This is a genomic window from Pseudomonas sp. NY15435 (genome assembly GCF_048068295.1).
In the GTDB taxonomy this organism is placed as follows: domain Bacteria; phylum Pseudomonadota; class Gammaproteobacteria; order Pseudomonadales; family Pseudomonadaceae; genus Pseudomonas.
Genome location: NZ_JBLUQA010000004.1, coordinates 226695 through 280784 on the forward strand (window position 1 = coordinate 226695; position 54090 = coordinate 280784).

At 66.4% G+C, this 54090-nt stretch carries 58 protein-coding genes, 1 tRNA gene and 1 pseudogene (2 of these 60 running past the window's edge); 36 read left to right on the plus strand and 24 right to left on the minus strand.

The features are described 5' to 3' along the window. The 5 genes in view from ACNFH5_RS11285 to ACNFH5_RS11305 are tightly spaced (at most 13 nt apart) and all read left to right on the plus strand, a layout consistent with a single transcriptional unit that may run on beyond the window. Positions 1 to 42: the final stretch of a DUF4136 domain-containing protein gene (locus tag ACNFH5_RS11285; protein WP_416745991.1), read on the plus strand. 519 nt of this gene lie to the left of the window's left edge; the window shows 42 of its 561 coding nt (coding positions 520-561); its start codon lies beyond the left edge, outside the window; the stop codon is at positions 40 to 42. A 13-nt stretch (positions 43 to 55) separates the two neighbouring features. After that, positions 56 to 550, plus strand: a complete 495-nt coding sequence (locus ACNFH5_RS11290) for a GNAT family N-acetyltransferase (protein ID WP_416745993.1) — start codon at positions 56 to 58, stop codon at positions 548 to 550. After that, a complete protein-coding gene (locus ACNFH5_RS11295; RefSeq protein ID WP_081515751.1) occupies positions 537 to 911 on the plus strand; it encodes a DsrE family protein in 375 nt (124 codons plus the stop codon). Before ACNFH5_RS11290 ends, ACNFH5_RS11295 begins: the two co-directional genes overlap by 14 nt. Next, positions 887 to 1369 (plus strand): glycine cleavage system protein H, encoded by a 483-nt coding sequence (locus ACNFH5_RS11300; RefSeq protein WP_416746447.1) that lies wholly within the window; start codon positions 887 to 889, stop codon positions 1367 to 1369. Before ACNFH5_RS11295 ends, ACNFH5_RS11300 begins: the two co-directional genes overlap by 25 nt. Continuing rightward, entirely contained in the window at positions 1366 to 2049 is a 684-nt protein-coding gene (locus ACNFH5_RS11305; protein ID WP_416745995.1) for a M15 family metallopeptidase, read from the plus strand. Before ACNFH5_RS11300 ends, ACNFH5_RS11305 begins: the two co-directional genes overlap by 4 nt. A 32-nt stretch (positions 2050 to 2081) precedes the next feature. Here ACNFH5_RS11305 and ACNFH5_RS11310 read toward each other — a convergent pair whose 3' ends face one another. After that, complete coding sequence (locus tag ACNFH5_RS11310; RefSeq protein ID WP_416745997.1) at positions 2082 to 2576, minus strand: hypothetical protein; 495 nt, start codon at positions 2574 to 2576, stop codon at positions 2082 to 2084. 179 nt (positions 2577 to 2755) lie between these two features. On the opposite strand from ACNFH5_RS11310, the gene ACNFH5_RS11315 reads away from it, so the two are divergent. The 7 genes and pseudogenes from ACNFH5_RS11315 to ACNFH5_RS11345 all read left to right on the plus strand — a co-directional run bounded on the left by ACNFH5_RS11315 (position 2756) and on the right by ACNFH5_RS11345 (position 5328). Then, positions 2756 to 3172, plus strand: coding sequence for an anti-virulence regulator CigR family protein (locus ACNFH5_RS11315; RefSeq protein WP_416745999.1), 417 nt, complete (start codon positions 2756 to 2758; stop codon positions 3170 to 3172). Between the two features lie 129 nt (positions 3173 to 3301). Next, complete coding sequence (locus ACNFH5_RS11320; protein WP_416746001.1) at positions 3302 to 3925, plus strand: GrpB family protein; 624 nt, start codon at positions 3302 to 3304, stop codon at positions 3923 to 3925. A gap of 70 nt (positions 3926 to 3995) precedes the next feature. Continuing rightward, the gene (locus ACNFH5_RS11325; RefSeq protein ID WP_017520627.1) at positions 3996 to 4199 is read left to right on the plus strand and encodes a hypothetical protein; all 204 of its coding nucleotides are present in this window, start codon (positions 3996 to 3998) and stop codon (positions 4197 to 4199) included. Positions 4200 to 4281: 82 nt separating this feature from the next. Beyond that, positions 4282 to 4500, plus strand: a complete 219-nt coding sequence (locus ACNFH5_RS11330) for a DUF6434 domain-containing protein (RefSeq protein ID WP_416746003.1) — start codon at positions 4282 to 4284, stop codon at positions 4498 to 4500. An 8-nt stretch (positions 4501 to 4508) separates the two neighbouring features. Next, positions 4509 to 4718 (plus strand): annotated as a pseudogene (locus ACNFH5_RS11335) (tyrosine-type recombinase/integrase); the annotation flags it as partial. A gap of 41 nt (positions 4719 to 4759) precedes the next feature. Continuing rightward, positions 4760 to 4996: a type II toxin-antitoxin system ParD family antitoxin gene (locus tag ACNFH5_RS11340; RefSeq protein WP_015479019.1), complete on the plus strand. Its 237-nt coding sequence runs from the start codon at positions 4760 to 4762 to the stop codon at positions 4994 to 4996. Continuing rightward, on the plus strand, positions 4993 to 5328 hold the full coding sequence (locus ACNFH5_RS11345; protein ID WP_416746006.1) for a type II toxin-antitoxin system RelE/ParE family toxin: 336 nt from the start codon (positions 4993 to 4995) through the stop codon (positions 5326 to 5328). Before ACNFH5_RS11340 ends, ACNFH5_RS11345 begins: the two co-directional genes overlap by 4 nt. Before the next feature lie 92 nt (positions 5329 to 5420). Here the strand turns inward: ACNFH5_RS11345 and ACNFH5_RS11350 are convergent. Next, positions 5421 to 5516 (minus strand) — tRNA-Sec (locus ACNFH5_RS11350). 246 nt (positions 5517 to 5762) lie between these two features. On the opposite strand from ACNFH5_RS11350, the gene ACNFH5_RS11355 reads away from it, so the two are divergent. Then, a complete protein-coding gene (locus tag ACNFH5_RS11355; RefSeq protein WP_416746007.1) occupies positions 5763 to 6233 on the plus strand; it encodes a hypothetical protein in 471 nt (156 codons plus the stop codon). A 64-nt stretch (positions 6234 to 6297) separates the two neighbouring features. Continuing rightward, on the plus strand, positions 6298 to 7752 hold the full coding sequence (locus tag ACNFH5_RS11360; protein WP_416746009.1) for an alpha/beta hydrolase: 1455 nt from the start codon (positions 6298 to 6300) through the stop codon (positions 7750 to 7752). Between the two features lie 194 nt (positions 7753 to 7946). Here the strand turns inward: ACNFH5_RS11360 and ACNFH5_RS11365 are convergent, their stop codons facing one another. From ACNFH5_RS11365 to ACNFH5_RS11405, 9 genes are all read right to left on the minus strand, one after another. After that, a complete protein-coding gene (locus tag ACNFH5_RS11365; RefSeq protein WP_416746011.1) occupies positions 7947 to 8234 on the minus strand; it encodes a type II toxin-antitoxin system RelE/ParE family toxin in 288 nt (95 codons plus the stop codon). Next, a complete protein-coding gene (locus ACNFH5_RS11370; RefSeq protein WP_416746013.1) occupies positions 8231 to 8509 on the minus strand; it encodes an antitoxin of toxin-antitoxin stability system in 279 nt (92 codons plus the stop codon). Before ACNFH5_RS11370 ends, ACNFH5_RS11365 begins: the two co-directional genes overlap by 4 nt. Before the next feature lie 98 nt (positions 8510 to 8607). Next, complete coding sequence (gene selB / locus ACNFH5_RS11375) at positions 8608 to 10530, minus strand: selenocysteine-specific translation elongation factor (protein WP_416746015.1); 1923 nt, start codon at positions 10528 to 10530, stop codon at positions 8608 to 8610. Beyond that, entirely contained in the window at positions 10527 to 11933 is a 1407-nt protein-coding gene (gene selA / locus ACNFH5_RS11380) for an L-seryl-tRNA(Sec) selenium transferase (RefSeq protein WP_416746017.1), read from the minus strand. Before selA ends, selB begins: the two co-directional genes overlap by 4 nt. Positions 11934 to 12094: 161 nt before the next feature. Next, positions 12095 to 13027 carry a formate dehydrogenase accessory protein FdhE gene (fdhE, locus tag ACNFH5_RS11385; protein ID WP_416746019.1) on the minus strand — a complete coding sequence of 311 codons (933 nt, stop codon included), beginning with the start codon at positions 13025 to 13027 and terminating at the stop codon, positions 12095 to 12097. A 126-nt stretch (positions 13028 to 13153) separates the two neighbouring features. Further along, positions 13154 to 13780 carry a formate dehydrogenase subunit gamma gene (locus ACNFH5_RS11390; RefSeq protein WP_416746021.1) on the minus strand — a complete coding sequence of 209 codons (627 nt, stop codon included), beginning with the start codon at positions 13778 to 13780 and terminating at the stop codon, positions 13154 to 13156. Between the two features lie 81 nt (positions 13781 to 13861). After that, positions 13862 to 14794 carry a formate dehydrogenase subunit beta gene (fdxH, locus tag ACNFH5_RS11395; protein WP_416746023.1) on the minus strand — a complete coding sequence of 311 codons (933 nt, stop codon included), beginning with the start codon at positions 14792 to 14794 and terminating at the stop codon, positions 13862 to 13864. An 8-nt stretch (positions 14795 to 14802) separates the two neighbouring features. Next, complete coding sequence (fdnG, locus tag ACNFH5_RS11400; protein ID WP_416746025.1) at positions 14803 to 17880, minus strand: formate dehydrogenase-N subunit alpha; 3078 nt, start codon at positions 17878 to 17880, stop codon at positions 14803 to 14805. A 155-nt stretch (positions 17881 to 18035) separates the two neighbouring features. Continuing rightward, the gene (locus ACNFH5_RS11405) at positions 18036 to 18224 is read right to left on the minus strand and encodes a hypothetical protein (RefSeq protein WP_416746027.1); all 189 of its coding nucleotides are present in this window, start codon (positions 18222 to 18224) and stop codon (positions 18036 to 18038) included. Positions 18225 to 18415: 191 nt separating this feature from the next. Here ACNFH5_RS11405 and ACNFH5_RS11410 point away from each other — a divergent pair, with 191 nt between their 5' ends. Beyond that, on the plus strand, positions 18416 to 20440 hold the full coding sequence (locus tag ACNFH5_RS11410; RefSeq protein WP_416746029.1) for an FAD-dependent oxidoreductase: 2025 nt from the start codon (positions 18416 to 18418) through the stop codon (positions 20438 to 20440). A 153-nt stretch (positions 20441 to 20593) separates the two neighbouring features. Here ACNFH5_RS11410 and ACNFH5_RS11415 read toward each other — a convergent pair whose 3' ends face one another. Next, a complete protein-coding gene (locus ACNFH5_RS11415; protein WP_416746031.1) occupies positions 20594 to 20995 on the minus strand; it encodes an SRPBCC family protein in 402 nt (133 codons plus the stop codon). A gap of 126 nt (positions 20996 to 21121) precedes the next feature. Here ACNFH5_RS11415 and ACNFH5_RS11420 point away from each other — a divergent pair, with 126 nt between their 5' ends. From ACNFH5_RS11420 to ACNFH5_RS11450, 7 genes are all read left to right on the plus strand, one after another. Further along, positions 21122 to 21571 carry a DMT family transporter gene (locus ACNFH5_RS11420; protein ID WP_416746033.1) on the plus strand — a complete coding sequence of 150 codons (450 nt, stop codon included), beginning with the start codon at positions 21122 to 21124 and terminating at the stop codon, positions 21569 to 21571. 50 nt (positions 21572 to 21621) lie between these two features. After that, a complete protein-coding gene (gene idi / locus ACNFH5_RS11425) occupies positions 21622 to 22161 on the plus strand; it encodes an isopentenyl-diphosphate Delta-isomerase (protein ID WP_416746035.1) in 540 nt (179 codons plus the stop codon). 104 nt (positions 22162 to 22265) lie between these two features. Next, the gene (locus ACNFH5_RS11430) at positions 22266 to 22667 is read left to right on the plus strand and encodes a YkgJ family cysteine cluster protein (protein ID WP_416746037.1); all 402 of its coding nucleotides are present in this window, start codon (positions 22266 to 22268) and stop codon (positions 22665 to 22667) included. A gap of 170 nt (positions 22668 to 22837) precedes the next feature. Next, positions 22838 to 24187, plus strand: a complete 1350-nt coding sequence (locus ACNFH5_RS11435) for an MATE family efflux transporter (RefSeq protein WP_416746039.1) — start codon at positions 22838 to 22840, stop codon at positions 24185 to 24187. A 17-nt stretch (positions 24188 to 24204) separates the two neighbouring features. Next, on the plus strand, positions 24205 to 25242 hold the full coding sequence (locus ACNFH5_RS11440) for a diguanylate cyclase (RefSeq protein ID WP_416746041.1): 1038 nt from the start codon (positions 24205 to 24207) through the stop codon (positions 25240 to 25242). 37 nt (positions 25243 to 25279) lie between these two features. Continuing rightward, on the plus strand, positions 25280 to 25735 hold the full coding sequence (locus ACNFH5_RS11445) for a DUF2214 family protein (RefSeq protein ID WP_416746043.1): 456 nt from the start codon (positions 25280 to 25282) through the stop codon (positions 25733 to 25735). A 111-nt stretch (positions 25736 to 25846) separates the two neighbouring features. Continuing rightward, positions 25847 to 26518 carry a hypothetical protein gene (locus tag ACNFH5_RS11450; protein ID WP_416746045.1) on the plus strand — a complete coding sequence of 224 codons (672 nt, stop codon included), beginning with the start codon at positions 25847 to 25849 and terminating at the stop codon, positions 26516 to 26518. On the opposite strand, the gene ACNFH5_RS11455 is transcribed toward ACNFH5_RS11450, so the two are convergent. The 3 genes from ACNFH5_RS11455 to ACNFH5_RS11465 are packed head-to-tail and all read right to left on the minus strand — an operon-like array spanning position 26485 to position 28605. After that, positions 26485 to 27339: an arylamine N-acetyltransferase family protein gene (locus tag ACNFH5_RS11455; RefSeq protein WP_416746047.1), complete on the minus strand. Its 855-nt coding sequence runs from the start codon at positions 27337 to 27339 to the stop codon at positions 26485 to 26487. The genes ACNFH5_RS11450 and ACNFH5_RS11455 overlap by 34 nt on opposite strands. A gap of 22 nt (positions 27340 to 27361) precedes the next feature. Further along, entirely contained in the window at positions 27362 to 27868 is a 507-nt protein-coding gene (locus ACNFH5_RS11460) for a cupin domain-containing protein (protein ID WP_416746049.1), read from the minus strand. Further along, positions 27865 to 28605 (minus strand): NAD-dependent epimerase/dehydratase family protein, encoded by a 741-nt coding sequence (locus ACNFH5_RS11465; protein WP_416746051.1) that lies wholly within the window; start codon positions 28603 to 28605, stop codon positions 27865 to 27867. The genes ACNFH5_RS11460 and ACNFH5_RS11465 overlap by 4 nt, the downstream gene beginning before the upstream one ends. A 181-nt stretch (positions 28606 to 28786) precedes the next feature. On the opposite strand from ACNFH5_RS11465, the gene ACNFH5_RS11470 reads away from it, so the two are divergent. Next, complete coding sequence (locus tag ACNFH5_RS11470) at positions 28787 to 29347, plus strand: NADPH-dependent FMN reductase (protein WP_416746053.1); 561 nt, start codon at positions 28787 to 28789, stop codon at positions 29345 to 29347. A gap of 159 nt (positions 29348 to 29506) precedes the next feature. Beyond that, the gene (locus ACNFH5_RS11475) at positions 29507 to 30262 is read left to right on the plus strand and encodes a hypothetical protein (RefSeq protein WP_416746055.1); all 756 of its coding nucleotides are present in this window, start codon (positions 29507 to 29509) and stop codon (positions 30260 to 30262) included. A 4-nt stretch (positions 30263 to 30266) separates the two neighbouring features. Here the strand turns inward: ACNFH5_RS11475 and ACNFH5_RS11480 are convergent, their stop codons facing one another. Both ACNFH5_RS11480 and cbpA read right to left on the minus strand, forming a co-directional pair. Then, positions 30267 to 30569 (minus strand): chaperone modulator CbpM, encoded by a 303-nt coding sequence (locus tag ACNFH5_RS11480; protein ID WP_045216441.1) that lies wholly within the window; start codon positions 30567 to 30569, stop codon positions 30267 to 30269. Next, positions 30566 to 31534 carry a curved DNA-binding protein gene (cbpA, locus tag ACNFH5_RS11485; RefSeq protein ID WP_416746057.1) on the minus strand — a complete coding sequence of 323 codons (969 nt, stop codon included), beginning with the start codon at positions 31532 to 31534 and terminating at the stop codon, positions 30566 to 30568. Before cbpA ends, ACNFH5_RS11480 begins: the two co-directional genes overlap by 4 nt. A 263-nt stretch (positions 31535 to 31797) precedes the next feature. On the opposite strand from cbpA, the gene ACNFH5_RS11490 reads away from it, so the two are divergent. The 4 genes from ACNFH5_RS11490 to ACNFH5_RS11505 all read left to right on the plus strand — a co-directional run bounded on the left by ACNFH5_RS11490 (position 31798) and on the right by ACNFH5_RS11505 (position 36426). Further along, complete coding sequence (locus ACNFH5_RS11490) at positions 31798 to 33228, plus strand: PLP-dependent aminotransferase family protein (protein WP_416746059.1); 1431 nt, start codon at positions 31798 to 31800, stop codon at positions 33226 to 33228. A 297-nt stretch (positions 33229 to 33525) separates the two neighbouring features. Beyond that, a complete protein-coding gene (locus tag ACNFH5_RS11495; protein ID WP_416746061.1) occupies positions 33526 to 35544 on the plus strand; it encodes a ribonucleoside triphosphate reductase in 2019 nt (672 codons plus the stop codon). 40 nt (positions 35545 to 35584) lie between these two features. Then, on the plus strand, positions 35585 to 35731 hold the full coding sequence (nrdD, locus tag ACNFH5_RS11500) for an anaerobic ribonucleoside-triphosphate reductase (protein WP_416746063.1): 147 nt from the start codon (positions 35585 to 35587) through the stop codon (positions 35729 to 35731). After that, positions 35728 to 36426 (plus strand): anaerobic ribonucleoside-triphosphate reductase activating protein, encoded by a 699-nt coding sequence (locus ACNFH5_RS11505; RefSeq protein ID WP_416746065.1) that lies wholly within the window; start codon positions 35728 to 35730, stop codon positions 36424 to 36426. The genes nrdD and ACNFH5_RS11505 overlap by 4 nt, the downstream gene beginning before the upstream one ends. A gap of 248 nt (positions 36427 to 36674) precedes the next feature. Here the strand turns inward: ACNFH5_RS11505 and speA are convergent, their stop codons facing one another. From speA to ACNFH5_RS11525, 4 genes are all read right to left on the minus strand, one after another. Beyond that, positions 36675 to 38588: an arginine decarboxylase gene (gene speA, locus ACNFH5_RS11510; protein WP_416746067.1), complete on the minus strand. Its 1914-nt coding sequence runs from the start codon at positions 38586 to 38588 to the stop codon at positions 36675 to 36677. A gap of 271 nt (positions 38589 to 38859) precedes the next feature. Continuing rightward, positions 38860 to 39231, minus strand: a complete 372-nt coding sequence (locus tag ACNFH5_RS11515) for a translation initiation factor Sui1 (RefSeq protein WP_416746069.1) — start codon at positions 39229 to 39231, stop codon at positions 38860 to 38862. Positions 39232 to 39540: 309 nt separating this feature from the next. After that, positions 39541 to 40080: an NUDIX hydrolase gene (locus tag ACNFH5_RS11520; RefSeq protein WP_416746071.1), complete on the minus strand. Its 540-nt coding sequence runs from the start codon at positions 40078 to 40080 to the stop codon at positions 39541 to 39543. A gap of 3 nt (positions 40081 to 40083) precedes the next feature. Continuing rightward, complete coding sequence (locus tag ACNFH5_RS11525; protein WP_416746073.1) at positions 40084 to 41148, minus strand: DUF2333 family protein; 1065 nt, start codon at positions 41146 to 41148, stop codon at positions 40084 to 40086. Between the two features lie 288 nt (positions 41149 to 41436). On the opposite strand from ACNFH5_RS11525, the gene ACNFH5_RS11530 reads away from it, so the two are divergent. Together ACNFH5_RS11530 and ACNFH5_RS11535 are read left to right on the plus strand one after the other, a co-directional pair. Next, positions 41437 to 43047 carry a diguanylate cyclase gene (locus ACNFH5_RS11530; RefSeq protein WP_416746075.1) on the plus strand — a complete coding sequence of 537 codons (1611 nt, stop codon included), beginning with the start codon at positions 41437 to 41439 and terminating at the stop codon, positions 43045 to 43047. A 1513-nt stretch (positions 43048 to 44560) separates the two neighbouring features. Beyond that, on the plus strand, positions 44561 to 45148 hold the full coding sequence (locus ACNFH5_RS11535; protein ID WP_416746449.1) for a methyl-accepting chemotaxis protein: 588 nt from the start codon (positions 44561 to 44563) through the stop codon (positions 45146 to 45148). Positions 45149 to 45243: 95 nt separating this feature from the next. Here ACNFH5_RS11535 and hrpB read toward each other — a convergent pair whose 3' ends face one another. Beyond that, on the minus strand, positions 45244 to 47775 hold the full coding sequence (hrpB, locus tag ACNFH5_RS11540; RefSeq protein ID WP_416746077.1) for an ATP-dependent helicase HrpB: 2532 nt from the start codon (positions 47773 to 47775) through the stop codon (positions 45244 to 45246). 193 nt (positions 47776 to 47968) lie between these two features. Here hrpB and ACNFH5_RS11545 point away from each other — a divergent pair, with 193 nt between their 5' ends. Genes ACNFH5_RS11545 through ACNFH5_RS11555 form a run of 3 tightly spaced genes read left to right on the plus strand, consistent with a single transcriptional unit; the run spans position 47969 to position 49795 of the window. Beyond that, complete coding sequence (locus ACNFH5_RS11545; RefSeq protein WP_138520148.1) at positions 47969 to 48385, plus strand: polyribonucleotide nucleotidyltransferase; 417 nt, start codon at positions 47969 to 47971, stop codon at positions 48383 to 48385. Position 48386: 1 nt separating this feature from the next. Then, positions 48387 to 48899 carry a DinB family protein gene (locus ACNFH5_RS11550; RefSeq protein WP_045215008.1) on the plus strand — a complete coding sequence of 171 codons (513 nt, stop codon included), beginning with the start codon at positions 48387 to 48389 and terminating at the stop codon, positions 48897 to 48899. After that, complete coding sequence (locus tag ACNFH5_RS11555; RefSeq protein ID WP_416746080.1) at positions 48899 to 49795, plus strand: cation diffusion facilitator family transporter; 897 nt, start codon at positions 48899 to 48901, stop codon at positions 49793 to 49795. The genes ACNFH5_RS11550 and ACNFH5_RS11555 overlap by 1 nt, the downstream gene beginning before the upstream one ends. A gap of 6 nt (positions 49796 to 49801) precedes the next feature. Here the strand turns inward: ACNFH5_RS11555 and ACNFH5_RS11560 are convergent, their stop codons facing one another. Continuing rightward, entirely contained in the window at positions 49802 to 50932 is a 1131-nt protein-coding gene (locus ACNFH5_RS11560; protein ID WP_416746081.1) for a DUF6515 family protein, read from the minus strand. 443 nt (positions 50933 to 51375) lie between these two features. Between ACNFH5_RS11560 and ACNFH5_RS11565 the strand changes: the two genes are divergently transcribed. Both ACNFH5_RS11565 and ACNFH5_RS11570 read left to right on the plus strand, forming a co-directional pair. Further along, complete coding sequence (locus tag ACNFH5_RS11565) at positions 51376 to 51855, plus strand: Lrp/AsnC family transcriptional regulator (RefSeq protein WP_138520145.1); 480 nt, start codon at positions 51376 to 51378, stop codon at positions 51853 to 51855. A gap of 478 nt (positions 51856 to 52333) precedes the next feature. Then, positions 52334 to 52537, plus strand: a complete 204-nt coding sequence (locus tag ACNFH5_RS11570) for a DUF2788 domain-containing protein (RefSeq protein WP_015475469.1) — start codon at positions 52334 to 52336, stop codon at positions 52535 to 52537. A gap of 20 nt (positions 52538 to 52557) precedes the next feature. Here ACNFH5_RS11570 and ACNFH5_RS11575 read toward each other — a convergent pair whose 3' ends face one another. After that, entirely contained in the window at positions 52558 to 53124 is a 567-nt protein-coding gene (locus ACNFH5_RS11575; RefSeq protein ID WP_416746451.1) for a pseudouridine synthase, read from the minus strand. A 151-nt stretch (positions 53125 to 53275) separates the two neighbouring features. On the opposite strand from ACNFH5_RS11575, the gene ACNFH5_RS11580 reads away from it, so the two are divergent. Further along, on the plus strand, positions 53276 to 54090 hold the 5' portion of the coding sequence (locus ACNFH5_RS11580; protein ID WP_416746084.1) for an MBL fold metallo-hydrolase. Its footprint extends 238 nt past the window's final position; only the first 815 of its 1053 coding nucleotides appear in the window; it begins with the start codon at positions 53276 to 53278; the stop codon falls past the right edge of the window.

The window sequence follows — 54090 nt, forward strand, 5'->3', positions numbered from 1 at the left end:
GAGACGGTGCAGAAAATCATCGCCCAGTACCCGCCGCACTGAGTCTGGAGAGCACGTGAACCGACCCGCCCTGCAGCACCGCCTCGCCCTCGCCGATGATCTCGGCGAGGTAGTGGGCTTCCCCCAGGACGCCGACGAACTCTTCTACTGCTACCCCAAGGCGAGCTGGCCACTGACCATCGGCCAGCTCGCCGCCGCAATAGCCGAACGGCGTGGCAGCACGGTGGCCCTGCTCGATGGCCGCGTCGCCGGCTTCGCCAACTTCTACCAGTGGCAACCCGGCGAATTCTGCGCGCTGGGCAACATGATGGTCGCGCCCTGGGCGCGACGGCACGGCGTGGCGCAGTACCTGATCGAGGTCATGGAGAATCTCGCCCGCGACCAGTACAAGGCGCAGGTCATGAAAGTGTCCTGCTTCAACGCCAATGCCGCCGGCCTGCTGCTCTACGCACGCCTGGGCTACAAGCCGCAGGGCATTGTCGAGCGTGCTGATCCGCAAGGACGGCGCATCGCCCTGGTCCAACTGGAGAAAGCCCTTGTCCACGCCTGAGCCCCAGCGTGTGCTGATCATCGTCAGCAGCGGCCCGAGCACCCCGGCGCGCTGCGCCGCGCCCTTCTACACCGCCACGCTGCTGGCATGCATGGACGCGAAGGTCACCCTGTTCCTCAGCGGCGAAGGCACGCGCCTGGCCTTCCAGGACATCGCCGATACTCTCTACGCCGCCGAAGATGGCGAGCCGATCAGCCACTTCATCCAGCAAGCCAAGGAAGCCGGCGCACGCCTGCTGATGTGCCGCGCACCGGGCGTGGCCATCGACGAAAGCCGGCTGATCGAGGAAGTCGACGAGATCGCCAGCGGTGGCGAACTGGCACGCATGATCCTCGAATACGACCGGGTGCTGACGCTGTGAAGCTGCACGGCCTGGAGTTCCCCGATGACCTGCTCTACGCCCCCGACTACAACCTCTGGCTGCGTGAGGAGGAAGGCGGCGCCGTCACGCTCGGGCTCACCGCCTACGGTTGCGCGGTGTACGGACAGATCTTCGCCTTCACCCCCAAGCGCGACGGCTGGCACATCGACTGCGACCGCAGCTTCGGCGTGGTGGAATTCGCCAAGGCTGCGTCGTCCGCGCGCAGCCCGCTGGACGGCACCGTCCTCGCCAGTAACGAAGCCGTGGTGCGCCGACCGGGGCTGATCAACCAGGATTGCTACGGCGAGGGCTGGATGGTGCGCCTGAAGCCCGACGACTGGGCCGTCGCCCGTGGCCGTTTCCTGCAAGGCGACGCTGCACTGGAAGCGTTTGCCCGCCGAATGCATCTGGATGACTTCGACCCCGACGACGACGGCGTCCAGGCCCTGCGCCCATGAACCGGGCAGGCCTGGGCATCGCGCTGCTGCTCGGCCTGTTCATCAGCCCGGCGCTGCGCGCCGACCAGCCGCCGCAGGACGGTTTCGTCTATCTCGATCAGTTGCTGGAATCCGCGCGCTATGACGTGCGCTACGCCGGCGACGACAACTTCGTCGGCGAGCCCATCGATGGTTATCTGAAGCCGCGGATCATCCTCACCCGCGAAGCCGCCACGGCCCTGGCAGCGGTGGAGAAGGACGTCGCCCTGAGCGGCCTGGCGCTGAAAATCTTCGACGGCTACCGCCCGCAACGCGCGGTGAATGACTTCCGCCGCTGGGCCGCCGACCCGCAGGACATCCGGCAGAAGGCCCGCTACTACCCTGACCTGGACAAACCCGCCCTATTCCGCGACGGCTATATCGCCAAGCATTCCGGGCACTCGCGCGGCAGCACTGTCGATCTCACGCTGGTGGATTCAGCGACCGGGGAAGAGTTGGACATGGGTAGCCCGTTCGACTTCTTCGGGCCCATCTCCCATCACGGCACCGCGCTGGTCAGCGTGCAGCAGACGCGCAATCGCGAGACGTTGCGCCAGGCCATGCTGCGGCATGGCTTCGAGCCCTACAGCGCCGAATGGTGGCACTACACCCTGAAGGCCGAGCCTTATCCGAAGACCTACTTCGACTTCCCGGTGCAGTGAAGGATGGCGGCCGTCCCTGGCCGCGGGGTGTATCAATCGTCGTCGTGTTTGCTGGAGTTGTCGCCGGCGTTGTCCAGGCCTTTGGTGTTGTGGGTACCCGGCGTCGTGTCGGAAATCGCCGTCGCCTTGGACAGGCCACGGGTGTCCTTGGAATGCGCCACCGAGGAAGTCGTCTGGCCGTGGCCCTTGCTGTCGTTCTTGGAGCTGCCGTAGTGATTGCCGCTCAGGCCATGATCACGGGTAGCCTTGCCGGCATGCTCGCCGCCATCGTTCGCGCCATTGCTGTTGCTGCCGTGATTACCGCCGGGGCCGCCCTTGCCGCCACCATGGCTACCACCGTTACCACCGCCGTGACCGCCGCCGTGACCGCCGCCGTTACCACCACCATTGCCGCCACCGTTTCCACCACCGCCGCCGCCATTACCTTTGGCATAGACCGAACCGATCGGCGAGAGGTCGGCGGGCAGCAAGGCTGTCGTGCCGAGTGCGAATGCACAGGCTACTGCAACAACCAGGGACTTTTTCATCTTGTTATCGCCTCCAGAGGCGGGGGGTTGAGATACCTGTATGACTGGCTGCAGCCCCCGTGGTTCGCAGCCTGCCGACGAAATGCCAGCACGCCGGTGCCAACTCGATCGCCGCCCAAATGACGCGGTAGCGGCTACGCTGGCAACATAGGATCTCTCACCCCGGAGGCAACACCGACATGTCCAGACTCAACCCTCTGCTGGCAGCCATCCTCGGCATCGCACTGCTGGGCGCCAGCCATCTGCTGCTGGCTGATCCGGGCAAGAACAAGGGACACGACAAGGGCGGCCAGCACGGCAATCAGGGCAACAACTGGCAAGGCGGCCCGAGCATCGACATCGGCGGCGTTCAGGTCATCCTCAACGACAACCGCAACTACTGGAACCCGGGCGCGGCGCTGCCGCCCGGCATCCAGAAGAACCTTGCGCGCGGCAAGCCGTTGCCGCCCGGGATCGCCAAGAAACTCGACGGCCGCCTGGTCGGCCGCCTGCCCCACTACGACGGCTACGAATGGCAGCAGGCCGGCACCGACCTGCTGCTGGTGACCATCGCCACCGGCGTCATCTACGAAGTGCTGCATAACGTGCTGGATTGATCGGCCAGCACCTGCAGGAGCGGGGCATGCCCGCGATGGTCGCCGTGGCGCTCCTGCAGGTTTACCTGAACTCCTTTCGCGGGACTCCCCTCCAACCCTTGCCTACTGCCTGCCGCTGGAGCTATCCGCATGACCTCGCAAGCCCCCGAATTCGACGGCCAGCGCTGGAGCAACGCCGAAGAAGACCGCATCGAAGTCGTCACCGCCGATCCCCTCTGGCCGCAACGCTTCGCCGAAGAAGCGGCCGCCATCGCCCAGGCAGCCGACCTCCCCGGCCTGGGCATCGAACACATCGGCAGCACCGCCGTGCCGGGGCTGGACGCCAAGCCGATCATCGACATCCTCCTGCTGCCGCCGCCGGGCAGCGACCCGCACCGCCTGATCGAACCGCTGCAGGGGCTGGGCTATCAGTACTGGGCAGAGAACCCCGACACCACGCGGATGTTCTTCGTCAAAGGCATGCCGCCGCTAGGCAGCCGGCGCACCCACCACGTCCACGTCATGGACCTGAACGAAGCCTCGCGCCGCCTGCTGTTCCGCGACTGGCTGCGCAACCATCCCGAGGATGCCAGTCTCTACGCCGGGATAAAGCATGAACTGGCACAGCGCTTCCCCACCGACCGCGACGCCTATACCGAAGGCAAGGACGAAGTCGTTGCGCAGATACTGGGGCGCGCGCTCAACCCGCCGGAGCACCACCGCGACGGCGACGCAGCCCATGGCGGCGAAATCCAGGGGCCGGACAGCCGCTGAAGGGTCTGCTTGTTAATCCGCCGTTAATCCATCCGGCCGAAGCTCGGGGCTCCCCTCAGGAGGAAGTCCCATGCTCAAGCTCTCCGTGGTCACCTTCGCCTGCGTCACCCTGGTCGGCTGCGCCGACGCCCCGCACTACAACCACTTCGGTGCCATCGAATCGCCCGTGCGCGAATCCTTCGGCGAAGACAACCTCGAACGCCAGCCCACCCGCGTGCGCCTGCAAAGCGACGATTATTCGGCGCAGCAACAGCGGATGATGTGGGGCCAGTGACGCCGCAACACCTCGGCAGACCGCGCCAGCGGCTGCCGAGTGCGCTATAACGGCAACTCCCCAAGGCACAGGAATGGACGCCATGGCCTTCGACTGGCACAGCGACCCGATCACCCGGCAGACCCCGCTGGATGCCGACTACCGCAACACCCAGAACGTCCGCCGCTTCATGACCCGGCACTGCGGCGACAACTTCCATTTCGACCGCGCCTTCATGGCCTGGATACGCAGCGGCGCGCCAGCGGACATGGGTGCGGTGGTGGATGAGTGGCGGCGCCGTAAAGGCCTCGCCATTGGCTGAACACGCTAACGCATGTGCTGCGTCACACCTTCGCGAGCCACTAAATGATGAACGGCGGGAACATCCTGGCCTTGCAGCGGGTGCTCGGCCACGCCTCGCTGAACATGACCATGCGTTATGCGCACCTCGCGCCGGACCATCTGCTCGATGTGCTGACGCAGGGGTCGATCAGGGACTTTCGTCACCTGCTCGATACTGGGGAGGAACACGAGTGCTAGTATGTTTTGGCAAATTTTGCCATTCCCGAGAGACTGGTCCCATGAGCACGATGAACATTTCCCTGCCGGATACGCTCAAGAGCTTTGTCGATGAGCAGGTCAGCCAGCGTGGTTACGGCACCAGCAGCGAGTACGTGCGCGAACTGATTCGCAAGGACCAGGACCGTCAGCGTCTGCGGGGCCTGCTGATCGCCGGAGCCGAGTCGATGCCTGCGGCACCTGCTGACAGTGATTACTTCGAATCGCTCCGCACGCGGGTGCGTAAGGCTCGTGGATGAAGGCGAAGCCAGTCATTCCGCGTGTACTCGCCAATCAGGACGTTGAAGCGGCTGTCGATTACTACCTCAGCGAAGGCGCCGAACAGGCTGCTCTGGGGTTTGTCGATGCCCTGGAAAAGGCATACGCCCATATAGCCCGTCACCCTGCCAGCGGTTCATCCCGCTATGCCCATGAGCTGGATTTGCCGGGGCTGCATTGCTGGCCGCTCAAGCGCTATCCCTACCTGGTGTTCTACGTCGAGCGCGACGATCACATCGATGTGTGGCGCGTGCTGCACGGCATGAACGACATCCCATCCTGGATGCAGGCTGGCGAGACCGAAAGGCACTGAACGTGCTTCGACACTTCTTCGACACCGACGTCGAAGCGCCTTCCCGGGCTGAGCTGGAAGCCTAGAGCCACGCGGGCTGTAGACGGGGGAATTGGCGGAAGGCAGTGAGAGTCGAACTCACCCAGGAACGGCTGCCGTCCCCCACCGGGTTTGAAGCCCGGCCACGCCACCGGGCGTGATTGCCTTCCCTGGTCAGAGGCCGGATGCGCGAATGCAGCGGCGAGTGCGGGAGCCCGGATGTTGCCACTATTGCCATGATGGATGCCAGCGCAGCGATGCCGCAGTGGCGGCCAGATCACCAGACAACTGTCGAACAACTCAGAGCACGCTCGCGGCCAAATGACATTAGATAGCCATTTATTGGCCAGAATAAGGTCGGCAGACTGGCAACCGGTGTTCTAACCTCGCTAGCAGTCACCTGGAATCTCCACGGCATGAAGCCCACTCTACCCATCCTCGATATTTCGCCGCGCCAGGGCATTGGCCCGGTCTGTCTCGGCGACACACGCTCCATGGCGCGGGACGCGCTGGCTGCCATCGGTTTTGTACTGGAATCGTCCAACGGGCCCACGGACTACTTCTGCCAGGCGGCGATCCAGACCGAATGCGATGAGCAGGGCTTCATCTGGTTCATCGGCATCTCCCAGAGCGAGCACTATCTGGCCCGCTACCAGGGCGTGGACGTATTTTCCCTGGCGGCCGGCGAGCTGTTCGCGCTGGTCGCAGCAGCTGACGGTTCCGGTGTGCACGAATACACGGACAACGAATACCTCTTCCCCGGGCAGATTCTCACGCTGTGGGACGCGGACGAGCAGTACGACCGCCAGGGCAACGAGACACGTCCGGTCTGGGCCCAGGTCGGTATCGGCAACCCCGCGTATATCGAGGCGGCCTCGGCCATTTGATCCGTGAACGGACTTTGCGGCGCCGGGGCTCTATGCTTGTCCCGCACGTTGCCAAGGGAATTCCATGCTGAACGCGAAACTCACCCGAGCCCTGCTCTGGCTGGTCATCCTCATCCTCGCCATTGCCGTGCTGGCGTTGGGACTGCGGGTCGCCGCGCTGCGCAACATTCCGCCGCTGGAGCCCTGGCACACCTGGGTGCCGAACGACCTGCACAGCGGCGCGATCGACCGCACCGACTGGGCTGGTTACCTGGCCGCCGAAGACAAGCTGATGCAGTCCATGCGCAAGGAGATGGCTGCCAGCCTGCAACCCTTCGAGCGCGTCGCCTACAACCGCTACTTCGACCGTAGCGAGGTCTACCCCGGCCACTTCGCCACCGACTGGAACCGTTCCTACGAGATGCGCCCAGACGGCGAGGTGCGCGGCGCGGCGGTGCTGCTGCACGGATTGACCGACTCGCCCTACAGCCTGCGCCACCTGGGCGAGCACCTGCGACAACAGGGCTTCGTGGTGATCGCGATCCGCATGCCGGGCCACGGCACCGTGCCGGCCGGGCTGACCGACGCGGACTGGGAAGACTGGATGGCCGCCACCCGGCTGGCCGTACGCGAGGCCACTGCGCAACTGCCCAAAGGCGCACCGATGGTGATGGTGGGCTTCTCCAATGGCGGCGCGCTGGCGATGAAGTACAGCCTGGATGCACTTGCCGACCCGAGCCTCGCGATGCCCAGGCAGTTGGTCCTGATCTCGCCCATGATCGGCGTCACCCGCTACGCCCAGTTCGCCGGCCTGGCCGGCTTGCCGGCGCTCCTGCCGGCCTTTGCCAAGGCGGCCTGGCTGAGCGTCCTGCCGGAGTTCAACCCGTTCAAGTACAACTCCTTCCCCATTGCGGCGGCGCGCCAGACGGTGGAGTTGACCGACGCCGTGCAGGCCAGCCTGGAGAGCGCCAGCCGCAGTGGCAGCCTCGCCCGCCTGCCACCGGTCCTCACGTTCCAGTCCCTCGCCGACAGCACCGTCAGCACCCCTGCGGTGATCAGCAACCTCTATGACCGCCTGCCAGACAACGGTAGCGAACTGGTGTTGTTCGACCTCAACCGCTCGCTGAATTACGGCCCGCTCCTGCGCCCGGAAATGGCCACCCTCGGCGACCGCCTATTGCCGGAGCGAGAGCGCAATTACGCCCTGACGGTGATATCCAACAGCCCGCAGGACAGTCAGGCGGCAGCCCTGCACACCCCCGCCCGTAGCCAGCGACAGGAGCGCCAGCCGCTGGCCGCCAGCTACCCGGCGGACCTGTTTTCCCTGTCCCACGTGGCGCTACCCTTCCCACCCGACGACGCGCTCTACGGCCAGCACCCGAATACCGCAGAAGACTACGGCATCCACCTGGGCACCCTGACGCCCCGCGGCGAACGCGGCGTGCTGATCGTCGGGCTGGACCTGTTCCAGCGGGTGACCTCCAACCCGTTCTACGGATACCTCGTGCAACGGGTCGACCAGGTGTTGCCGCAGCGCTAGCGCTTGCCCAGATCCAGCACGACAGCGATCAGGGTGACGGCGATGAGTAACAGAATCAGCCAGTAACTCATTGGACCCACTCCCCGGTAGTGAACAGGGCTATCGAGCGGCGTGGGGATGGGTAGTTCAGAAAGTTTCTTCAGCGGTTGCGAGCAAGACTTGGGCATCATCAATTCGGCCCACTTCTGATCACGTCAAACATCGCTCAACGGCGGCCACATCCTGGCTGTGTGCACCAGCGCGAGAACCCACAGAACGTCGGCTTCGATCTGATAGACGAGCCGGTAGCTCTCGTGGGGAATCAGTTCGCGCGTGCCGGGAATCTGGCCGGGCTTGCCCATCATCGGGAAGCGCTTGAGTTTGGCGGCGGTTGCGCTGAAAAGGGTGTCCATCTGCGCGGCAGCGTCCGGATTTTCGGAGGCGAGGTATTCCCAGATATCGAAACGATCCTGCTGAGCATCTCGCGTCCAGAAAACCTTCATTTACGCTCGGTTGCCCTCAATCGAAGTGCCGCAAAAGCCGCTTCGACTTCTTCGTCTGAGCGCCCGTCTCCCGCTGCCATCGAAGCCCGCCCCGCCTCGACCTTGGTCTGCAGATACTCATCGTAATCCTGAGCCTGGCGCTGTTGACGTATGAAATCGCGCATCAGTTCGCGCATGACCTGAGACGCAGGGCGATGAGCCGCCTCGGCGGCAGCCATGAACTCGGCGCGCAATTCGGGTTCCAGCTTCATGGTGAATACGGCTTCTTTGCTCATGGAGAAATCACCTGGTGATTAAAAGGTATATACCTCATATATACCTTGATCACTGTAGGCGATTCCCCCGTTCCGCGAAATCCGCGTCCGACCAGTAGTCAGGAAGCATCTTCCGACGCGGTCCGCGCCAATGCCGAATCACCCCTGATCCGCCGCTCATTGCCGAAGCGACGGGTGAAGCCGATACGGTCGAAGTACTCCAGTAACTGGATGCAGCGCTTGCGGCCGATGCCGATGCGGTCGCGGAAGGCAGCGGCGCGGATGATGCCAGCCTCGTCATGCAGGTGCAGGGCATGGCCGGCGAGTTGGCGCAGGGTCTGTTCGGGGTAGAACAGGTCCTTCACCACCTGGTGCAGCTGGCCCAGGCGGGCGAGTTTGCGTAACAGCAGACGTACGTCACCCTCCTCCACGCTCAGTTCACGGGCGAGGTCGCGCACCCAGGGTGGATCGAAGGCGCCAGCCAGCAGCAAGGGCCAGAGGCGCTGACGCAGTTTCTCGTCGGCTTCGCCCAGTTGCACACGGTGGTCGGGCAGGTGCAGCCAGGGACCGCTGCTGTCGACCCGCCCTGCCGCCAGCAGGCTTTCCAGCAGCGCAATGAAGACCGGCCGTTCGAGTGGCGAGAATGCGTAGCGGCGCAGACGATCACGGTCAGGGCCGAGCTCGTCGGGCGCCTCGCTGTGGAAGCGCTGCAGGGCATCGAGCAGTTGCTGCTGCAGCGCGGACCAGCGCTCGGCGGCGAACAGTCGCGTGCCGAGCCGGGTATTGATTTCGACCAGCTCACCAGGCAACTGCCAGCCCGCACGAGGGCGGTTGAACTGGCGCGCCAGCAGCGCGGGATCAAGGCCGTTGCTGGCGTGGGCCAACAGGGTCGGCAAGGCGCTTTCGAGATCGTCGCCCTGCAGGGCGCGCAGCTGCTCCAGACGCTCAGGACTGCGCCGGTTGCGCGCGGGGGCGAACGGGTCGAGCACGCGGCCGCCGCCAAGGGTGCGCTGCGCAGACTGGTCGCGTAGTACCAGACGGTCGCCATGCACGGCATGGCTTGGCGCGTTCAGGACGAGCTGCGCGAAAGTGCGTTCGCCGGGTGGCAGGCGCTCGCCTTCGAGCAGCGCGACACGACCGGTGACATCCTGTGCGCCCAGGTGGACATGCACCGGCGTCCAGTGGGCAAAGGCACGGGTTTCGCCGGGCAACAGGTCCAGTTCGATATCGATGCGCGTGGTGGGGGCATGGAGTGTGGGGTCGATCAGCCAGTCGCCCCGGTGAATCTGTTCAAGGCTCAGGCGCTCGCCAGCGATGTTTACCGCTACGCGCTGGCCGGCGTGGGCCTGCTGCGCTTCGCGGTTCTGTGCGTGCAGGCCGCGCACACGAACGCGGCGCCCAGCAGCTCCCAGCAGCAACTCATCACCGACCTGGAGGCTGCCGGCGAAGGCAGTTCCAGTGACGACGACACCGGCCCCGCTGACGCTGAAGGCACGATCCACCGCCAGCCGAAAACCACCTTCGGCGACCTGTTCACACGTCTCGAGAGCGGCCTTGGACAAGGCTTCACGAAGGATGTCGATGCCTTCGCCGTTGCTGCTGGACACCGGGATGATCGGTGCGCCCGCCAGCGGCCCTTCGGCCAGCAGCGCCTGCAGCTCACCTGTGGCCTGCTCGACCCGTTCGGAGAGCACGCGGTCGACCTTGGTCAGGGCAACGATGGCGCGGCGGATACCCAACAACTCGACAATGGCGAGGTGCTCGCGGGTCTGCGGCATCACCCCGTCGTCTGCAGCCACCACCAGCAACACCAGGTCGATGCCGCTGGCGCCGGCGAGCATGTTGTGGACGAAGCGCTCGTGGCCCGGCACATCGATGAAACCGGTGAGCGCGCCGTCTCCCAGGTCGGCGTAGACGTAACCCAGATCGATGGTGATGCCGCGCTCGCGTTCAGCGGGCCGGCGGTCGCCTTCCACGCCGGTCAGGGCGCGCAGCAGCGAGGTCTTGCCGTGATCGATGTGCCCGGCAGTTCCGACTATCACGCGTCGCCCTCGGCCAGCAGCGGCAGTTGAGCGACGAAGCCGGGCTCGTCATCGAGCTGGCGCAGGTCAAGCCAGAGCGCATCATCGTCGATGCGGCCGAGCACCGGGATCGGCAGGCAGCGCAGGCGTTCCTCCAGGTCCAGCAGGGCACGGCCGCGTTGACGCTTGGGCTGGTTCGGGCGCAGGCACAGCGCGGCGCTGGGCAGGCGTGCGACCGGCTGGGCGCCGCTGCCGATCATGCCCAGGGCATCCTCGGCGCTGACGCTCCAGCCTTCGCCGAGCAGCGTGGCGAACGCTGGCGCAAGACGTTGCGCCTGAGTTCGGATATCGGCCTGCGGGCGACTGAGCAGGCGCAGGCTGGTCAGGCGCTCGGCCAGGCGGTCCGGGTCGCGGTAGAGATTGAGCACGGCCTCCAGCGCAGCAAGGGTCAGCTTGTCCACGCGCAGGGCGCGCTTGAGCGGGTTTTTCTTGATTCGTCCGATCAGTTCCTTGCTACCGAGGATCAATCCGGCCTGGGGGCCGCCAAGCAGCTTGTCGCCGCTGAAGGTGACGATGTCGGCGCCGTCGCGCAGGGCTTCCTGCACGGTGGGCTCCTTGGGCAGGCCCCAGCGGGTGAGGTCGACCAGGGTACCGCTGCCCAGGTCCTCCAGCAGCGGCAGGCCGTGGGCGTGAGCGATCTGTGCCAGTTGCGGCGTCGGCACGCTGGCAGTGAAACCCTGCACGCTGTAGTTGCTGGTGTGCACGCGCATCAGCAGGCCGGAACGCGGGCCGATCACGGCTTCGTAGTCCTTGACGTGGGTGCGGTTGGTGGTGCCGACCTCGACCAGCTTCACGCCGGCGCGGGACATGATGTCGGGGATGCGGAAGGCGCCGCCAATCTCGATCAGCTCGCCGCGGGAGATGATGCCCTCCTTGCGCGCGCCCAGGCTGTTGAGCGCCAGAAGGACGGCGGCGGCGTTGTTGTTGACCACGGTGACCGCTTCGGCGCCGGTCAGCTCACGGATCAGCCCGGTAATGAGGTCGTCGCGGTCGCCACGCTTGCCGGTGGCCAGATCGAATTCAAGGTTGAGCGGGTAGCGCGCGGCCAGCGTGATTGCTTCGATGGCTTCCTCGGGCAGCAAGGCGCGGCCAAGGTTGGTATGCAGCACGGTGCCGGTGAGGTTGAACACCCGGCGTACGCGGCTGGCGTGGTGCGCGGCGAGACGCTCGCCAGCGCGGCCGGCGAGCACGCTCTCTTCCAGTTCGACGGCGGCCAGCTGGCCGTGGCGCACGGGTTCGCGCAGCTCGTCGAGCAGGTCGCGCAGGGTCTTGAGCAGGGCTTCGCGGCCGTAACGCTGCTGCAGCGGCTGACAGGCCGGGCTGCGCAGCAGGCGGTCGATGGAGGGCAGGCGTACCGAGGTCATGGACGAACCTTGTGGGAGAGTCGATGGCTGGAGTCAGTGTAGGGCGTATAACCGTTCGCGGTTATACGCCGACGCACCTCGGCCCCTATCCGCGCCGAGGTTGAACCCGGAGCGCATGGATGCCGAGGCGAAGCGGCGAACAAGGCGGAGCCTTGTACGCTCTACGAGGAGCCTCCGGGCGCCAGCAGCAGGTTCGGTGCGCTGCGCAGGTAGCCGTCCTCGGCGAGGCGGATGTCCAGCGCGAGGCTGGCCAGGTCGTCCGCCTGGGCCTCGGCGTGCTTGTCGTGCTGCAGGTAGAACTGCTTGAGGTAGGACTGGCAGCCGGGGCAGGTCTCGGCCTTGAGCGGCGCCTGGTCGCTGGGCACGCCTTCGCGCTGCAGCGAGTAGTAGGCCAGGCCCTTGCTCTCGGCGCAGTGGCTGCACTTCACACGCACGTAGTGCCATTCGCACGAACACAGCGAGCAGGACAGGTAGCGCAGCCCGGCGTGCTTGCCCTGGCTGCGGATCAGCCCCGCCACCGGCGGAGCGCCACAGGCTGGGCAGAGGGTCTGGCTGTCGGTCTCCACCAGGGTGTCGTCGGGCAGCTGCAGCAGCCATTGGCTGAAGGCGACCTGCAGTACGGCGCCGAGGAAAGGTACCAGCGCTGGCGGCAGCAGGTCGAACTGGCCGTTGAGCAGGCCCAGCGCCCACGCCTTGCGCTGGCCGGAATCGGCGTTGCGCAGAGTCTTCAGCGCTTCGACCACCGCCGGGTTGGCGGTCTGCTCGTAAGCGTCGAGGAAGGCGTCCAGCAGCGGCAGCCACGCGCCTTCACGTACCAGCACTTCGTAGGCCAGCGGCGGCATCCGGTGCTCGCGGCTGCGCGCCAGGGCGGCGGCGTCCGGCGAGGGCAGGAACAGTTTGCAGTCCAGCAGCGCCTGCTGGGCATCACAGACGCCAGCGATCAGTTCGAGGTAGCCCTGCAGGGGATTGCCCGGTGCCAGTTCGCGCAGACGCGCAGCGCGGTGTGAGAACAGGTCATAGGGCGGCAGGTTGAACAGCGGCGGGATGTTTGCGGCAGCTTCGATCTGCCCGGGTTCGAGAATTCGGCCTGACACGCAGGACTCCTTGTTGGGTTCGGAGCGGTGCTGTGAAAGCCCCTCTCCCTGACCCTCTCCCTGAAGGGAGAGGGGATGATTCGTGCCGGCTGGTGCACTGGCGTCAGCCGGCGATTACGTTGAGCGTCAGTGGCCCTTGCCCTTGTCTACATCCTTGAGCCACCCCGCATGGTGCTTGCGCGCCCAGCCTCGGCTGACCCAGCCGTAGAGCATGGCGCCCATGGAACCCTTCACCCAGATGCCGGCGTAGATGTGCACCAGGATGCTGCAGATGAGCACGAAGGCGGCGAAGGCATGCAGCAGCGAGGCGATGCGGATGATGTCGATGCCGAACCAGTGGCTGAAGTAGGCCCGCCACATCACGATGCCCGTCAACAGCAGCACCAGCATGCACAGCAGCAGGGTCCAGAACAGCAGCTTCTGCCCGGCGTTGTAGCGGCCGACTTCCGGGAGGTTTTCCTCGCGGTTGGTGACCACGTCACGCCATTGCTTGAGCCACTGCACGTCACGCTTTTCCACCAGGTTGTGATGGGCGAAGCGGATCACAAGGCCAAGGAAGAACAGGAACATCGCCAACCCGAGGAAGGGGTGAAGAATGCGTGTCCACGGGCCGCCGCCGAACAGGTTGGTCAGCCAGAACATGGCTGGGTGGAACAGCGCCAGCCCCGAGAGGCCGGCGAGGAAGAACAGAATGGCCACCATCCAGTGGTTGCTCCGTTCGTTGGCGTTGTAACGCTGGATATCTTTTTTCATGCTCGGCTCCTGGGAGAGCTTGCAAGCACCCTCTCCCCAGCCCTCTCCCTGAAGGGAGAGGGAGCAGTATGGCGAGGGCGATCAGCGTGGATTGCGCGGATCATAGTCATGCACCGAAGGGTCGACCTTGTGCACCGGCGCCTGCGGGTCGGGTCCGTCTTCCTCGTCCTCCTCGACCCGGTTGGGGCCGATGCGGGTGTAGTGGAAGAACCCGGCCAGCACCACGCCCGCCATGGCCAGCAGGCCCAGCGGTTTGGTGAGGCCTTTCCACAGGCTGACCATCGGGCTGATCGCCGGCTTGTCGGGCAGGCCGGCGTACAGCGAGGGCTGGTCGTTGTGGTGCAGCACGTACATGACATGCGTGCCGCCCACACCTTCGGGGTCATACAGGCCGGCGTGCTCGAAGCCGCGGGATTTCAGGTCCTCGATGCGTTCGGCGGCGTGCTCCTTCATGTCCTCCTTGGTACCGAAGACGATGGCGCCGGTCGGGCAGGTCTTCACGCAGGCTGGCTCCATGCCCACCGCCACGCGGTCGGAACACAGGGTGCACTTGTACGCCTTGTGGTCCTTCTGCGAGATGCGCGGGATGTTGAACGGGCAACCGGTGATGCAGTAGCCGCAGCCGATGCAGTGGTCCTGGTTGAAGTCGACGATGCCGTTGGCGTACTTCACGATCGCCCCGGGGCTCGGGCAGGCCTTCAGGCAGCCGGGCTCCTCGCAGTGCATGCAACCGTCCTTGCGGATCAACCATTCGAGGTTGCCGTTGGGGTTCTCATGCTCGGTGAAGCGCATGACCGTCCAGGACTGGTCCGTGAGGTCGATCGGATTGTCGTAGGTGCCGTGGTTGTGGCCCACCTCGTCGCGCAGCTCGTTCCATTCCGAACAGGCGACCTGGCAGGCCTTGCAACCGATGCACTTGGACACGTCGATCAGCTTGGCCACTTCCTGTTCGTGCCGCACCGAGGGTGACGGCAAGGTCGTGGCGGAGCGGGCGTAGATGTCTTGACTACTCATGGGTCACCTCACGCCTTTTCCACGTTGACGAGGAAGGACTTGAACTCCGGCGTCTGCGTGTTCCCATCGCCCACGAAGGGCGTCAGGGTGTTGGTCAGGTAGCCGTTGCGCGCAACCCCGGAGAAGCCCCAGTGCAGGGGGATGCCCACGTGGTGCACGGTCTGGCCGTTGACCTGCAGAGGACGGATGCGCTTGGTCACCACCGCCACCGCCTTGATGAAGCCGCGGTTGGAGGACACCTTCACCCGGTCGCCGGCCTTGATGCCGATTTCCTTGGCCAGCGCCTCGCCGATCTCGACGAACTGCTCCGGCTGGACGATGGCATTCAGACGGCAATGCTTGGTCCAGAAGTGGAAGTGCTCGGTGAGCCGGTAGGTCGTAGCGGCGTAGGGGAACTCCTTCGCCGTGCCGAACAGCTCCATGTCGTTCTTGAACACCCGCGCCGCCGGGCTGCTGATCGCCCGCGGATTCTTGTGCAGCGGGTTGACGCCGATCGGCGTCTCGAACGGCTCGTAGTGCTCGGGGAACGGACCTTCGGCCATCTTGTCGACAGCGAAGAATCGCGCCACGCCCTCGGGGTTCATGATGAACGGGTTCATTCCCGCTTCCGGCGCCGAGTCGGCCTTGAAGTCCGGGATGTCGGTGCCGCCCCAGGCCTTGCCATTCCACCACACCAGACGTTTCTTCACCGGGTCCCACGGCTTGCCGCTGACATCCGCCGAGGCGCGGTTGTAGAGGATCCGCCGGTTGGCCGGCCACGCCCAGGCCCACCCCAGGGTCTGGCCCATGGCGTAGGGGTCGCTATTGTCGCGTCGGCCCATCTGGTTGCCTTGCTGCGTCCAGGAGCCGGCGAAGATCCAGCAACCGCTGGCGGTGCTGCCATCGTCGCGCAGCAGCGCAAAGCCGGGTAACTGCTCGCCGGCCTTCGCCAGGACCATGCCGTTGGCAGGGTCCACCACATCGGCCAGCGCCTTGCCGTTGTACTCCTTGGCGATCTCTTCCGGGGTCGGTTCGTCCGGCGTCAGGTACGGCCAGTCCAGGCCCAGGATCGGGTCGGGGAAGGCGCCGCCATCCTTGCGATAGGCTGCCCGCAGGCGATGCAGCAGCCCACTCATGATGGCGATGTCGGTGCGCGCCTCGCCCGGCGGCTCGGCCCCCTTCCAGTGCCATTGCAGCCAGCGGCCGGAGTTGACGATGGAGCCGTCTTCCTCGGCGAAGCAGCTGGTGGGCAGGCGGAACACCGTGGTCTGGATGGCCTTGGTGTCGACGTCGTTGTGCTCGCCGGCATTGCGCCAGAACTCGCTGGTCTCGGTGGCCAGCGGGTCCATCACCACCATCCACTTCAGCTTGGCCAGCGCAGCGCTGACCTTGGCCTTGTTGGGGAAGGAGGCAATGGGGTTGAAGCCCTGGCAGAAGTAACCGTTGACCTTGCCCTGGTACATCATGTCGAAGTAGCGCAACACGTCGTAGCCAGCGCCGGGCATGTCCAGCTTGGGCAGCCAGTCGTAGCACCAGTTGTTTTCCTTGGTCGCGGACTTGCCGAACCAGGACTTCATCAGGCTGACGTGGAACTTGGGATAGTTCTGCCAGTACGACAACTGCCCCGGACGCAGCGGCTTGGACGTGCGCTTGGCGAGGTAGGCGGTGAAGTCCTGCTCGGCATCGCCGGCCAGGGTCATGTAGCCAGGCAGTGAGTTGGACAGCAACCCGAGGTCGGTCAGCCCCTGGATGTTGGAGTGGCCGCGCAGGGCGTTCATGCCGCCACCGGGCATGCCGATGTTGCCCAGCAACAGCTGGACCATCGCGCCGGTACGGATCATCTGCGCGCCCACCGAGTGCTGGGTCCAGCCCAGGGCGTACATGATGGTCATGACCTTGGTCGGCGCCGCGGTAGTGGAAATTTCTTCCCACACCTTGAGCATCATGTCCTTGGGCGTGCCGCAGATGTTGCTCACCACGTCCGGCGTATAGCGGCTGTAGTGCTGCTTCATCAGGTTGAACACGCAGCGCGGGTGCGTCAGGGTCGGGTCGACCTTGGCGAAACCGTCCTCGCCGATTTCGTACTGCCAGGACGACTTGTCCGGATAGGTGCGCTTCTCCGCGTCGTAGCCGTTGAACAGGCCGTCGTCGAAGCCGAAGCCTTCCTTCACGATGAAGGAGACGTCGGTGTAGTTGTGCACGTATTCCTTCTGGTACTTGTCGTTTTCCAGCAGGTAATTGATCAGACCGCCCAGGAAGGCGATGTCCGTGCCGGTACGGATGGGCGCGTAGTAATCGGCCACCGATGCGGAACGGGTGAACCTGGGATCGACCACCAGCAGGCGCGCCTTGTTGTGCGCCTTGGCTTCGGTCACCCACTTGAAGCCGCACGGGTGCGCTTCAGCGGCGTTTCCGCCCATGATCAGAATCAGATCGGCATTCTTGATGTCGGTCCAATGGTTGGTCATGGCTCCACGGCCAAACGTCGGGGCAAGACTTGCCACCGTCGGGCCGTGTCAGACACGCGCTTGGTTGTCGAACGCCAGTACGCCGAGAGAACGAACCACCTTGTGGGTGATGTAGCCCGCTTCGTTGGAAGACGCCGACGCGGCCAGGAAGCCGGTGGTCAGCCAGCGGTTCACCGTCTGGCCCTGGGCATTCTTCTCGATGAAGTTGGCGTCGCGGTCTTCCTTCACCAGCTTGGCGATACGGTCCAGCGCCTCGTCCCAGCCGATGCGTTTCCACTCCGACGAACCCGCTTCGCGAATCTGCGGGTACTTCAGGCGGTTGGGGCTGTGGACGAAGTCGAGCAGGCCGGCGCCTTTGGGGCAGAGCGTGCCGCGGTTGACCGGGTGATCGGAATCACCCTCGATGTGGATGATGTTCTGCGCAACGTTCTTCGCCGCATCACCCTGGCTGTACATGAGGATGCCGCAGCCCACCGAGCAGTACGGACAGGTGTTGCGGGTCTCGACGGTGCGCGCAAGCTTGAAATGGCGGATCTGGTCGGCGAATGCATCCGGGGGTGCCATCCCGAGTGCCGCCAGGCTCGATCCGCCAAGGCCCACGGCGCAGACCTTGAAAAATTGCCGACGGTTCATATCCATCGTGCGTCTCCTGATCAGGCAGCGTACGTCCGGTGCATGGCCGGACCCTTGCTGCTTAAAAGATAGCCAAGCTGAGGCAATAAGCCAGTCTTCAGCCGGGCGCTGACCTTGCACGTGGAGACTTTGCGGCGCATTGACGCGCGTCAGTGCGTCACTCAGAACGCACTGCCGAGTACCCCCAAATGGGCAACAGGCGGGTAGGCGCAGGAGATATTGGCACCGTCAGGTCGGCAGGCGGATTGCTGCCGATCCGGCTGGAGGGTTTCGTGCAGCCCGAGCAGGGCCACGCCGATGAGGGCAGCGAGCAGATAATGGCGCGCGTGTCTTGTTTTTATCGCTTTCATGACGACCTCCGTCACTTCAGCCAGCGATCGGGGCTTTGCAGCCCTGCCATAGGTTCAAGTCTGGAACCTGCCGCGAATCTGTCAACCGAAGCGCTTGACCGAAATGCCCGAACGGCACGGCAGCCGGGCCGTTAACCGACCCACCGTCGGCCCATTAGGGTGGCAGGACCTGATTGCCCAAGAGCGCCTCCATGCCGTCCGCCGCCTCGCCCTACCCTCACCTGCTCGCCCCGCTCGACCTGGGCCCCCTCCAGTTGCGCAATCGCGTGGTGATGGGCTCGATGCATACCGGTCTCGAAGACCGCCTGTGGGACTTCGGCAAGCTCGCCGCCTACTACCGCGAGCGCGCACGCGGCGGCGTCGGGCTGATCATCACCGGCGGCTTTGCGCCCAACCGCGAGGGCTGGCTGCTACCGCTGGGTAGCAGCCTGACCAGTGGCCTGCAGGTGCCTGCGCACCGGCGATTGACCCAGGCGGTGCATCGCGAGGGCGGGCGCATCCTGCTGCAGATTCTCCATGCCGGGCGCTACGGCTATCACCCGCTGGTGGTCTCGGCCTCACCGGTGAAGTCACCGATCAGTTGGTTCGCCCCGCGCGAGCTGTCCGAGCGCGGCATCCTGCGCACCATCGCCGCCTTCGTGCGCTGCGCGAAACTGGCCCATGCCGCCGGCTACGACGGTGTGGAGATCATGGGCAGCGAAGGCTACCTGCTGAACCAGTTCCTCTGCCCGCGCACCAACCAGCGTGAAGACCGCTGGGGCGGCGACCTGGGCAATCGCATGCGCCTGCCGCTGGAGATCGTCCGGCGCACCCGCCGCGCACTGGGCGAACGCTTCGTCATCAGCTACCGCCTATCGCTGCTCGATCTGGTGGAAGGCGGCAACACCTGGGACGAGGTGCGCACCGTGGCCCACGCCCTGGAAACCGCCGGCATCGACCTGCTGAATACCGGTGTCGGCTGGCACGAATCGCGGGTGCCGACCATCGTCACCTCAGTACCGCGCGCGGCCTTCGCCGACGTCACTGCCCGCCTGCGCCGCGAATTGCGCGTGCCGGTGATCGCCAGCAACCGCATCAACACTCCGGAAGTCGCCGAACGCCTGCTCGCCGAGGGCCACGCCGATCTGGTCTCCATGGCCCGACCACTGCTGGCCGATCCGCAGTTCGTGGAGAAGGCGGCCGCCGGCCGCGCCGAGTCCATCAACACCTGCATCGCCTGCAACCAGGCCTGCCTGGACCACGCCTTCGCCAACCGCCGCGCCAGTTGCCTGGTCAATCCACGCGCTGGGTTCGAGACCGAGCTGCGCTACCGCAAGGCGCGGGTGCACAAGCGCATCGCGGTGATCGGCGCCGGGCCGGCCGGGCTGTCCGCCGCCTGCGTCGCCGCCGAGCGCGGCCACCGGGTGACGCTGTTCGAGGCCGCTGCGCAGATCGGCGGGCAGTTCAACCTGGCGAAGCGCGTGCCGGGCAAGGAGGAATTCCACGAAACCCTGCGCTACTTCGCCGTGCGCCTGCGCGAACTGGGCGTCGACGTGCAGTTGGGCCGGCGCATCCGACGCGGCGAACTGAGCGGCGAGTACGACGAGGTGATAGTCGCCACTGGCATCCAGCCGCGCACGCCGTCGATTCCGGGCATCGGCCACGCCAAGGTGCTCAGCTACCTCGATGTGCTGCGTGGCGCAACGGTGGGCGAGAGGGTCGCGCTGATCGGCGCCGGCGGCATCGGCTTCGACGTCGCCAGCTTCCTGCTGAGCGAGCGCGACGGCCCGCAACCGCTGGGCGAGTGGCTCGGCCAGTGGGGCATCGACCTGGACAACGCCACGGGGGGCGGGCTGATCCCGCCCGTCGCAACGGCTGCCCGCCGAAAACTCTGGCTGCTGCAACGCAAGGCCGGCCAACCTGGCGCCGGGCTGGGCAAGACCAGCGGCTGGGTGCACCGCGCGCACCTCAAGCATCACGGCGTGCGGATGCTCGGCGGCGTGGAGTACCTGCGCATCGACGATGACGGCCTGCACCTGCGCATCGACGGCCAGGAGCAATGCCTGACGGTGGATAACGTAGTGATCTGCGCCGGCCAGGAGCCACTGTTGGAACTGCAGCCGACGCTGGCAGCGCAGAACCTGCGCTACCACGTCATCGGCGGCGCCAGCGTGGCGCGGGAGCTGGATGCCAAGCGGGCGATCCGCGAGGGCGCCGAACTCGCCGCCCGGTTGTAAGGTTTTTTGTAGGAGCGAGCTTGCTCGCGAACGAGTCAGCCAGCGGCTTCGGTGTCCGTCGGTTCGCGAGCAAGCTCGCTCCTACAGGGTCGATTCTTCTATAAACCTGCAGGAGCGGGCATGGCCCGTTGTTCGTACAGGCAAGGCGCGATATCAAGACTCCAGCAACACCTTGATCGCCTGCAGGTCGCGCTCGACCCACTGCGCGTCACGCTCGAAGGTGGCGTCGTCCATCTGCGGCTGGCGCAGCAGGGTCAGCTGCAACTCGCAGCCATCGCCATTGGCGATCAGTCGCAGCGGGATGTGCACGGCCGGTGCCTGCTCGGGCAGCACATCATGGTCGAGCACACCGAACGCATTGCGCGGCGAGAAACGCACGCGCATGGGGCCCTGTGGCGTCTGTGCCAGCCAGAGTTCGCCCTCCAGCGGTTCGATGGAGCTGCACAGCCCGGAGGCCCAGTAGGGAAAATTCTTCGGGTCGGCAAGGAAATCGTAGGCAGCCTCCCGAGGCCGCTCGATACGAACGCTCAGGACGCGGGAAGCGCGGGTGGCCATGTTCAGGACCTCCATCGGGCGGGAGCGATGCTCCGGTCTGGTGCATACTACGCGGCTGGCTATTCTCGATCGACCACGGGCCGGCACTTCGCTGCCCTGTCTCAAAAAACCTTTCCGGAGTTTTCCATGCCTACGCCGCCCTGGTGGATGTTCGTCCTGCCGCTGATCGCCGGCGCCTGCCTGCCGCTGCAAGCTGGCATCAACGGCCAACTCGCCAAGCAGGTGTCCAGCGTGCTGGCCGCCGCGCTGATTTCCTTCTTCGTCGGCATGCTCGGCCTGCTCGCGCTGACCCTGGCCAACCGCGAATTCCCCAGCCTCGCGGCGATGCGTGGGATGCCCTGGTGGCAGTGGTGCGGCGGCTTCCTGGGGATGTTCTTCATCTTCATCGCCGCCTTCGCCGCGCCGCGCGTTGGTGCGCTGATGTTCATGGTGCTGGTGCTCGCCGGCCAGCTGGGCATGGCTCTGGCGCTGGATCACTTCGGCTGGGCCGGCTTCAAGGAAGCCCCGGTGAGCACGCTGAAGATCGCCGGCATGGCCGCCATCGCCGTCGGTATCTGGATGATCCGCAAGGGCTGATGTCCATCCGTCTACGCTGAGCATGGAAGGCACTCTCGCGGGAGCACTTGATGACCGAGATCCAGGTAATCCTGGTCGACGAACACGACACTCCGACCGGCACCATGGAGAAGCTCGAAGCCCATCGACGCGGGCTACGCCACCGCGCCATCTCGGTCTATGTCTTCAACCGCGCCGGCGAGCTGCTGCTGCAGCGCCGCGCGGCGGGCAAGTACCACTGCGGCGGCCTGTGGAGCAACACCTGCTGCGGCCATCCCTATCCTGACGAATCGGCGAAGCACGCCGCCGAGCGCAGGCTGCGCGAAGAGATGGGCGTAGAGGTCGAGCTGCACAAGCTTTTCGAGTTCAGCTACCGCCTGGAGTTGGCCAACGGCATGACCGAACACGAGTACGGCCACCTGTTCGGCGCCGTCAACGAACAACTGCCGCGCCCCGATCCGGCAGAAGCCGACGCCTTCCGCTACGTCGCCCTGCCCGAGCTGGAAGCCGAGATGGCTGCCCGCCCGGAACATTTCACGCCCTGGTTCCTCATCTGCTACCCGACCTTCAAGGACTACCTGCGCGGGAACGGCGGAATCGCCGCTCTGTAGAGCGCCGTGCTGTTCTTCGCCGTTCTGTTCGTCGAAAGCCCGAGCAAATCTGCGCGCCGGCCACTATGATGCGCGCCTTCGCGCCACCGCACCGACTTGCCGCCATGAGAAAACCACCGCTGATCGCCAACGCCGAACTGGACCGCCTGGAAACCTGGGCGAAGTACACCTCCGGCCTGTGCAAGGACTGCAACGCCACCTGCTGCACCATGCCGGCGGAAGTGAACGTCAACGACCTGATCCGTATCGGCGTCGTCGATGAATTCGAGCGCGACGAGCCGGCGAAGAACATCGCCAAGCGCCTGCTGAAGGAAGGCGTCGTCGAGCGGTTCAACCAGAAGAGCGGCATCTTCACCCTGACCCGCACCAGCAACGGCGACTGCTACTTCCTCGACCGCAAGACCCGCCTCTGCACCGTGTACACCAAGCGCCCGGACACCTGCCGCAACCATCCGCAGGTCGGCCCGCGCCCCGGCTATTGCGCCTACCGCAAGAAGACTGCCTGAGTAACAATCCGTCAGGGAAAAACGGCGTCTTTTGTGCTTTTCGTAGGAGCGAGCTTGCTCGCGAACCTGCAAGGCACGGTGCTATTCGGTTCGCGAGCAAGCTCGCTCCTACGGGGAACGCCCGCGTCTGAGGTGGCTCGCTATACTGCGGGCCTGCTCAGGAGTCCCGAATGAATTCCCTGCTCGAAGCCTGGCGGCATTCGCCGACCCACCGCCGTGTCTGGGCGCTTGCCGCGCCGATGATCCTCTCCAACGTTTCCGTGCCGCTGGTCACCCTGGTGGACAGCGCGGTGATCGGCCATCTGCCGCATGCCCACCAACTGGGCGCAGTGGCGGTCGGTGGCGGGCTCTATACGTTGCTGGTGGGTGTGCTGGGCTTCCTGCGGATGGGCACCACCGGCTTCGCCGCCCAGGCGGCTGGCCGGGAAGATGGCGGAGCGCTGCGGCGAATTCTCGGCCAGGGCCTGCTGCTGGCGCTGGGACTGGCGCTGTTGCTCAGCCTGCTGGCGGTGCCATTGACCGGCCCGGCGCTGGAGCTGATGCGACCGTCCGCGGAGCTGGATGCGCTGGCCCGCGAGTTCTTCCATATCCGCCTGTTCGGCCTGCCGGCAGCACTGGCCACCTATGCGCTGGTCGGCTGGTTCCTCGGCACGCAGAACGCCCGCGCGCCGCTGGCGATCCTGCTGACCACCAACCTCATCAACATCGTGCTCAGCCTGTGGTTCGTGCTGGGCCTGGGCTGGGGCGTAGGCGGCGCAGCGAAGGCTGCGGTGACTGCCGAATGGGGCGGCGCGCTGTTGGGCCTGGCGCTGACCCGGGGCGCGCTCAGGCGTTTCCCCGGCCAGCCGGACTGGTCGCGCCTGCGTGCCTGGGCCAGCTGGCGGCCGCTGCTGATGGTCAACCGCGACATCTTCATCCGCAGCCTGGCGCTGCAAGGCGTGTTCTTCCTGCTCACGGTGCAGGGCACACGCCTGGGCGACGCCACGGTGGCAGCCAACGCGCTGCTGCTCAACGGCCTGATGGTCACCGCCTATGCCCTCGACGGCCTCGCCCATGCCGTCGAGGCGCTGTGCGGCCACGCCATCGGCGGCCGCGACCGCACTGCGCTGCGCCGATCCCTGGTGGTCGCCTGCGGCTGGTCGCTGATTGCCAGCCTGTTGTTCGTCGCCTTCTTCACGTTCTTCGGGCATCTGTTCATCGCGCTACAGAGCGATATCCCGGAAGTGCGCGCCACCGCCGACCAGTACCTGCCCTACCTCGCCTGCCTGCCGCTGATCGGCATGTGGAGCTACCTGCTCGACGGCCTGTTCATCGGCGCCACCCGCGCCCGCGAGATGCGCAACGCCATGCTGCTGGCCTGCGCCGCCAGCCTGCCACTGGGGCTCGCGCTGCAGGGCTGGGGAAATCACGGATTGTGGCTAACCTTCCTATGTTTCATGTTGCTGCGCGCGCTGGTCCTCGCCGGCTACGCGTGGAAACTGACGCGCCAAGACGCCTGGCAGGCGCCTGCCAGCCCCTGACCTGTTGAGGAGATGCCATGCCGGCTTGTCCCATTCCCGTTGACGAATCCCTGCGTCAGCAGACCCTGGATGAGATGAACCTGCTCGACACCCCGGCCGAGCACTATCTGGATACGCTGGTCCAGCTGACCCAGGACCTGGTCAAGGTCGATACCGTGCTGATCAGCCTGATCGACCAGGACCGCCAGTGGTTCAAGGCCCGCGTTGGCCTGGACGCCAACGAGACCCAGCGCGACGTCTCCTTCTGTGGCTACGCGATCCTCGGCGAGGACACCCTGCTGGTGCCCGACGCCACGCTCGACGAGCGCTTCGCCGACAATCCGCTGGTGCTCGGCCCACCCTATATCCGCTTCTACGCCGGGCGCCCGCTGCGCGCCGGCAATGGCCAGGCCATCGGCACGCTGTGCATGGTCGACCCGCGGCCGCGCAGCATGACCGTGGCGCAGCAGGCCAACTTCCGTGACCTCGCCACCCTCGCCGAGGGCTACCTGCAGTTGCGCAGCCTGATTCAGAGCAACCGCGACCTGCGCGTGGAAATGGACCGAGAACAGCGCAAGGCTCTGCTCGACCCGCTGACCCAACTGTGGAACCGCGGCGGCCTGCTCACCTTCCAGGACCGCGAGTGCCGCCTGGCGCGGGAGAGCCACGTGCAACTGGGCGTGCTCTACGCCGACCTCGACCATTTCAAGGCGATCAACGACCAGCACGGCCACGCCGCCGGCGACCAGGTGCTCTGTGAATGCGCCCGGCGTCTGCGTGCTGCGCTGCGACCGGACGACCTGCTGGTGCGCCAGGGCGGCGAGGAGTTCGTCGCCCTTCTCAAGGTCAAGGACGGCGACGAGCTGCAGCGCGTCGCCGAGCGCGTGCGCGAACTGATCAGTCATGAGCCCGTGCAGCTTGCGTGCGGGCCGCTGCCGGTCAGCCTGAGTATCGGCTGCACCCTGCTGGGCAATGCGGAACATGTCGACCAGGCGCTGGAACGCGCAGACCTTGCGCTCTACAGTGCCAAGCAGGCCGGGCGCAACCGGGTGAGCTTCAGCGCGCCGCCGACCTGAATCTGACCGAAAAAGGCCCCAGCAGAGGACCCCACTCATGGCCCAAGCCATTGCCGCGTACCTGCACTACCTCTCCATCTTCATCCTGTTCGCCCTGCTGGTGCTCGAGCACCAGTTGTTCCGCCTGCCACTGGACCTGTCGCGGGCGCGCAGCCTGGTGATCGTCGACCTGGCTTACGGAGTCTGCGCCAGCGTGGTGCTGCTGACTGGCGCTGCACGCGTCGTCTGGTTTGCCAAGGGGGCCGACTACTACCTGCACAACAGCCTGTTCCACGCCAAGATCGGCCTGTTCGTGCTGGTGGCGCTGCTGTCGATCCTGCCAACCATGACCTTCCTCAACTGGCGCAACGAGCTCAAGGCCGGGCGTGTGCCAGTGCCCAGCGAGCGCCGGGCGAAACTGGTGATCATGACCATCCGCGTGGAACTGCTGGCGCTGATGATCCTGCCGCTGCTGGCGACGCTGATGACACGCGGTTTCGGGATGATCGGCTGAGCTCTCATCCGCCCAGCCGCTTTCCTACAGATCGAGCAGAGCAATCCGATTCAGGCGATCACCTGAACGGCGGATGCTCCTGCGCAGCTTCTACTTCCGCAGGACGCCCGCATGCCTTCCAGCCCCTCTCGCCGTAACCCCTGGCGGAGTTTCCCCTTGCTCGCCGCACTCGCCATGGGCGGCTGCGCCAGCGATGAGTTCACCTTGGAAGCCGACCTGCCGGGGGATTTCGCCCTGGCCGGCGACGCGCACTACTCGGTGCCGGAGGGCAGCCACTGCGGCCCAGCAACAGAAAGCACCATCACGCGGCGCCTATTCACCACTCCGGGGTACAACGATCGCCCGCACCGTGTGAGCTATCAGGTTCCCCTGAGCGTGCGCAGCGGCGGCTGCAATCGCGTGCTCAGCCATGTCCGCATCGAAATGGACGGTGAATCGGCGACCCATCCCCAGGATGTCATTGCCTCCGATATCAGCTTTGCCAACATCGCCATCCGCACCCAACTGGCCCGCGGCAGCACGGGGATGCCAGCGAGGGGCGCGCGCATCTTCGATGGCCGCTGCCGCTGGCTGCTGCCGAATTCGCCCGCAGCGGAGCGGCAGCTGGAGTGCCACGCCTCGGACATCGACGGCCACTGGCTCGCGGGCAGGCCCGGCGGCGAACTGCAGCGCGACCAGCTTGCCGGCCGCACCGTGCGCCTCGCCATCGGCCTGGCGCCGGATATCCCCGCCGCCGAACAGCACGACGCTCAGACCCTGACGGCGGTCGACTCGAGCAACTGAGCCAGGCGGCGGCGCAGAGCCGGCAAGTCGCGCTCGGCAGGTTGCAGGCGGAAGCGCTCGCGCAACACGCTCAGCAGTTCGTCGGCGTTATCGATGCTGCGCTGCTCGACGTCCCCATCGGCGCTGCGGCAGGTGAACTGCCCATTGAACAGCGACAGCCGCGCGCCGCCTTCGCTGAGCGCCGCCCGCAGGGATTTGCGGAACACGCTCTGCGGGAAGGTCGAGGTGTACCAGTTGCGCATGCCGTAGTCGACCCAGTGCTGCGCCTCCAGGGTGAAGCGGTACAGCGTCTGCCAGCCGGACGCCGAACGTGCGGCCATCTCCAGTTCCCCGTCGAGCGAGCCGGTGATGCGCCAGCCGCCGGGCAACTCCTCGTTGGTCCGCAGCGGCAGGGCCCGGGGCGACGCCGGGCCGCCGAAGCCAATGTCCACCAGGTGCGGCCCCTCGGGCAGGTCGACGCGCAATAGCAGGTGCGTCTGCGGGGTCAGCGGCGCATCTGCCGGCAGGCCCCAGCGCACCCGCGCCACCAGCAGCGTCACCGGGTAATCCAGGCTGCTCAGCAGCCGCGCGAACAGGCTGTTGAGCTCGAAGCAATAGCCGCCGCGACGATGCTCGACAACCTTGGCGAACACCGCCTCCGGCTCGATCTGGATGGGCTGGTCGAGCAGCACGTCGAGGTTCTCGAAGGGCAGGTGGTGCAACGCCGCGACAATCAGCCGGTCGAGGTTCTCCAGCGTCGGCGCGAGGCGCTGCGACGGCAGGCCGAGGCGCGCCAGGACGGCGTCGAGTTGGGCAGCGCGGAAGGGGGTGAGCGGGGTCATGCGAATCTCCTTTCGCGAAGCATCAATGGCTGAAGTCGGCGGATGGCTCGGGGATCACCAGCGGGCCGCAATGCTCGTCGCTGACGATCACCGCCAGCAGACGCGCGGGCTCGCTGGCGCTGGGATTCTCGGCGAACAGGTGCAGCTCGCGGCTGGGCTCGAACCAGGTTTCACCCGGTCCGTAAGTCTGCGCCGGCAGGCCCTGCATCTGCGAGCGAACCTGACCGCTGAGCACGATGGCAGTGACCGCACCAGGATGGCGATGCGCCGGAGTATGCGCATTGGGCGGGAAGTCCACCTGCAGTGTGGTCACGACCTTGCCGGGCATGTCGGCCAGCGGCTCGCAGGACAGGCGCGTCACCTGGGTGGCCGGCCGCGCCTCGGTTGCGTGCCCGGAATGGCTTTGTGCAAGGCTCGCCAGCGGCCGTGACCAGGGCTGCCAGAACTGCGCGGCGACCGCGACAGCGGCGGCAACAGAGGCGGCCAACGCCAACCCGGTGTGCGCCTGGCGCCGCAGGGCGAGGTTCATGCCGGTACCCCTGCCAGGCGAAATCCCGGCTGCCAGCCCAGACGATGACGCGCCTTCGCCGAGCTGACTTCGATGTCCTGCTCCGCCACGTTGTAGACCCCGTGTGCGCCCCACTCCAGCGCCAGCAGCGCGGCACGGGCGGCATCATCGACATGCACGGCCAAGCGCGGGTCGGCACTCTCGGCGCCCGTTCCCGGACCATAGAGCCGCCCGTAGCGCAGCACGATGCCCTCCATCGGCCGGGCGCCGAGCACGGCGTCTTCCAGCGCCGCCACGCCACCCACGCTGACGGCGCGCGGGCCTGCGGCCCCCAGGTCCAGTGGCTGCTCCTCATGCAGGGGCAGTTCGCCGGGCGCATAGGCCCAGGCAATGCTCTGTGCCACCAGGCGCTCGACACCGGCGGCATGGGCCGCCGCTACCAGGTTGGCCGTGCCTTCGCGGCGCAGGCGCGCGTTACGCGGCTGGGCGGCGGGCATCAAGGCGGGGTCGAGGCCAGCCGGCAGGTCGGTGAGCTGGTGGATCACCCAGCGCGGCTGAAACTCCAGCAGGGCGGCATGCAGCGCAGCGGCGTCATAGACGTCGAGCACCATGGCCCGTGCCCCGGCAGCCTCCAGCGCGGCCGCGCGCTGCGTGGAACGGCTGATCGCCAGCACCTGGTAACCGCGCTCCAGCAGCATCGGCAGCAGGCGCTGGCCGATGGCACCGCTGGCGCCGGCGAAGAAGACTTTCATGCACATGGGGACCTCGACTCAGGTGGGGGGGACAGGTGCCACTCTAGTGAGACCATGCCCCACCCCACAGAGCCAAGATTGAACAAAACGACTGGGACATGATTGCCGAACCTTGATCCATGTCCACGCAATGTCACGCTCATCGTCTATAACAAACGGCTCAATACCCCGATCCTGAGGAGTCGCCATGAGCCAAGTCTTCGATGTTGCCGTTGTCGTCGGCAGCCTGCGCAAGGAATCCCTGAACCGCAAGATCGCCAAGGCATTCGCCGCATTGGCGCCGGCCAACCTGAAGCTGGAAATCGTGGAGATCGGCGACCTGCCGCTGTACAACGAAGAGCTCGACGTGGGCACCCCGCCCGCCAGCTACAGCGCCTTCCGCGAGCGCATCGCCCGCGCTGACGCGGTGCTCTTCGTCACCCCCGAGTACAACCGCTCGGTGCCCGGCGTGCTGAAGAACGCCATCGACGTCGGCTCGCGCCCCTACGGCAAGAGCGCCTGGAACGCCAAGCCCTGCGCCGTGGTGAGTGCCTCTCCGGGCGCCATTGGCGGCTTCGGCGCCAACCACCACCTGCGCCAGTCGCTGGTGTTCCTCAACATGCCGGTGCTGCAGCAGCCCGAAGCCTACCTGGGTGGAGCCGGCAGCTTCTTCGACGAGTCCGGCAAGCTGTCGGAGAAGACCGAGCCCTTCCTGAAGAGCATCATCGATGCCTTCTCCGCCTGGGTCGTGCAGAACCAGCCGCGTTGATCGCCGCAAGCGCCGGCATCCGCCGGCGCTTTCCCTTCCCATCATTCTGAGTAACCGGTCGCAGGCTGCTGCGGCACCCGGTATTCGCGATCATTCCGGCTGGCCCCACGACTCCCCACACGCCAAGGTTCAGGCCCGTTTCCCGCGCCCGGACCGTCAATGCTGCGCCACTTTCTGTATTGCATCCTTGCCACCGCGCTGCTCACCGGCTGCACGTCGCCGCCGGTGAAAAAGCAGGTCGGCGGCGAGGACTTCAGCTCCGGACAGATGCTGCAGAACGACGCCAACCGCGCCGCCAACCTGGCGATGCGGGACAACCTCGACAGCCTGTCGCTGCTGCTCGACAAGCTCTACAAGCGCAATCCTCGGGAATGGAAGAAAACCGGCGCCGCTTCACGCGTGGCGGCTAATCAACTGGTGATGAACGCCATCCGCAACCAGCAGCCACTGCCCGGCCTGGGCGGCAGGACATCGGTAGCCGCCCTTCCCCTGGCGTTCGATGCAGAGTTCCAGGGCGACCGCGCCGGCACGCTGATCTACGGGCTCGGCAGCATGCTCTACGAACTCTACGGCGGCACCGATACCCAGCACCTGCTCAGCGGGCTGAACGCGCAGATGACCGCCAACGCGGCCTGGAATATCGAGGTGGCGGCCTGGTTGCTGGCCAGCCGCACCGACCAGCACGGCCGGCCGCTGCTGCTGTCCAACGAGATCGGCGCCAGTGGGCGCAACCTGTCCTTCGAACGCGAGTTCGGCCGCATGCTCGGCCGCCTGGAACTGCTGGCGCAGATGACCCATGAAAGCCTGCGGCGCAGCGGGATCAACTACGTACAGGGACTTCTCGCCGCGCCACTGCTGGGCCTGATGCAGTTCATCCCGCTCGATGCAGCCAGCGCAGCGACCAGCGCCCAGTAAACCGTCAATCCTCCAGCAGGCGCGCCAGCCGCTGGCGCAGGTAGCGATTCTCCGCGCGCAGCTCGTCCACCTCGTCCAGCAGGCGCAACGCCAAGGCGATGCCCGGCCAGTCCAGCTCGAACTCGCGGCGCAGGCGCACCGCACGGCGTACCACGCTGACGGCCTGGTAATCGAAGAGCCAATGCCCGGCACGTTGCTCGCGGGGCTCCACGATACCCACCTCGACGATCTCGACGAGCACGTCGCGGGGGAGGTTCACCGACTGGCAGAGCTCGTCGAGGTCCACCACCATCACTGTCGTCGTCATGCGCGTTTACCCCAATCGGCACGGGGGTCGAAGGCCGCCTTGGCAGCCAGTTCTTCCCAGAGTTTTCGAGTCGCATCGTCCGCCGTCTTCGGCATCACCACCTTGAGCACGGCATACAGATCGCCGGCGGCGGCATCGCCCTTGTTCGGCAGGCCCTTGCCCTTGATACGCAGGCGCTGGCCGGCCTGGCTGTTGGCCGGGATGCCGAGGTTGATCCGCCCGCTCAGCGTGGGTACTTCCACCTTGGCGCCGAGCGCGGCTTCCCAGGGCGCCACCGGCACGGTGACGATCAGGTCGCGGCCATCGACATCGAAGACCGGGTGCGGCACCAGGCGGATCGCCAGGTACAGGTCGCCCGCCGGCCCGCCGTTGATGCCCGGCGCGCCCTGTCCTTTCAGGCGGATGCGTTCGCCGTCGGCGGTGCCCACGGGAATCTTCACGTTCAGCGTCTTGTTCTGCGGCGGCAGCTTGCGGCCGTACTCGTCGTAACTGGGCAGGCTGAAGCTGATCGGCCGGCTGTCGCCGGAGAGGGATTCCTCGAGGAACAGCGGGACTTCCATCTCCACGTCCTGACCACGGTGGGCCTGCGGCTGGCGCGCGCCACCAAAACCACCGTGAGCGCCACCCGCACGGCCGCCGAATATCTGCTCGAAGAAGTCGCTGAAGTCCTGCTCGTGCCCCGGCGGCGGGCCGTCGAAACCACCGCGCGGCTGCCAACCGGGCGGCGCCTCGAACTGCGGCCCTTGCGCGCCATACTGGCGCAGTTCGTCGTACTCGGCGCGCTTCTCCGGGCTCTTCAGCACCTCATAGGCTTCGGAGACGTCCTTGAACTTCGCCTCGGCGTCCGGCTCCTTGCTGACATCCGGGTGATACTTGCGCGCGAGCTTGCGGTAGGCGGTCTTGATCGCCTTCTCGTCGGCGCCGGGGTCGACCCCGAGCGCGGCGTAATAGTCCTTGAATTCCATCGGTAACGGTCACTCCTCACATGCGTTGGACCTGTCGGCGCCTGGGACACGGGGAATTCGCGCGGGCAGCCGAAGCCGCTGCGCGCACTGCGAGGCGAACAGGTGGAAAAAGCGGGATCTGACAAACCAGATGGTGTCTCGTCGCCCACTTTTCAACACTGCCCCAAAGCCTAGACGCTGATCCTGCATCGCGGCCGCCGGGACGACTTGATACCGGTCATGGCATAGTCGTCTACCGGATTTATCCCCGCCCTGGATAGGCCATGACCGCGCCCTTCGATTCGTTCCGCCAGCCGCTGGACCCGAGCCATGAACTGCCGATCTATCGCCAGCTCTATGAGCGCATCCGTGACGCCATCACCCGTGGTGCGCTGCGGCCGGGCGAACGGGTGCCGCCGGTGCGTGGGCTGGCCGGCGAACTGGGTGTGGCGCGCGGCACCGTGGAACTGGCCTATCAACTGCTGACCAGCGAGGGCTACCTGCTGGCGCGCGGCCCGGCGGGCACCGTGGTTTCACCGCAGCTGGCGGGGCGAACCGCCGCTGCACCGCCCGTGGCAGTTGCGCCGGATACCGTCGAGCGCGCGCTGCCCGGCCTGATCGCCCACGGCCCGAGCCTGCGGCCGTTCCAGCTCGGCGTACCGGCGCTGGATGCTTTCCCCCGCGCACTTTGGGCGCGCCTGTGCGCGCGGCGCCTGCGCCAGCAGAGCGCGTCCATGCTGGCCTACCCGGAGCCTTGTGGTTACGGGCCGTTGCGCGAGGCCGTCGCCGGTTACCTGGGAATTTCCCGCGGCATCGTCTGCGACCCCGCGCAGGTGTTCATCTGCGCGGGATACCAGGGCGCGCTGGACCTGATCAGCCGCACCCTGCTCGAACCCGGCCAGCGTTTCTGGCACGAAGACCCCGGCTACCCGCGCGGCCGCGAACTGCTGCGCCGGGCCGGCGGCGTGCCAGTGCCGGTCGCGGTGGACGCCGATGGCCTGCGCGTGGATGACGGCATCGCCCGTGCGTCGGATGCCCGCTTTGCGCTGGTCACCCCGTCGCAGCAGAGCCCCACCGGCGTCGCCCTCAGCCTGCCGCGCCGCCTGGCGCTGCTGGATTGGGCGGCAAGCAGCGGCGCCTGGATCGTCGAGGACGATTACGACAGCGAATACCGCTATGCCGGCTTTCCGCTGCCCGCATTGAAAAGCCTCGACCGCGCCGGCCGCGTTCTCTACACCGGCACCTTCAGCAAGGTGCTCTATCCGGCGCTACGCCTGGGCTACCTCGTCGTGCCGGCGGAGTTGGTCGAAGACTTCGTGCGCGCCCAACAAGTATTCACCTCGGGCTGCGCCGAATTGCTCCAGGCGACTCTCTGCGACTTCATGCAGGAAGGCCATTTCGCCCGCCACCTCAAGCGCACCCGCACGCTCTACGCCCAGCGCCGCCAGTGGCTGCGCAGCGCATTGGAGGAGCGCCTCGGCGAACGCCTGCGCTTTGCCGACACGCCTGGTGGCCTGCACCTGATCGGCACGCTGGACCAGGACGATCTCGCCGTCGCCCGCCGCGCCCACGCCGAGGGCCTCGGCCTGCAGGCGCTCAACGCCTGGTGCGTGGAGGCCCGACGCGAGCCGGCGCTGATCATGAGTTTCACCAATGTCAGCGACGAGCAGCTCGCCGGGCGCCTGGCAGAACAGCTGGCGCCGCTGCTGGGCTGAAGTCTCCGCACGTTCGCCGCGCAGTCCCGTTCGCGAGCAAGCTCGCTCCTACAGCCCGGGCCGACATGCTCCCGGTAGGAGCGAGCTTGCTCGCGAACCAAGGGCCGTGTCCGACGCGGCTCGCACCCAGGATCAGCCGATGCCGGGGCGTGCAGCGGTCAATACCTCCGATGGCAAAAATTGACTGACAGGCGACGTTGACGAAGGTCAATTTTCCTTCAGGCGAAGCCGTTAGATTCCCACAACATCTTGTTGTCTTGAATAACTCGAGACACAGCATGTTGTGGAATAAAGCCAATGCCCCTGACACGGACCGCCCCCCTTCCCGCCAGCCTGCGCAAGCGTAACGGCAGCTCGGTGTCCTTCGACGCGAGCAAGATCGAACGCGCCATCGCCGCCGCCGGCGAGGCCAGCGGTGAGTTCGCCGCGCCGCATGCGCAGGAGCTGACCCGCCGCGTGCTGGCCAGCCTGCCGGCGCAGAACGATCTGGATGTGGAACAGGTGCAGGACGTGGTCGAGCGCGCCCTGATGGAAGCCGGCCACTACCCCACCGCGCGCGCCTACATCGTCTACCGCGAACGCCACGGCCGCCTGCGCCGCGAACGCAAGACGCTGGTGGACGTCGCTGCCTCGATGAACGAATACCTCTCGCGGGAAGACTGGCGGGTGCGCGCCAACGCCAACCAGGGCTATTCCCTCGGCGGGCTGATCCTCAACGTGTCCGGCAAGGTCACTGCCAACTACTGGCTGGACGAGGTGTACAGCGAAGGTATCGCCGTCGCCCACCGCGAGGCCGATCTGCACATCCACGATCTGGACATGCTCGCCGGCTATTGCGCCGGCTGGTCGCTGCGCACGCTGCTCAGCGAGGGCCTGAACGGCGTGCCGGGCCGGGTCGAGGCCGGGCCGCCGAAGCACCTGTCCAGCGCGCTGGGGCAGATGGTCAATTTCCTCGGCACTCTGCAGAACGAGTGGGCCGGCGCCCAGGCCTTCAGCTCCTTCGACACCTATCTCGCGCCCTACGTGCGCCAGGACGGGCTGAGTTATCAACAGGTACGCCAGGCACTGCAGGAGTTCATCTACAACCTCAACGTGCCGTCGCGCTGGGGCACCCAGACACCCTTCACCAACCTGACCTTCGACTGGGTCTGCCCGGAAGACCTGCGCGAACAGATCCCCTATATCGGCGGCGTGGAAATGCCCTTTGCCTACGGCGAGCTGCAGGCCGAGATGGACCTGATCAACCGCGCCTACATCGAGGTGATGCAGGCCGGCGATGCCCATGGCCGAGTGTTCACCTTCCCGATCCCGACCTACAACATCACCCATGATTTTCCCTGGGACAGCGATAACGCCACGCGCCTCTTCGAGATGACCGCGCGCTACGGCCTGCCGTACTTCCAGAACTTCCTCAATTCGGACATGCAACCCAACCAGGTACGCTCCATGTGCTGCCGCCTGCAGCTGGACGTGCGCGAGCTGCTCAAGCGCGGCAACGGTCTGTTCGGCTCGGCGGAGCAGACCGGTTCGCTGGGCGTGGTGACCCTCAACTGCGCGCGCCTGGGCTACCGCCATCGCGGCGACCTCGCCGGCCTCCAGCGCCAGCTCGACTACCTGCTGGAACTGGCCTTCGACAGCCTCGAGGTCAAGCGCAAGGTCATCCAGCAGCACATGGACGCGGGGCTCTATCCCTACACCAAGCGTTACCTGGGCACCCTGCGCAATCACTTCTCCACCATCGGAGTGAACGGCCTGCACGAGATGGTGCGCAACTTCACCGGGGACCGCGAAGGCCTGCACACCGAGGTCGGCCGGCAGTTGGCGGTGGATCTGCTGGACCATGTGCGTGCGCGACTGGTGCGCTTCCAGGAAGACAGCGGCCACCTCTACAACCTGGAAGCCACGCCGGCCGAAGGCACCACCTACCGCTTCGCCCGCGAGGACCGGAAGCGCCACCCGGACATCATCCAGGCTGGCACGTCGCAAGCGCCCTACTACACCAATTCCTCGCAACTGCCGGTGGGGCTAACCGACGATCCGTTCGAAGCGCTGGAGCTGCAGGACGCCCTGCAGTGCAAGTACACCGGCGGCACCGTGCTGCACCTGTACATGGCCGAGCGCATCTCCAGCGCCGAAGCCTGCAAGACCCTGGTACGCACCGCCCTCGGGCGCTTCCGCCTGCCCTACCTGACAGTGACACCGACTTTCTCCATCTGCCCGGTACACGGCTACCTCGCCGGCGAACACGAGTTCTGCCCCAGGTGCGACGAAGCTGCGCTGCAGAAGGCCGCTTCCCAACGCTGCTGCGGCGGCTGATTTCCCATCCCTTCATCCACGCAAAAAAGGAGCACCACCGATGACCGTCAACCAACTGCCCGAAAGCCAGCGCCAACGCTGCGAGGTGTGGACCCGCGTGATGGGCTATCACCGCCCGGTGACAGCGTTCAACGCCGGCAAGCAGTCCGAACACCGCGAGCGCCGCCACTTCCGCGAGACGCGATGAGCGCCACGCTCAGGGTCGGGGGCCTGGTGCCCCTGACCACCCTCGACTACCCCGGCCTGCTCGCCTGCGTGCTGTTCTGCCAGGGCTGTGCCTGGCGCTGCCACTACTGCCACAACCCGGAGCTGATTCCGCCACGCGGCGAGGAGGAAATCCGCTGGGACGACATCCTCGCCTTCCTCCGTCGCCGACAGGGACTGCTGCAAGGCGTGGTCTTCAGCGGGGGCGAAGCGACGCTACAGAGCGCGCTGCCCGACGCCATGGCCGAAGTCCGCGAAATGGGTTTCCGCATTGGCCTGCATAGCACGGGCATCCGCCCGGCGGCCTTCGCCCGTGCGCTGCCGCATGCCGATTGGGTCGGCTTCGATGTAAAGGGACTGGCCGAGGACATGGACGCGATCACCGGCGTGAAACGCAGCGGACTGGCCAATTGGCGCAGCCTGGAACTGTTGCTGGAAAGCGGCGTGGAGCACGAGTGCCGGACTACGGTGCACTGGCAGCTGATCGACCTGGGCCGCTTGCGCCGGCTCGCGTTGTACTTGCGCGAAAAGGGCGTCGAAAGGTTCGTGGTTCAGTTGGCCCGCAGCGGGCGGCAGCTCGATCCTGGTTTGATCGCCACGCCGGCGCCCCACGGCGCACCTGATCTCTGGCGAGAGCTGCACGCTCTGTTCCCGAGTTTCGAACTGCGCGACGTCTGAACACCCGCGCTCCCCTGTAGGAGCGGGCCATGCCCGCGATCGCGCACATGTCGCGCTCCTACTATTCAACTCCGCCTCAAGCGCTTTTGTAGGAGCGAGCTTGCTCGCGAACCAGGCTCCGCTGCGGAAGCTGTTCGCGAGCAAGCTCGCTCCTACAATGTGCCTGCCGACCTGTCGCGTTGGTGATTCGCAGGCAAAGAAAAGCCCCGCCGAAGCGGGGCTTTTCACTTACCCGAACTGCCAGCCCATCAGGACGACAGGTAAGCCGAACGGGTCAACCCCAGACGCAGCGCGTCGAGGTACTGAGTGCGCTCGCGCACGGTGAGCTTGGCCCCGGCGACCTTGTCGCGGTAGTGGGTCATCAGCTCCTCGGGCGACAGGTGCACATAGCGCAGCATGTCCTCGATGGTGTCGTGCGTCTCGATGCCGGCGTGGTAGTAGCTGCCGTCGGCGTTCTGGTAGACGTTCACCGAATCGGTGTCGCCGAACAGGTTGTGCATGTCGCCGAGGATTTCCTGGTAGGCGCCGACCAGGAAGGTGCCGATCAGGTAGTCCTCGCCTTCCTTCACGTCGTGCACCGGCATGCTGGTCTCGATGCTCTGCTCGTCGACGTACTGGGTGATCTTGCCGTCGGAGTCGCAGGTCAGGTCCTGCAGCACCGCGCGGCGGGTCGGTTCCTCGCCCAGGCGGTGGATCGGCAGGATCGGCAGCACCTGGCCGATGGCCCAGGTGTCGGGCAGGCTCTGGAATACCGAGAAGTTGCAGATGTACTTGTCCGCCAGCTTGTCGTTCAGCTCGTCGAGCACCTGGCGGTGCGAGCGCTGGTGCGCCTTGAGCTGGTTGTGCAGGCGACGGCAGATGGCGAAGTAGCACTGCTCGGCCAGGGCCTTCTGCGCCAGGCTGATCTTGCCCTCGGCATACTGCGCGGCGGCGTCGCTCATATAGTGGGTGGCGCGCCAGTAAGTCTCGGTGACCATCTCGGCATCGGTCGGGCCGAGCAGGTCGGCCAGCCACTGGACGATCTCCGGCTGTTCGGCGAGGTCGGTGATCTTCGGCACTTCGTCGTTGTGCCGCTCGACGTCGGTGACCTGGGTGATCAGCACCGCGTGGTGCGCGGTCAGTGCGCGGCCGCTCTCGGAGAAGATATGCGGGTGCGGCAGGCCCTGCGCATCGCAGAACTCCTTGAGCATGCCCACCACCACACCGGCGTAGTCGTCGATGTCGTAGTTGATCGAGCTGGCGTTGCGCGAGTGGGTACCGTCGTAGTCCACGCCCAGGCCGCCGCCGACGTCCACGTGGTCCACCGGCAGGCCGAGGGCGCGCAGTTCGCCGTAGTAGCGGATGGCTTCCTTGAAACCGTGCTGGTAGTCGGCCAGGTTGGCGATCTGCGACCCCATGTGGAAGTGCAGCAGGCGCACGCCCTGGTCCAGGCCGGCGGCGCGGAAGCGCTCGACCACCGACAGCAGCTGCGCGGCGGACAGGCCGAACTTGGCCTTCTCGCCACCGGTGTCGGCCCACTTGGAGGACGCCAGCGAGGACAGGCGCACGCGCAGGCCGACCTGGGGCAGCACACCGATCACGGCGGCCTCCTCGATCACCAGCTGCACCTCGGATTCCTTCTCGATCACGATGAACACGTTGTGGCCGAGCTTCTGCCCCATCAGCGCCAGCTTGATGAACTCGCGGTCCTTGTAGCCATTGCAGACGATGGTGCCGCCCTTGGGCGCCAGCGCCAGCACAGCCATCAGCTCAGGCTTGGAACCGGCTTCCAGGCCGATGGAAACGTTCTGCGTGGCGATGATGCTTTCCACCACCGCTTCCTGCTGGTTCACCTTGATCGGGTACAGCGCGGTGTAGCGGCTGGTGTACTCCAGACGTGCAATGTTGGCGTCGAAGGCGCCGGTAAGCTTGCGCACGCGGTCCTGCAGGATGTCCGGGAAACGCACCAGCAGCGGCAGCGACAGGCCGGCCTCGCGCAGCTGTTCGACCAGCCCGTTCAGATCGATCGGCTGGGCATCCGCGCCCTGCGGGCGAACTTCCACGTTACCGGCGTCGTTGATGGCGTAATAGCCCGCGCCCCAGTGGCGAATTCCGTAGATGCTGCGGCTGTCTGCCACGGTCCAGTTGCTGCCGTCGTCTTTGCGGGTCCGTCTAGCGGCCATGCGTGGTGGTCTCCTCAATTTGCGCGAATGTGTGCAGGCGCCACCCGGCGTGCGGGTGAGTCGTCATGGCCTGGTGGTGTAAACCTAGCCGGGCCTCGTGACGTTGCCGTGTTGACCGCCGGTATTGGCGGTAAGTTTAGGAAAATCCGACGACACGCCCAGGGCGCGCCGATAAATCTCCCATCTAGGGAAAGGGCTTGCCGGCGAAGCGCTCGCTGCGCATCGCCTGGAACCCCTTCTCTGCAGAGGAGAATCGTTCGGGAGAGACGGCTCAGCCGCCGGATTTCTTCGCCTTGAGGCCGCGCTTGGTCAGCTCTTCGAGCAGCAGGTCGACGTGGTCGCCCTGGATCTCGATGACGCCGTCCTTCAACGCGCCACCCGTACCGCAACGCTTCTTCAGCGCGGTGGCCAGGTCCTTGAGCGCATCGGCCGCCAACGGCACGCCGGTCACCGTGGTCACGGTCTTGCCGCCGCGGCCCTTGGTTTCCCGACGCACGCGAGCGATGCCATCGCCGGCCGGAATCTCGGCCTGCTTGCAGATGCACGCGCCAATGGGCTGATTGCAGTCCGGGCAGTGCCGGCCGGAATCAGTGGAATAGACGAGCCCGCCGAGGGCGGACAGGGAGGATGCTTTCTTGACCACCGGGCTTATCCCCAGGATTGGCCTCTTCGGGCCAGGTCAACGAATGGCCGGCAGGCGCCGACCGCGACGCCCCACTCAGGCAGGGGCTGCGCAATTCCCGGCGGAGGACCCTGCCGGAAAGGTCGCGCAATTTAGCAGCATTGGAGGCAAATGCTAAGACCGAAAATGCGTCATTGATCGGCGGTTTGGCGACATGGGCAATCCAGCCGGAGTCCTGGGGTGCCTGTAGGAGCGAGCTTGCTCGCGAACAAACCCCGCAGCGGGGCCCAGTTCGCGAGCAAGCTCGCTCCTACAAAAAGCAACCCGACGTCAGAAACTGACCAGGTACTTGCGCAACGCCGCCAGCGAATCCGGGCAGTAGGGCGTGCCCGCCTTGGCCTCGGCCAGCGCCTGGTGCGGGTCGATGAACTTCGCTTCCAGCACCTCTTCGGGCTGCAAAATCAGCGGCGCATCGGAAACCGCGGAGAACACCGCGCACCACAAGCGGTTGTCCGGCTGGTCGAAGAAGAAGGTGCCGTGGGTGCGCAATTCCACCCCGGCGATGCCCAACTCTTCTTCCAGCTCGCGAGCGGCGGACTCGGCATAGCTTTCATCGGCCTGCACCATGCCGCCGGCTGCCGGGTCCCAGTAGCCGGGGTAGACCGCCTTGCTCAGCGTGCGCCGGTGCACGCACAGCTCACCGGCGGAGTTGAACAGCAGGATGAAGGTGCCCCGGCCAATCAGCCCGCGCGCGCGCAACTCGGCGCGCGGCAGGCTGCCCAGCAGTTGGTCGTCGTCGTCGACCCAGGCAATCTTCTCGGCGTCCGAAGCCGCCCGGTGGGCGGCCTCCTTGCGGCTGATGCCTTCCATGGATCAGCCCTGGGCCAGCAACTGACGCAGGTCGATGATCGCGGCGTTGGCGCGGGAGATGTAGTTGGCCATCACCAGCGAGTGGTTGGCCAGCACGCCGAAACCGCTGCCGTTGAGGACCATCGGGCTCCACAGCGGCGCCTCGGCGGCCTCCAGCTCGCGGATGATCTGGCGCACGCTGACGGTGGCGTTCTTCTTCGCCAGCACGTCGGCGAAGTCCACCTCGATGGCGCGCAGGATGTGCGACAGCGCCCAGGCCTGGCCACGGGCTTCATAGAACACGTTGTCGATCTGCATCCAGGGGGTTTCCTGGACCACTTCCTCGACTTCCGGCGCCTGGCCCGGCGCGACCGGCTGCATCGGCGTGATGTTGGTGTTCAGCTTGACCCGGCCGACGCTGGCCGAGAGACGCTGGGACAGCGAGCCCAGGCGGGTGGAAACGTCACCCAGCCAGTTGTTCAGGCTGTCGGCGCGGGCATAGAACTGCGCGCCGGCCGGATCGGCGGAGAGACGGGCGAGGTAGCGGTCCAGGGACTTGATCCCTTCGGCGTATTCCGACTCGGAGGACGGCAGGGCCCAACTCTTGTTGTCGAAGTTGAAACGCGGCTCGGCGCGCGCCAGGTCGGCGTCCTCGGTGGACTGCGACTGGGAGCGGGCGAAGTCCTTGCGCAGCGCGCGCGACAGGTCGCGCACCTGGACCAGGGCGCCGTATTCCCAGCTGGGCATGTTGTCCAGCCAGACGCCCGGCGGGAAGATGTCGTTGGACAGGTAGCCGCCCGGCTTGTTGAGGATAGTGGCGACCACTTCCTTGAGGGTTTCCACGGTGGTGTAGCCCACGACCATCTGGCGGCCGGCGCGCTCGGCGGCGGCCTGGGCGTTCTGCTGCACGGGGAAGAGGTCCGGCTCCTGGCTCCAGTACCAGCCGATCACCCCGCAGACCACCAGGTAGGCGCCCAGCAGGCCGCCCAGTACGCGGCCCAGCCAGGGGCCGCCGAAGTAGGCGCGTGCATTGTCTACCGTGTCATCCACGCGATCACGCACGGAGCCGCGTTTCTTCCAGTTCCACATGGCAAGTTCCTTGATGTCCCGAATTCGAAGATAGCTTGGACCCACAACCGGCCCCAGGGTGCCGGGATCTTAGGCCCCACTGCGCAAGCATGCCGCATGCAGGCGGATCAGCGCAGCCTACCCTGCGCATGGTGCTAGGTAATGGTGCGAATTACAAAGCCTCGGATGTTTGACCGAAGGCACTGTTATTGCCACCAAGGATTGGTAGCATAGGGCCATCACTGTGTATCACGGCGGAAACATATTCGCCCCGCAGGCCGCCGGTACGGCTCTATAAAGAAGCGCGCGATGACCGAGCTCGACGATCCATCCCTCGACCGCCTCAAGCATCACTTCGCCCAGCGGGTGATCCACCAGGCCCGTCACCTGCTGGAAGTCTGGCAGCGCCTGTCGCGCTCGGAATGGAACAGCGCGGGAATGGCCGAGCTGGCCGAAGCCTGCCTGCGCCTGCAGCGCTACGCCGAACGCTTCGAACAGGCCGAGCACGCCGATCTCGCCAAGGCCATCGACCAGTGCCTGCGCGCCGTACAGGGCAACCGCGGACGCCTCTCCAGCGAGCTGATCACCGAACTCAACCGCCTGATGCAGCGCCTGTCGCGAACCGGCCTGCGCCATGGCGACCAGTTCGAGCACACCCACCTGCCGCCGCTGCGCAAGCCGGTGTACCTGGCCCTGCAGGACCTGGAACGCGCCGAGCGACTGGCTCAGCAGCTGGAATTCTTCGGCATGGCCGCGCAGCCCTGCGAACACGCCAATGCCTTCCGCGCCGCCATGGCCGAGCGCCATCCGGCGGCCATCGTGATGGAGATCGATTTTGCCAACGGCCAGGGTCTCGCGCTGGCCGATGAAGTGCAGGCTGGCCTCAAGCAGAAGCTGCCGGTGCTGTTCTTCAGCCACGAAGAGACCGATACCCCGACCCGTCTGGCCGCTGCCCGTGCCGGCGGCCAGGACTTCTTCAGCGGCGCGCTGGACGCCTCCGGCCTGCTGGAGAAGATCGAGACGCTGACCCGCGTGGCCCATTACGAGCCGTTCCGCGTGCTGATCGTCGACGACTCCCGCGCCCAGGCAGCGCACACCGAGATGGTGCTCAACAGCGCCGGCATCGTCACCCGCGCGCTCACCGCACCGCTGTCGGTGATGGCCGAGCTGGCCGAGTTCCAGCCGGACCTGATCATCCTCGACATGTACATGCCCGAATGCCTGGGCACCGAGCTGGCCAAGGTGATCCGCCAGCACGAGCGCTATGTCAGCGTGCCGATCATCTACCTGTCCGCCGAGGACGACCTGGACAAACAGCTCGACGCCATGAGCGAAGGCGGTGATGACTTCCTCACCAAGCCGATCAAGCCGCGCCACCTGATCGCCACCGTGCGCAACCGCGCCGCCCGCGCGCGCAGCCTGAAGGCGCGTATGGTGCGCGACAGCCTCACCGGCCTGTACAACCACACCCATACCTTGCAACTGCTCGACGACGCCCGCTTCCGCGCCCGCCGCGAAGAACGCCCGCTGACCTTCGCGATGCTCGACATCGACCACTTCAAGCGGGTCAACGACACCTATGGTCACCCCATGGGCGACCGGGTGATCAAGAGCCTGGCGCTGTTCCTCAAGCAGCGCCTGCGCAAGACCGATCACATCGGCCGTTATGGCGGCGAGGAGTTCGCCGTGGTGCTGCCGGACACCGACGCCGACTCCGCGCGCAAGGTGCTGGAGGAAATCCGCCAGCGTTTCGCCGAGATCCACTACCCGGCGCAGCCCCATGACCTGTCCTGCACCTTCAGCTGCGGCATCGCCGAGCTGGGCGCAGAGATGGACATCAAGACCCTCGCCAAGCAGGCCGACGAAGCGCTCTACACCGCCAAACACGGCGGCCGCAACCGCGTCGAGGTCTACAAGTAACACCCGCCACCGGTCTGGCGCGGGCTCTGCCGCGCCATTTTCCGACCGAATGCTGGCACCGTGTCATCAGCCAGTAACGAAACTGCAATAGGTTCAGGGCTCGCCGTTTTTTCGCTGTCGGTCGAGACCTGCCATGCGCCTCAAGCTGCTCACCAACCTCAATACCTTCCTGCTCCTGCTCGTCTGCCTCGCGCTGGGCACCACCCTGTGGTGGTCGCAACGCGCGCTGGAACGCCCCTTCACGCTGATGGACCGCTACCTGGAACTCTCCCAGGGCTTCGAGCGCAAGGTGGCGCAGAACATCCAGGCGTACCTCGCCAGCGGCGACGCGCTCAAGCAGAAGGCCGCCCAGCAGGGGCTGGATGAACTGACCCGGGAGCTGCCGCACCTGCCGGACAGCCTCAGCCAATTGCTTGGCCAGAGCCTCGACGAACTGCGCCAGTTCAGCGGCAACCAACTGCTCGCCGCCGGCAAGCTGGCCGGTGATCCGCAAGGCCTGCTGCTGCAGGCCGAGCGTGACCTGCTGGCGGCACTGGACCAGCTCGGCGCCTACGCCGACGCGAGCCAGAACCCCGCCGCCGCCGAATACCGCACCCCGCTGTTGCAGGCCGGCCTGCACCTGACGCGCCTGGCCCACGCCCGCGCCAAGCTGGTGGAAAGCGGCAACCCGGCGCTGGCCGACGATATCCAGCGTGAGCTGGAAACCCTGCGCCAGTTGGCCCAGCGCATCGACGCCCTGCCGCTGCTCGGTGTACTGGAGCAACAGGCCTCCGCCTCCGATGACTTCGCCGCGATGATGGGCCTGGCATCCCAGCCGGCCGCCGAGGCACAGAGCGAGGATCGCGGCGTCACCCTCAAGCGTGACCTCGCCAGCGTGTTGCGCCGCTATCCGGACGAACTCGACCGCACCCGCCAACTGATCGCCCAGCGCCAGCAACTGGCCAACGCCACTGCCCAGCGCCTGGGCGCCGTGCAGCAGGCCCTGGCGACCCTGGAGCCGCAGGTGCGCGAGGAGCGCTCGAAGATCCAGACGCAAGTACGCATCATCCAGGGTGCGCTGATCGCCCTGATCCTCGCCACCGCGCTGCTCATCGATACCCTGCAACGCCGCCTGGCGCGCGTGCTCGGCCTACTGGTCCCAGCGCTCTCCACCTGGGCGCGCGGTGACTTCAACCAGCCCATCGCGCTGAACACCCGCACCCGCGACCTGGTGGAACTGCAGGAATCGCTGAACCGACTGCGCGACTTCCTCGGCACCCTGGTCGGCACCATCCACCAGCGCGCCGAGGAAGTAGCCGGCAGCAGCCGCGCGCTGGCCGAATTGAGCGGCGGCCTGCATGCCGGCGCCGAGCGCCAGGCCAGCGATACCGGAGAAATCCGCGATGCGCTGGGCCACATGGAAGCGGCCATCCAGCAGGTGGCCGGCGACGCCAGCCAGGCTGCTTCGGCCAGCCACGCCGCCGGCATGGCCGTCGAGCAGGGTCAGCAGGTGATCGGCAACAGCCTGAACGGTATGCGCGCGCTGGTGGACGAGGTGCAGAGCAACGCACAGGCCATCGAGAACCTTGCCGAGGAATCGGCCACCATCGGCAATGTACTGGGAGTGATCCGCTCCATCGCCGAACAGACCAACCTGTTGGCACTCAACGCCGCCATCGAGGCTGCACGCGCCGGCGAGCAAGGTCGCGGTTTTGCGGTCGTCGCCGAGGAAGTGCGCTCGCTGGCCCTGCGCACCGCCGGCGCCACCGAGGAAATCCAGCAGCTCACCGCGCGCCTGCAGCAGGCCGCGCGGCAATCGGTGGAAGCGATGCGCAGCCAGGTCGAGCACGCGGAAGTCACCGCCACCCAGGCCGGCGCCGCCGAGGGCGCGCTGGACGAGGTGGTCGGCGCCATCCGCACCATCGCCAGCATGGCAGAGCGCATCGCCGAAAGCTCCGCCCAGCAGAGCGGTGCGGTCAGCGAGATCCGCTCGCACAGCGAACGCATCCATGAACTGGGCAGCCAGAACCTGCGCCTGATCGGCCAGGGCCGCAGCCAGGGCGAGCAGTTGCAGGAGCTGGGCGGCGCGTTGCATACCGCGGTGCGGGCCTTCCGCGTCTGATGCCGTGGCGCTTCAAGCGCTGACGAAACCCGCCATGCAAAGTGGCCGAGGATCGGCGCGAGGGAAGCGAGGCGTAATCCACCGCCGCGCCTGCCTTACCCCTTGCGCGGCTTCGCCCGTGCCGTCGGCTCGGCGATCAGCGGGTCATCCGGCCAGTAGTGTTTCGGATAACGACCCTTGAGGTCCTTCTTCACCTCGGCATAGGTGCTGCGCCAGAAGTTGGCCAGGTCCTGGGTCACCTGCACCGGGCGCTGTGCCGGGGACAGCAGGTGCAGCTTCACCGCCAACCGGCTGCCGGCAATGCGCGGGGTATCGGCCAAGCCGAACAGCTCCTGCAGACGAACGGCAAGCACCGGCGGAAGCTCGCTGTAGTCCAGGCGGATGCTGGAACCGGACGGCACCTGCAGCGTGCGCGGCGCCAGCTCGTCCAGACGTTGCGGCAATGGCCAGGGCAGCACTGCATGGAGAATCCCGCTCAGCTCCAGATTGGCGAAGTGCGACAGTCGCGAAACCTTGCCCAGGTACGGCAACAGCCAGTCCTCCAGCGAAGCCAGCAGCGCGGCGTCGCTGACGTCCGGCCACTCGCTCTCGCCCTTGCTCTCCAGGTCCAGCCTGCGCAGCAAGGCAATGCGCGCCTGCCACTGGCGCAGCTCCGGCGTCCACGGCAGCAGTTCGAGACCCTTGCGGCGCACCACCCCGAGCAGCGCACAGCTGCGGGCCTCGGCATCGAGGTTGGGCAACGCCTCGGTGGATAGCACCAGCTCGCCGACCTTGCGCTGACGCTCGGCGCGCAGCACGCCTTCGCGCTCGTCCCACTCCAGCTCATCGTGGACGCTGACCTGCTCGGCCAGGATCGTCTCGAACAGCGCCGGCTCCAGCGCCGCCGCCAGGTAGATGCGCTCCTCGCGCTGGCCCTGGCGGCTGCCGAGGTCGGCGATGACCAGCCAGGTCTCCTTCATCAGCGCATCCGGCTCGCCGAACAGAGCGGCGCGGCCGTTGGCCAGGCGGTACTCGCCACCGCCTGCACGGCGCTGTCGGGCGATGCGGTCCGGGTAGGCGAAGGCCAGCAGCCCGCCCAGCCAGCGCGGATGATCGGGATCGGCGACCGGCTCGCGAGCCGGGCCACGCAGGTAGCCCTTGAACTGCCGCGCCAGCTGGCGAACGCGCTGCACTGCACCACGGCTGGCGCGCGGACCGTTCTGCTCGCCAGCCAGCAAGGCGATGCGGTGATGCAGGTCGGCGTCGTTGCTGCGCAGGATGTCGCGCTCGCCCAGCAAAGCGGCCAGATCACAGGCCAGTTGCCCCAACCCCAGCGCATGGCCGCGCAGCAGCAGATGGGCGATCCGCGGGTGCGCCGGCACCTCGGCCATGGCCTGGCCGTGGGGCGTGAGGCTGCCGCCACCGGCGCGGAAGGCCAGCGCGCCGAGGCGTTCCAGCAGGTCCTGGGCCTGCGCATAGGCGGCGGCGGGCGGCAGGTCGAGCCAGACCAGTTCCTGTGGCGCGACACCCCAGCGCGCCAGTTGCAAGGCAAGGCCAGCCAGATCGGCCTGGAGAATTTCCGCCGCGCCATAGGCCGGCAACTGATCGTGCTGGGCCTCGGACCACAGGCGGTAACAGGCGCCCGGCTCCAGGCGCCCGGCACGGCCGGCGCGCTGGGTGGCGGAGGCGCGGGAAATGCGCTGGGTGTCGAGACGGGTCATGCCGCTGCCCGGATCGAAACGCGGCACCCGCGCCAGGCCGGCGTCCACCACGACGCGCACGCCGTCGATGGTCAGGCTGGTCTCGGCGATATTGGTCGCCAGCACCACCTTGCGCTTGCCCGCCGGCGCGGGCTCGATGGCGGCGCGCTGGGCGTCCAGTTCGAGCTCGCCATGCAGCGGGCAGATAAGGATGTCAGCGCGACCGGCCAGTGCCTCGCCCAGTTGTTCGGCGACGCGGCGAATCTCCGCCTGGCCGGGCAGGAACACCAGCAGGCTGCCGGACTCGTCGGCCAGTGCCTGCTGTACCGTCTGCAGCACGCGCGGCTCGATGAATTCGCCGGCCTGCCACGGCCGCCCCCAGCGGATGTCCACCGGGAACATGCGGCCCTCGCTGCGCACCACCGGTGCGTCGTCCAGCAGCGCGGACAGGCGCTCGCCCTCCAGCGTGGCGGACATCACCAGTACCTTCAGGGGCGGCTCGTCGCGCAGCAGCGCACGTCCGTTGAGAGTCAGCGCCAGCGCCAGGTCGGCATCCAGGGAGCGCTCGTGGAATTCGTCGAAGATCACCAGTCCCACGCCTTCCAAGGCCGGGTCGTCCTGCAGGCGGCGGGCGAGAATGCCCTCGGTGACCACTTCGATGCGCGTCTTCGGCCCCACCTTGCTGTCCAGGCGGATGCGGTAGCCGACGGTCTCGCCAACCTTTTCACCCAACTCCGCGGCCAGCCTTTCGGCGGCGGCGCGGGCAGCCAGCCGGCGCGGCTCCAGCATCAGGATCGACTGCCCGCCCAGCCACGTCTCGCCCAGCAGCGCCAGCGGCACGCGGGTGGTCTTGCCGGCGCCGGGCGGCGCTTCCAGCACCACCTCGTGGCGCGCGGCCAGTGCCTGGCGCAGGGCGGGTAGGACGCTGTCGATGGGAAGGGCGTTCATGCCGGCTCCTGGAACTCGAATTTCATAAGGCGGTAACCCGGAATACGCGGGGGGCGGCGATTATAACGGGCGAACCGCGATGCCAACTCGGCAGTCATAGAAGCAACGAGAACGCTGGCTAGTGCGAAACTGCCAGCAGCCGTTCAGGACTCGTTGTTATAGTTGTCCGCATCATCCTCCCGGAGGTTTTTTCATGCGTCTTGCCACCCGAGTGTCCTGTGCCGTTCTGAGCGCCGCGCTGTTCAGCCAACTGACCGCCTGCGGCACCCTGTTCTACCCCGATCGTCGCGGTCAGATCGACGGCCGCATCGACCCGGCCGTCGCCGCCCTGGACGCCGTCGGACTGTTGTTCTACGTCATCCCGGGCCTGATTGCCTTCGGCGTAGACTTCGCCACCGGCGCGATCTACCTGCCCGACGAGAAGTACTCGGTCGCACCGGAGAAGCTCAAGGATGCCGTGAGTGAAGACGGCACCGTGGACAAGGCTAAACTCAAGGCGATCCTCGAGCGTGAAACCGGCCGCAGCCTGCCCCTGGACGACCCGCGTCTGCTCCAGCGCAGCGGCAGCCTCCAACAACTCGCCAGCCTGGGCCTGCGCCCGGAGGCCTGATATGCACGGCGCTCTCGCTTCACACCTGCAACAACTCCTGGCGTACCACCAGTGGGCCTACGAACGCATCCTGGAGGCCGTCGCGCCACTGGATGAAGAGGCCTACCGCGCACCGCGCGGGCTGTTCTTCGGCAGCCTGCACGGCACCCTCAACCACCTCGCGGTGGTCGATCGCATCTGGTTCGCCCGTGTGCAGCGAGAGCCCTGGCAGTTCGAACGGCTCGACGCCGAGGCCGCGCCCGATCGCGCCGGCCTCGCCGATTTCCTCAATGACGGTGTCGGTGCCTGGCGCCTGTGGCTGAGCAAGCAGAGCGACGCCACCCTCGGCACCCAGCTGGACTACCGCAACATGGCCGGGCAGGAACACCGCCAGAGCCTGGCGAACATCGTCCAGCACCTGGTCAACCACGGCACCCACCACCGCGGGCAGATGAGCGCCGCGCTCACCGCGCTGGGCCAGAAGGCGCCGCTGCTGGACTACATCTACTTCCTGCCCAACCGCCTGGACACCTGATGCTCAAGCACGCCAGCCACGCCCACCTGATGCGGCTGGCGACCTTCGCGTCGCTCGGCGTCGCCACCACCCTGATCGTCGCCAAGGCCATCGCCTGGTGGCTCAGCGGCTCGGTCAGCCTGCTCGCCGGCCTCACCGACTCGCTGCTCGACGGCGCCGCGTCGTTCCTCAACCTGCTGGCAGTGCACTACGCCATCCGCCCGGCGGACGACGACCACCGTTACGGCCATGGCAAGGCGGAATCCCTCTCGGGGCTGGCGCAGGCGCTGTTCATCGCGGTCAGCGCCGTGCTGGTCGGGGCCCAGGCCATCGACCGCCTGCAACATCCCGAGCCGGTGGAAGCCGCAGGCTGGGGCATCGCGGTGATGATCCTGTCCCTGGCACTCACCGCCTGCCTGCTGATGGTGCAGGGCTATGTAGTGAAGATCACCGGCTCCAATGCCATCCGCGCCGATTCCCTGCACTACCGCTCGGACCTGCTGCTCAACAGCAGCATCCTGGTCGCCCTGGTGCTGGCGAACTTCGGCTGGCAGCAGATGGATGCGATCTTCGGCCTGGGCATCGCCTTCTACATCCTCTGGAGTTCGTTCCAGATTGCCAAGGAGTCGGTGGCGGTACTGATGGATGAAGAGCTGCCTCCGGATGTCAGCACGCGCATGCTCGAACTGGTGCAGGCAGTACCCGGCGTGCTTGGCGCCCACGACCTGCGCACGCGGATTTCCGGCACGCATTGGTTCGTCCAGTTGCACCTGGAGCTGCCCGGCTCACTGACGCTGCTCAAGGCGCATCAGCTATGCGACGAGGCGGTGCTGGCGATCCACAAGGAATTCCCGCGGGCCGAGGTGCTGGTGCACGCCGACCCGCAGGAAGTGGTGGGTAAAGAGACGATCAGTTAGCGAGCATCAGTTGACGCTGTAGCCACGCCCGCTCAGGCAGGCCCCCAGGGCGCGGCGGTAGTTGTCGGCAACGTAGTCCGGTGGCGCGTAACTCGCCAGGGCCGGGTCGAAACCGCTCTGGTCGGCAGCCCAACGGTGGCATTCGTAGCGATCGCGTGCCTGCTGGTCGGGGTTCTGGTTATACATCGGATACGCCATCACGTCGTACGCCGACTGCGCCACGCTGGCGACCTGCTGCTGGGGCGGCGCCACCACTTCGTAATCCTGCGAACTGGCTTGCCAGAGGTAATACGTGCCGGCCGCGAGGAAGTAGCCGATGCTGCCAATCCACACCTGCTCGGCGTAGGACGGCAGGTAGCGAACGCGTACGCCGTAGGGTGGCGTCACCACCACATAGCGCGAACCGTAGGGGCGATACCAGTAGCCGTCGTTGAAGTAGTAATCGCTGCCGCGATAGGGCACGCGGTAACGCCCGCTCGGCATGCTGGTTACCACGTAGCCGGGCCGCCAATAGGACGGGTGCGGGCCCCAGTTGCCATGGGAAGGTGGGCGAGCCTGCCAGCCCGCCGACGGCGGACGAGAACCGCCCTGCCAGCCGGGCTTGCCGTGATCATTGCCCTGCCAATGTGAGCTGCTCATGCTGCCGGTGGGACGCCCTTGCCAGGAGTGGTCGTCGCTGCCGGACGGACGCCCTGCCCCCTGCCCAGCATTGTTGCCTGGCGGACGCCCCTGCCACTGGCCACCGTTGTTGCCCTGGCCATGGCCTTGCCACTGCCCGCCATTGCTACCCTGCCACTGACCACCGTTGTTGCCCTGCCCGTGGCCTTGCCACTGACCGCCATTGCCACCCTGCGGACGCCCCTGCCACTGGCCACCGCTATTGCCCTGGCCGTGGCCCTGCCACTGCCCGCCATTGCCACCCTGCGGCCGCCCCTGCCACTGGCCACCGTTGTTGCCCTGGCCGTGGCCTTGCCACTGACCGCCGTTGTTGCCCTGCGGACGCCCCTGGGACTGACCGCCGCCACCATTGGCGGACGGATGGCCCTGCATATCGGGCCCGTCGGCCGCCAGCACCTGGGTCGCGATGGCCAGCGAAAGGACAGCGAACGAGGCGAACTGCCCAATGCCCGACTTCATTCTTTCCTCACTTCGGCAATGGCCGAGAACAGTGATATGACATTGCCATAGACCACGGCGCGAAGCAGGAATTGCGGGGCGTTGAGTAAAGTCAGGGTAAAGATGGCGGAGGTAAATCACAGGCAAGAAAAAAGGGAGGCTCGTCAGCCTCCCTTTGTGGAATCTCGTCCTGCTCGTCGCTGTTGGCGCCGGCTCACCTCGCTCCGCCTTCTGGGCAGTGCGTAGCCCGGTGGCCGGCGCGATCCTGTGGGGTCGGCGGGCCGCGAAGCGCCTGATTGGGCGGATCGCAGGGGGACGTGATGTCCGGGCTGTGAATCTGGAAGAAATAGTACGGCGACAGAGCAAGGAAATGATTGCTAAGATTGCTCATACAGGCACCACCTGAGCAATAAATACCTAAAAATTACGCCACAAGCGCAATTCAACAGATATACGAGGCTTTCATGGACAAGCTGGACCGCTACGACCTGCGAATTCTTGCCGAACTGCAACGCGACGCGCGCATCTCCAACCAGGAGCTGGCCGAACGCATCGGCCTGTCGCCCTCCCCCTGCTCGCGGCGAGTCAAGCAGCTCGAAGACGATGGCTATATCGTCCGCCAGGTCGCGCTGCTGGACAGCAAGAAACTGGGCCTGAGCCTCACCGCCTTCGTGCTGATCGGCATGGACCGTCACACACCGGAACGCTTCGAGCACTTCCAGCAGATCATCGGCAAGTGCCCCGAGGTGCTGGAATGCAGCCTGGTGACCGGGATGGATGCGGACTACCAGCTCAAGGTGATGGTGCCGGACATGGAACACTACCAGCACTTCCTGCTTGGCACCGTTACCCGCATCGAAGGGGTGACCAGCGTGCGGTCGAGCTTCGTGCTGCGCAACGTGCTGGCGAGTACCGAGCTGCCGCTGGATCACCTGCGCGCCTGAGCCGGGCGCCTTTTTGTAGGAGTGGAGCTTCTCCGCGAGGCTCTTGCTTGGGGTTAGTCCGTAGGGCGGATAACGCAGGCGCGTATTGCGCTCTACGAACTGTTCGCGAGCAAGCTCGCTCCTACAGCCCAGCCAAACTCCGGGGCGCTTTTCGTAGGAGCGCGCTTGCTCGCGAACCGCTTCACTCCGAACTCCCTCGCAGGAACGGGCCACGCCCACCGTCCGCCGGCCAAGGCGCCCCTGCGACACAGCACCGCACCCCGCCTCTCGCCGCACAAAATCAATGCCAGAGATTTCCCCGCCAGCCGCCCACCGGCGGGATATTCGAGGGCAATCCGCTCGTCCAGCAGCAGGAACTGATCATTTTATGAACGGCTCTGAACGACAAAGCGCCGCATGCGTATAATGCGCGCCTTCTCCACCACCACCCTCAGTCCCGGCGCCCCACGCGACACGTCCGTACCGGGCAGGAGCAGCAATGAACGAAAGTTTCGAAGACTGGATGATGTACGGCCTGGTGACCGGCCTGATCCTGTTCATGGCCTTCATCGTCTGGGACCTCGCCAAGAAGTCCAAGGCCGGCCGCATGGGCACCATGGTGCTGTTCTTCGCACTGGGCCTGGGCGTACTCGGCTTCCTGATCAAGTCCGTGGTCGTCGCCGGGCTCGAAGGCGGCTTCTGACCCGCGACCTTGCCCCGGGCTCAGAGCTCGGGGCTGACTTCCCGCCACTGCCCCGGTTGCAGCCCCTCCAGCTGCCATGGCCCGATGCGCACGCGCACCAGGCGCAGCGTGGGCAGGCCAACCGCCGCGGTCATCCGCCGTACCTGACGGTTGCGCCCCTCGCGGATCACCAGCTCCAGCCAGGCAGTGGGCACTGACTTGCGGAAGCGCACCGGCGGGTCGCGCTCCCAAAGCCGCGGCTCCTCCAGCCGCCGGGCCTCGGCTGGCAAAGTCGGGCCATCATTGAGCTGCACGCCCTTGCGCAGCTGTTCCAGCTGCTCGTCGCTCGGCTCACCTTCCACCTGCACCCAATAGGTCTTCGGCAGCTTGTGCTTCGGATCGGCGATGCGCGCCTGCAGGCGGCCGTCATTGGTCAGCAGCAGCAAGCCCTCGCTGTCACGATCCAGGCGGCCTGCGGGATAGACGCCCGGCACATCGACGAAATCCTTCAGCGTCGCGCGGCCGTCGCTGTCGTTGAACTGCGTCAGCACGTCGAACGGCTTGTTCAGCAGGATCAGCTTCGGTTGCGCCGGCGGCGCCTTGGCCACACGGCGAGGCGCGGGACGGCTGGCGGGACGACGATTGGCAGGGCGCGGCGGACGGGGCATGGCGAAAAGACTGGTAACCGAGGATAGGGGATGCGAGGAATGCCGGCATGCTAGGTTGTGCCTAGCCCTCATCGCAAGAGCACGCACGAGCATGCCCATGAGCCACCCCACCTGGCTGATCACCTTGCAGAACCTCAGCGGCCGCCTCGGCGCCCGCTATCGCGGCCCGCAAACGGCGCACTTCGACGGTGCCCGCTTTCACAATCTCGACCGCCAACCGCACAACGGCCTGCGCGCCTTCCTCAAATGGCAGCGCGAACGCGGCCGCCAACAGGAGTGGATCGCCCAGCCCGGCCCCGACGCCCGTCCGGAGACGCCAGCCCGCGTCGAAGGCGACGAACTGCGCGTCACTTACATCAACCACGCCACCCTGCTCATCCAGCACCGCGGGCTGAATATCCTCACCGACCCGCTCTGGTGCGAACGCACCAGCCCGTTCAGCTTCGTCGGCCCCAAGCGCGTGCACCCGCCGGGACTGGCGCTGGACGAACTGCCGCCGATCAACCTGATCCTGGTCAGCCACAACCACTACGACCACCTGGATATCCACAGCCTGCGCGAGCTGGCCCGGCGCTTCCCGTCCGCCAAAGTCGTGACCGGACTGGGCAACGGCGAGCTGATCCGCGCCTGCGGATTCAATGACATCGTCGAGCTGGACTGGTGGCAGAGCCTGCCGATGCCCGAGGGCATGCTGCTCACCGGTGTGCCGGCGCAGCACTGGTCGGCGCGCTCGCGGCGCGACACCAACCGCACGCTGTGGATGGGCTTCGTGCTGGAGTCGCCGGACGGCCCGCTGTTGTTCCCCGGCGATACCGGGCTGGGCGAAGAGTTCGGCCTGATGCACGAGCGCTTCGGCCCCATGCGCTTCGCCGCCCTGCCCATCGGCGCCTACGAGCCGCGCTGGTT

What these genes read in the sequence shown, in the direction of transcription:
- ACNFH5_RS11345 (WP_416746006.1), top strand. Translation starts at nt 4,993, where the DNA reads ATGAAGGCGAAGCCAGTCATTCCGCGTGTACTCGCCAATCAGGACGTT.
- ACNFH5_RS11365 (WP_416746011.1), bottom strand. Translation starts at nt 8,234, where the DNA reads ATGAAGGTTTTCTGGACGCGAGATGCTCAGCAGGATCGTTTCGATATC.
- ACNFH5_RS11560 (WP_416746081.1), bottom strand. Translation starts at nt 50,932, where the DNA reads ATGAAGTCGGGCATTGGGCAGTTCGCCTCGTTCGCTGTCCTTTCGCTG.
- ACNFH5_RS11330 (WP_416746003.1), top strand. Translation starts at nt 4,282, where the DNA reads ATGGCCTTCGACTGGCACAGCGACCCGATCACCCGGCAGACCCCGCTG.
- ACNFH5_RS11445 (WP_416746043.1), top strand. Translation starts at nt 25,280, where the DNA reads ATGGCCCAAGCCATTGCCGCGTACCTGCACTACCTCTCCATCTTCATC.
- idi (WP_416746035.1), top strand. Translation starts at nt 21,622, where the DNA reads ATGACCGAGATCCAGGTAATCCTGGTCGACGAACACGACACTCCGACC.
- ACNFH5_RS11525 (WP_416746073.1), bottom strand. Translation starts at nt 41,148, where the DNA reads ATGTGGAACTGGAAGAAACGCGGCTCCGTGCGTGATCGCGTGGATGAC.
- ACNFH5_RS11310 (WP_416745997.1), bottom strand. Translation starts at nt 2,576, where the DNA reads ATGAAAAAGTCCCTGGTTGTTGCAGTAGCCTGTGCATTCGCACTCGGC.
- cbpA (WP_416746057.1), bottom strand. Translation starts at nt 31,534, where the DNA reads ATGGAATTCAAGGACTATTACGCCGCGCTCGGGGTCGACCCCGGCGCC.
- ACNFH5_RS11480 (WP_045216441.1), bottom strand. Translation starts at nt 30,569, where the DNA reads ATGACGACGACAGTGATGGTGGTGGACCTCGACGAGCTCTGCCAGTCG.
- ACNFH5_RS11490 (WP_416746059.1), top strand. Translation starts at nt 31,798, where the DNA reads ATGACCGCGCCCTTCGATTCGTTCCGCCAGCCGCTGGACCCGAGCCAT.
- ACNFH5_RS11450 (WP_416746045.1), top strand. Translation starts at nt 25,847, where the DNA reads ATGCCTTCCAGCCCCTCTCGCCGTAACCCCTGGCGGAGTTTCCCCTTG.
- ACNFH5_RS11495 (WP_416746061.1), top strand. Translation starts at nt 33,526, where the DNA reads ATGCCCCTGACACGGACCGCCCCCCTTCCCGCCAGCCTGCGCAAGCGT.
- ACNFH5_RS11470 (WP_416746053.1), top strand. Translation starts at nt 28,787, where the DNA reads ATGAGCCAAGTCTTCGATGTTGCCGTTGTCGTCGGCAGCCTGCGCAAG.
- ACNFH5_RS11405 (WP_416746027.1), bottom strand. Translation starts at nt 18,224, where the DNA reads ATGAAAGCGATAAAAACAAGACACGCGCGCCATTATCTGCTCGCTGCC.
- ACNFH5_RS11530 (WP_416746075.1), top strand. Translation starts at nt 41,437, where the DNA reads ATGACCGAGCTCGACGATCCATCCCTCGACCGCCTCAAGCATCACTTC.
- ACNFH5_RS11315 (WP_416745999.1), top strand. Translation starts at nt 2,756, where the DNA reads ATGTCCAGACTCAACCCTCTGCTGGCAGCCATCCTCGGCATCGCACTG.
- ACNFH5_RS11430 (WP_416746037.1), top strand. Translation starts at nt 22,266, where the DNA reads ATGAGAAAACCACCGCTGATCGCCAACGCCGAACTGGACCGCCTGGAA.
- ACNFH5_RS11360 (WP_416746009.1), top strand. Translation starts at nt 6,298, where the DNA reads ATGCTGAACGCGAAACTCACCCGAGCCCTGCTCTGGCTGGTCATCCTC.
- ACNFH5_RS11505 (WP_416746065.1), top strand. Translation starts at nt 35,728, where the DNA reads ATGAGCGCCACGCTCAGGGTCGGGGGCCTGGTGCCCCTGACCACCCTC.
- ACNFH5_RS11435 (WP_416746039.1), top strand. Translation starts at nt 22,838, where the DNA reads ATGAATTCCCTGCTCGAAGCCTGGCGGCATTCGCCGACCCACCGCCGT.
- ACNFH5_RS11460 (WP_416746049.1), bottom strand. Translation starts at nt 27,868, where the DNA reads ATGAACCTCGCCCTGCGGCGCCAGGCGCACACCGGGTTGGCGTTGGCC.
- ACNFH5_RS11535 (WP_416746449.1), top strand. Translation starts at nt 44,561, where the DNA reads ATGCGCGCGCTGGTGGACGAGGTGCAGAGCAACGCACAGGCCATCGAG.
- ACNFH5_RS11415 (WP_416746031.1), bottom strand. Translation starts at nt 20,995, where the DNA reads ATGGCCACCCGCGCTTCCCGCGTCCTGAGCGTTCGTATCGAGCGGCCT.
- fdxH (WP_416746023.1), bottom strand. Translation starts at nt 14,794, where the DNA reads ATGAGTAGTCAAGACATCTACGCCCGCTCCGCCACGACCTTGCCGTCA.
- ACNFH5_RS11440 (WP_416746041.1), top strand. Translation starts at nt 24,205, where the DNA reads ATGCCGGCTTGTCCCATTCCCGTTGACGAATCCCTGCGTCAGCAGACC.
- ACNFH5_RS11370 (WP_416746013.1), bottom strand. Translation starts at nt 8,509, where the DNA reads ATGAGCAAAGAAGCCGTATTCACCATGAAGCTGGAACCCGAATTGCGC.
- nrdD (WP_416746063.1), top strand. Translation starts at nt 35,585, where the DNA reads ATGACCGTCAACCAACTGCCCGAAAGCCAGCGCCAACGCTGCGAGGTG.
- ACNFH5_RS11550 (WP_045215008.1), top strand. Translation starts at nt 48,387, where the DNA reads ATGCACGGCGCTCTCGCTTCACACCTGCAACAACTCCTGGCGTACCAC.
- selA (WP_416746017.1), bottom strand. Translation starts at nt 11,933, where the DNA reads ATGACCTCGGTACGCCTGCCCTCCATCGACCGCCTGCTGCGCAGCCCG.
- speA (WP_416746067.1), bottom strand. Translation starts at nt 38,588, where the DNA reads ATGGCCGCTAGACGGACCCGCAAAGACGACGGCAGCAACTGGACCGTG.
- ACNFH5_RS11570 (WP_015475469.1), top strand. Translation starts at nt 52,334, where the DNA reads ATGAACGAAAGTTTCGAAGACTGGATGATGTACGGCCTGGTGACCGGC.
- ACNFH5_RS11465 (WP_416746051.1), bottom strand. Translation starts at nt 28,605, where the DNA reads ATGTGCATGAAAGTCTTCTTCGCCGGCGCCAGCGGTGCCATCGGCCAG.
- ACNFH5_RS11340 (WP_015479019.1), top strand. Translation starts at nt 4,760, where the DNA reads ATGAGCACGATGAACATTTCCCTGCCGGATACGCTCAAGAGCTTTGTC.
- hrpB (WP_416746077.1), bottom strand. Translation starts at nt 47,775, where the DNA reads ATGAACGCCCTTCCCATCGACAGCGTCCTACCCGCCCTGCGCCAGGCA.
- ACNFH5_RS11565 (WP_138520145.1), top strand. Translation starts at nt 51,376, where the DNA reads ATGGACAAGCTGGACCGCTACGACCTGCGAATTCTTGCCGAACTGCAA.
- ACNFH5_RS11475 (WP_416746055.1), top strand. Translation starts at nt 29,507, where the DNA reads ATGCTGCGCCACTTTCTGTATTGCATCCTTGCCACCGCGCTGCTCACC.
- ACNFH5_RS11390 (WP_416746021.1), bottom strand. Translation starts at nt 13,780, where the DNA reads ATGAAAAAAGATATCCAGCGTTACAACGCCAACGAACGGAGCAACCAC.
- ACNFH5_RS11455 (WP_416746047.1), bottom strand. Translation starts at nt 27,339, where the DNA reads ATGACCCCGCTCACCCCCTTCCGCGCTGCCCAACTCGACGCCGTCCTG.
- ACNFH5_RS11325 (WP_017520627.1), top strand. Translation starts at nt 3,996, where the DNA reads ATGCTCAAGCTCTCCGTGGTCACCTTCGCCTGCGTCACCCTGGTCGGC.
- ACNFH5_RS11520 (WP_416746071.1), bottom strand. Translation starts at nt 40,080, where the DNA reads ATGGAAGGCATCAGCCGCAAGGAGGCCGCCCACCGGGCGGCTTCGGAC.
- ACNFH5_RS11555 (WP_416746080.1), top strand. Translation starts at nt 48,899, where the DNA reads ATGCTCAAGCACGCCAGCCACGCCCACCTGATGCGGCTGGCGACCTTC.
- ACNFH5_RS11420 (WP_416746033.1), top strand. Translation starts at nt 21,122, where the DNA reads ATGCCTACGCCGCCCTGGTGGATGTTCGTCCTGCCGCTGATCGCCGGC.
- ACNFH5_RS11320 (WP_416746001.1), top strand. Translation starts at nt 3,302, where the DNA reads ATGACCTCGCAAGCCCCCGAATTCGACGGCCAGCGCTGGAGCAACGCC.
- ACNFH5_RS11545 (WP_138520148.1), top strand. Translation starts at nt 47,969, where the DNA reads ATGCGTCTTGCCACCCGAGTGTCCTGTGCCGTTCTGAGCGCCGCGCTG.
- ACNFH5_RS11355 (WP_416746007.1), top strand. Translation starts at nt 5,763, where the DNA reads ATGAAGCCCACTCTACCCATCCTCGATATTTCGCCGCGCCAGGGCATT.
- ACNFH5_RS11410 (WP_416746029.1), top strand. Translation starts at nt 18,416, where the DNA reads ATGCCGTCCGCCGCCTCGCCCTACCCTCACCTGCTCGCCCCGCTCGAC.
- ACNFH5_RS11305 (WP_416745995.1), top strand. Translation starts at nt 1,366, where the DNA reads ATGAACCGGGCAGGCCTGGGCATCGCGCTGCTGCTCGGCCTGTTCATC.